The organism is Limnohabitans lacus, from assembly GCF_030053395.1.
Taxonomy (GTDB): Bacteria; Pseudomonadota; Gammaproteobacteria; order Burkholderiales; family Burkholderiaceae_C; genus Limnohabitans_A; species Limnohabitans_A lacus.
This window is the reverse complement of sequence record NZ_JASGBH010000011.1, coordinates 55,697-110,755: the sequence shown is the minus strand read 5'-3', so window position 1 is coordinate 110,755 and position 55,059 is coordinate 55,697. Positions and strand designations below refer to the sequence as shown.

Below are 55,059 nucleotides of genomic sequence, written 5' to 3'. Positions count from 1 at the left end.
TGAACAACAGTACCCTTATCACGTCCTGATCGTGGTACATATTCGGCAATCAAAAGCTCATCATCAGCAAGCGATTCAAACTCATCCATGATTCGAGTTCGAATACTGGTTTGAGCATTGGTATCCGAAAATATCCAACTGTAATTATCAAGGTATGCGTCTTCGCGCTCAACTCCACCTTTAACCAATGAGTTAACTGTGGTTCGTTTTACATTCTTATATTTCTTTACCTTAATTTCTTCACCGGCACCGTCTAAAACAATTCGTTCCTCAATGAAGTCACCCTTATTCAAAAGAACACTTGTGTACTTCCAACTCTTTCCTTCAGATTCCATATCTTCAATGATTTCAAATAAATCCTCTTCATCGTAGACATCATTGAACTTCTCAAATCCACCGTCACCAGTTCTATCTTTTGCGTAGATAAGAACGTTCTCAATATTCTTCTTCAGTCTTTTATCCTCACCACCACCAGAAGCACCAGCAGTCAATTTCATCTTCACGCAAACCTCATTGATATACGAGTCCCTGCCAAAAATCTCATCCATTAAGACTTTTGCATAATGAAGCTCATCATCATTCAACTGCAAAAACAAAACACCATTCTTAGCCAGCAAACGATGTAGCAACTTCAGACGTGGATACATCATGCAAAGCCATTTATCATGCCTGCTTAAGTCTTCGCCTTCTTTACCGACTACTTGACCAAGCCACTTCTTGATCTTGGGGTCATTTACATTGTCGTTGTACACCCAACCTTCGTTGCCAGTGTTGTAAGGTGGATCAATATAGATGCAGTTCACCTTGCCTTCAAATTCTGGAAGAAGGCTTTTCAAGGACTCTAAATTGTCTCCATGAATTATTCGGTTGTTCATGGAGTTGGCCGGGGTACCCTCGTTGGCTTTGAAGCTGTATTGCTTATCTAGCAAACGGAATGGCACATCATGATGGTGGTTGACCACCTTGTTTTTTCCGACCCAGTGCAGTGTTGGCATAAATCTATTTTTTTATGAGTCACTGGCAAGTTCGCACCAGTGTATGTTTATCGGAATTCGTTTGAATTTTCATTCCCCAGCTTCCTCATCCCACTTCCGCAGGAGAGCAAGCTTTTCAGCAATCTTGACTTCAAGTCCTCTTGGCACTGGCTGATACCAACCCGGCTCTTCTATGCCTTCAGGAAGATAGGTTTCACCAGCAGCATAGGCATTGGGTTCATCATGAGCATATCTGTACTCATGCCCATAACCCAGTTCCTTCATGAGCTTTGTTGGGGCATTGCGAAGATGAACAGGAACCTCCCTGCTCTTGTCCTGCTTCACGAATGCTTTAGCTTGGTTGTAGGCGTTGTAACCAGCATTGCTTTTTGCCGCTACAGCCAGATATATCACAGCTTGCCCTAATGCCAATTCACCTTCAGGACTACCCAACCGCTCATAGGTCAAAGCAGCATCGTTAGCTATCTGCATGGCCCTTGGATCAGCAAGCCCAATGTCTTCCCAAGCCATGCGAACAATGCGCCGTGCCAAATACCTTGCATCAGCACCACCGTCCAACATGCGTGTCAGCCAGTAAAGAGCAGCATCAGGATGGGACCCGCGCACTGACTTGTGCAAGGCTGAAATTTGGTCATAGAAGTTGTCCCCGCCCTTGTCAAAGCGACGACTATTCAGAGTCAAAGCATTCTGCAAGAAGTCAGCATTGATTGCTTTAATCCCAGAAGCCTTAGCTGCTGTGCTTGTCTGCTCCAACAAGTTCAAGAACCTTCTGGCGTCCCCATCTGCATAACCAATGATTGTGTCCCTAGCCAGGTCGTCAAACTGAAGATGACCAATGGCAAGCTCTTGAGCGCGAACAAGCAACAGCTTCAGTTCTTCGTCTGTCAAAGACTTCAAGACATAGACCTGAGCCCGCGACAGCAAAGCCGAATTCACTTCAAAAGAAGGGTTCTCAGTCGTAGCACCAATGAAGGTGACTAGCCCACTTTCGGCATAAGGAAGAAGCGCGTCTTGTTGAGACTTATTGAACCTGTGAATTTCATCTACGAACAAGATTGTGTGCTTGCCCATAGAAAGGTTCTGCTGTGCTTGCTCCATTGCAGCGCGAATGTCTTTGACACCAGAGAACACCGCAGACAAGGCAATGAACTCGCACTTGAAGGCTGTAGCTGTGAGGCGCGCCAAAGTGGTTTTGCCAACACCCGGCGGCCCCCAGAAGATCATGGAGTGGGGTTTGCCTGACTGGAAGGCAAGTCTTAAAGGCTTACCTTCACCCAGCAAGTGCGACTGTCCGACCACCTCGTCCAAGGTCTTTGGACGAAGTGCTTCAGCCAGTGGTGCGGAGGGCTCTTGTGCGAACAAATCAGCCATGCTTCACCCCCATTGAACAATGGGGAAGCACAAGGAATTGCACAAATGCCTTTCTAAGTTGTTGATTTATATATGACTTGACAGCTTTGTTGAAGCGGTGCACTTCGTCAACGAACATGATGGTGCGCTGGGGGTGCAAACCGGTGCGGGCCGCTTCGGCTTTTTCCACCGCTTCTCGGATGTCTTTGACCCCACCGAGCACCGCACTGATGCTCAAGAATTGCGCATCAAAGGCGTCGGCCATCAAGCGGGCGATGGTGGTTTTGCCCACGCCCGGTGGCCCCCACAAAATGCAGCTGTGTGGCTGGCCCGATTCAAAAGCCAGGCGCAGCGCCATGCCTTCACCGAGCAAATGCTGCTGCCCGATCACTTCGCCCAAATGGCGTGGGCGCAAGCGCTCGGCCAGCGGGGCTTGGGGCGAGAGGGGCACGGCCGTCATGAATGACTCAGGGGCGGATCACATCGGCACCGGCGGGGGCCTTGAACACAAAAGCCGATGCCGGCAATGCGGGGTTGAGCTCAAAGGCTGAGAAATTCAAAACCGAGCGTTGACCCAATGCGTCTTGCACATCGAGCACGGCCAGCTCCACGCCCTTGTCGGCGGCGCGCAAGCCCACCAACACGGACTGGATCTGGCCATCGGATTTCTTGGGTGTCGCGCGCACCCACTGCAGACCCTCACGATCGGCCTCAGCCTTGAATTGGAAGTCGGTCTTCAAGGCCTCCAGATCGCTGGCTGCCGTCAGCAAGGCCACCGGCGTCGAACCCAAGACCTGCGCCTGGTTGCGGGCCGACACCTGGTTCAAGTCCACATCGTGCAGCCACAGGGTCTGGCCATCGGCCACCAAGGTTTGCACAAAAGGTTTGCGGTAGTCGAAGCGGAATTTGCCAGGCCGCTGAAATTCAAAACTGCCACTCGACGTTTTGCTGCGCGCGACCTGCCCCGACTTGGGCGGCGATGTGACCACTTGGGTGAACTGCGCCCGGCCACTGCGTGTTTGCTTGATGAACTGGTTCAGGGCATCGAGCCCATCGGCGTGCGCAGGACCGGACAGGCCGAAGGCGATTGAACACAGCCCGCTCAGCGCATGACGACGTGAAAAGGTCATTTGTTACTCGGCCCGCGCGGGCACCAAAATTTCGCGCTGGCCGCTGCCGCTCATGGCGCTGACAAGACCTGCTTTTTCCATGTCCTCGACCAGTCGAGCGGCCCGGTTGTAGCCGATCTTCAAGTGGCGCTGCACCAAGGAGATGCTGGCCTTGCGGTTCTTGAGCACGACTTCGACCGCTTGGTCGTACATCGGGTCTTTTTCAGCGTCTTCACCTTCACCCAGCATGCCGCCGTCTTCGTCCACGGTGCCGCCTTCGAGCACGCCTTCGATGTAGTCGGGCTCACCTTGGCTCTTGAGGTAGCTGACCACGCGGTGCACTTCTTCGTCGCTCACAAAAGCGCCGTGTACACGGATCGGGAAACCGGTGCCCGAAGGCATGTAGAGCATGTCGCCCATGCCCAGCAGGGCTTCAGCGCCCATCTGATCCAAGATGGTGCGGCTGTCGATCTTGCTGGACACCTGAAACGCGATGCGGGTCGGGATGTTGGCCTTGATCAGGCCCGTGATCACGTCCACGCTGGGGCGCTGGGTGGCCAAGATCAAATGGATGCCGGCAGCTCGGGCTTTTTGGGCCAGGCGAGCGATCAGTTCTTCGATCTTCTTACCCACCACCATCATCAAGTCAGCCAGCTCGTCGATCACCACCACGATATGGGGCAAGCGTTTGAGCGGTTCGGGATCGTCCGGGGTCAAGCTGAAGGGGTTGTAGATGAATTCTTCGCGCGCTGTGGCGTCGTCGATTTTCTGGTTGTAGCCGGCCAGATTGCGCACGCCCATCTTGCTCATGAGTTTGTAGCGCTTTTCCATCTCGGCGACGCACCAGTTCAGGCCGTGTGCGGCCTGGCGCATGTCGGTGACCACTGGGGCCAGCAGGTGCGGAATGCCTTCATAGACCGACATCTCCAGCATCTTGGGGTCGATCATCAAGAGGCGGACATCACGCGCTTCGGCCTTGTACAGCAGCGACAAGATCATGGCGTTGATACCGACCGATTTGCCTGAGCCGGTGGTACCGGCCACCAGCACGTGCGGCATCTTGGCCAGATCGGCCACCACCGGGTTGCCGATGATGTCCTTGCCCAAGCCCATGGTCAGCATGGACTTGGCTTCGTTGTAAACCTGCGAGCCCAGAATTTCACTGAGCTTGATCGACTGGCGCTTGGCATTGGGCAATTCCAGTGCCATGTAGTTTTTGCCAGGGATGGTTTCGATCACACGGATCGACACCAAACTGAGCGAGCGGGCCAAGTCCTTGGCCAGGTTGACGATTTGCGAGCCCTTGACGCCGGTGTCAGGCTCGATTTCGTAACGCGTGATCACGGGGCCAGGCGCAGCAGCCACCACCCGCACCTTGACGCCGAAGTCCGAGAGTTTCTTCTCGATCAGGCGGCTGGTCATCTCCAACGTTTCGGGCGACACCGTTTCTTGACGTGCTGTCAGGGCGTCCAGCAAATCCACCTGTGGCAGCTTGCTGTCGGGCAATTCGTTGAACAAGGGTTTTTGGCGCTCTTTGACCACTCGATCACTGCGGGGCACATCCATGACGCCTGGCTCGATGACCACCACGGGTGCAGGAGGAGGTGGCACAGGTACTGGCTCCAAATCGAGCTGACCTTCGGGTGCATTCAGGTGTGCGGAGTCCAGGTCCCATTGCGGCTCCACGGCTTGCATGGACAGCACTTGTTCGCGTTCGCGCAAAGCTTGCTGCCCCAAGGCAAAGTCTTCTTCGATTTCTTTCTTCACATGACGCGATTGGACCAGGCGGTCAATCCGCTCACCAATGTTCTCGGCCAACTGCCCCCATGAAAAGCGGAACACCATGGCCACACCGATGACGCCGATCACCAGCCCCAGCAAACCCGATCCATTGAAGCCCAGCCACTGCATGCCCAAGCGACCCAGTTCGTAACCCAAAATACCGCCGCTGTGACCGGGCAAATGCGACTCCCAGCGGTACAGGCGTGTCCACTCCAAACAGGCACTGGCTGACATGAGCAGCGTCAAGCCCAACCAAAACACCCAAGCCCTGCGCTGCAAGGTCGTGTCATCTGCGGCTTGGCTTTCATCGCCTGCGCTCAACCAACGCGCCAAACCCGACAGCCAGGCGCGCAAGCCGGCTGCAAAGCACCACCAACTGGAATAGCCAAAGATGAAATAGGCCATGTCGGCAAACAGGGCACCGAATCGTCCCATCCAGTTGCGTGTGCTCCCACCAGCGCCCGATGTGGACCAAGCCGGATCCAGCGCCTGGTAACTCAGCAAGGCCATCAGGCACAACAGCAACACACCCGCGCCGACCAAAAGACTGATTTCCTGAGCAAAGCGTGCCCAAAAACGGCGCGGTTCCGAGACTTCCTCGTCAGAAGAAGGCAAATGGTTCAGGGTGTGGAGGGAATAGGTCATAACTTAAGCTGCAAGCTTACCCGATTGGGAGCTCGGATTCCCTGCACACAGACGAGCCTTTGGTGGGTTCTTACAATAGAGAACACGCGATGCTTGCCATCCCCCTTTTCATCACCGATTTGCAGACCATGTCCACACCCACCCAACACGCCCAAGTTCTGATCCTCGGCTCCGGCCCTGCTGGCTACACCGCTGCCGTGTATGCCGCCCGCGCCAACCTCAAGCCATTGCTGATCACTGGGATGGCTCAAGGCGGCCAGTTGATGACCACCACCGAAGTGGACAACTGGCCCGCCGACGTCAATGGCGTGCAAGGCCCCGAGCTGATGCAGCGCTTTTTGGAGCACGCCGAGCGCTTCAACACCCAAATCGTGTTTGACCACATCCACACCGTGAAGCTCGAGCAGCGCCCTTTCACCCTGATCGGTGACGCCGGCACCTACACCTGTGACAGCCTGATCATTGCCACCGGCGCCTCGGCCAAATACCTGGGCCTGCCCTCCGAAGAGGCCTTCATGGGCCGTGGCGTGAGCGGCTGCGCCACCTGTGACGGCTTTTTCTACCGCGAACAGTTGTGCTGCGTGGTGGGCGGCGGCAACACCGCTGTCGAAGAAGCCCTGTACCTGTCCAACATCGCCAGCAAGGTCTATTTGATTCACCGCCGTGACAAATTCAAGGCAGAGCCCATCTTGGTGGACAAGCTGATGGACAAAGTGGCCGCCGGCAAGATCGAGCTCAAGACCTTCCAAACGCTGGAGGAAGTGCTGGGCGACGACACTGGCGTGACGGGCGTGCGTTTGAAGAGCACCGTGGACGGCAGCTTGCAAGACATTGAACTCAAAGGCTGCTTCATCGCCATTGGCCACTCGCCCAACACCGACATCTTCCAGGGCCAACTGGAACTGGAAAACGGCTACATCGTGACGCAAGGCGGTTTGAAGGGTTTTGCCACCCAGACTTCGGTGCCCGGTGTGTTCGCTGCAGGCGACGTGCAAGACCACGTTTACCGCCAGGCGATCACCAGCGCCGGCACCGGTTGCATGGCCGCTTTGGACGCCCAACGCTTCCTGGAGCAAAACGAAGCCTGATTTTCTGGGTATAATGATTGGCTTTGCTGGATCTGCCCCGACTATTCGCCGGGGATCACAGGCTCAGTGATCTGGGATACCGCCACCCATCTTGGCGAGGTGAGGCTGGAGCGCCAGGCCCCATGCAAATCTGCATGAGACCCATCGGCACCGGCTGTTTTAAAAGTATCGGAGTGTCCACATGGCACGCGTTTGCGACGTAACGGGCAAAGGCCCAATGACAGGGAACAACGTTTCCCACGCCAACAACAAAACCAAGCGCCGGTTCCTGCCGAACCTGCAATACCGTCGTTTCTGGGTTGAAACAGAAAACCGTTGGGTGCGTCTGCGCGTCTCCAGCGCTGCTCTGCGCCTGATCGACAAAAACGGCATCGATGCCGTGCTCGCAGACCTGCGTGCACGCGGTCAAGCCTAAACCCAGAACATTAGGAGTCATACACCATGGCAACCAAAGGCGGACGCGAAAAAATCAAGCTGGAATCCACAGCTGGCACTGGTCACTTCTACACGACCAGCAAAAACAAGAAAACCATGCCCGAGAAAATGTCGATCATGAAGTTCGACCCCAAAGCTCGCAAGCATGTTGAATACAAGGAAATCAAGCTGAAGTGATTCGGCCTGAGCCTTCCCACCAAAAACCCGCTGCCAACGCAGCGGGTTTTTTTATGTCCGAAACAGTTGTGAGGATGATCGGCGATGGGGGATCGGCCTTTGCTGTGGCCATGACTTTGACGGGGCACTGGATGGCGGAGCTGACACGCCGACCTGCGACGACAATCAAGTTGAAAAGGATGCGGGTCGGTGGCTTCAGCACCGACACTTCAAGCCCGTGGTGTTTACTCCACCAAAAGAAAAGGACCCGAAGGTCCTTTTGATGCGTGCAGCCAGAGTGCGCATTAGCCAGGCTGGCGCACAGCGCGCAACTTGACCGAAAAGTCACGCAGCGCAGCAATGCCACTTTCTTCGGCCCGGCGGCACCAAGCTTGCAAGTCGGCGGCCAGTTGCTCGCGCGAGTGCGAGGTGTTGAGCCAGATCTGGCTGAGCTCGTCACGCATTTGCAGCATCTTGTCGAGCACTGGGCTGGCAGCACGCGCTTGCTTGAGCTGGTCCTGCGCCTCAGCGGGCACTTTGGCCGCATCGCGGTGCAACCAACGCTTGGCCGCTTGCTGCACATTGACATCCAACTTGCTGGCTTCTTGCTGCATCACAGCGCGCACATTGCGTGCATAACCGGCCATGACTTCGTAGCGGTTGGCGATCAAGGCTTCGAGGGTTTTCTCGTCGGCCACAGGGCGGATGTCGCCGTAGGCCAGGCGCGGTACGGTTTTCTTGACGGTGGCCAAACCCATGATTTCGAGGGTTCGGATGTAGGCCCAGCCCAAGTCGAACTCGTAAGGCTTGACCGACAACTTGGCCGATGTGGGGTAGGTGTGGTGGTTGTTGTGCAACTCTTCGCCGCCAATCAAGATGCCCCAAGGCGAGATGTTGGTGCTGGCGTCGTGCGCTTCAAAGTTGCGGTAACCCCAGTAATGGGCGGCGCCGTTGATGATGCCGGCCGCTGTGATCGGGATCCAGGCCATTTGCACCGCCCAGATGGTCAGACCAATGAAGCCGAACAAGGCCACGTCGATGATCAGCATCAAAGCTACACCTTGCCAGGAAAAGCGGGTGTACAGGTTGCGCTCGATCCAGTCATCGGGGGTGCCATGGCCATAACGCTTCATGGTGTCCAGGTTTTTGGATTCCTTGCGGTACAACTCAGCGCCAGTCAGCAGCACGGTCTTGATGCCGTACACATGGGGGCTGTGCGGGTCTTCGGCCTGCTCGCACTTGGCGTGGTGTTTGCGGTGGATGGCCGCCCACTCTTTGGTCACCTGGCCCGTGGTCAGCCACAGCCAAAAACGGAAAAAATGCGAAGGAATGGCGTGCAAGTCCAAAGCGCGGTGCGCTTGATGGCGGTGCAGGAAAATCGTCACGCTGGCGATGGTGATGTGGGTCAGGCCCAAGGTCACCAACACGATTTGCCACCAGGCAAGGTCAAACATTCCATGACCCATCCAATGGATCAAGGCATCAAAAAAAGCCGAATCAGGCAACAACATGCATTTACTTTCTACGTTCACCCGTTTTCGGGCAATCTTTCGATTTTAAGTTTTTCAGGCTCAAAAGGACAGTTCTTTCGGACTGCCAAGCCCGCAATTGAATCCCAAACACTTACTTTCTAGTCCAGGCTGCGGCAAAAAAGCCATCCGTGCCATGGCGATGCGGCCACAAACGCAAGAAATCCCCGCCTGAACGCGTACCGTCTTCGGCCACGGTCATGGCCGGGGCGCACAAACCATCCGCACCTGGCACCTTCAGGCGCTCGAGTTCTTGCGCTGCATTGAGGGGAACAAAGTCAGGATTGGCGGCACTGAAGGCTTGCGCGATCAGTTCGTTTTCTTCGGGCAACACGCTGCAGGTGGCATAGACCAGACGGCCACCCGACTTGACCATGCGCGAAGCGCTTTGCAAGATGGCCAACTGCTTTTCGGTCAACTCTTGCACAGCTTGGGGCTTTTGACGCCACTTCAAGTCCGGGTTGCGGCGCAAGGTGCCAAGACCCGAGCAAGGCGCATCGACCAAGACGCGGTCGATCTTGCCGGCCAATCGCTTGACGCGGTCATCGCGCTCATGCGCAATCGCTGCCGGATGCACATTGGACAAGCCGCTGCGGGCCATGCGCGGCTTGAGCGCATCAAGGCGATGGCCAGACACATCAAAAGCGTACAAACGGCCCGTGCTGCGCATGGACGCGCCCAGCGCCAGCGTCTTGCCGCCCGCACCTGCACAAAAGTCCACCACCATCTCGCCACGGTGGGCATCGACCAACAAGGCCAGCAATTGCGAGCCTTCGTCTTGGACCTCGATCGCCCCGCGTGTGAAAGCATCGGTCTTTTGCAGCGCTGGCTTGCCCTGCAAGCGCAGACCCCAAGGTGAATAAGGTGTGGGCTCAGAGGCGATGCCCGCTTGCGCCAATTCTTTTTGGATCTCGTTGCGCTTGGCTTGCAGGGTATTCACACGCAGATCGAGTGTGCCCGCTTGCTGCAGGTTTTCGGCCAAGGCCCAGAAGTCATCGCCCAACTGCGCCTGCAAAGCTTGCGCCATCCACTCGGGCAGGTTGTGGCGATGCGGGGCCATCAGGGCATCGGCTGGAATGCTGTCGCAGGTGGCCAGCCATTTCTTTTCGGTGTCGTTCAAAGCGGCGGCCAAAAAGTCGCGTGGGCCAAAGAAACCCAAAATGGCCAGCTTGCGCTCTTTGGGGCCGGAGCCTGAGCGGGCCAATTGCTCGAACAGCAGTTTCTTGCGCAGCACCGCGAATGCGGTTTCGGCCAGGGTGGCGCGCTCGCGCGGACCCAGCGAGCGGTGCTCACGGAAATAACGCGACACGACAGCGTCGGCGGGATGTTCAAATTGGAGAACCAGCCTGACCAGATCGGCGCAGGCGTCTAAAAGGGCTTTTGGATGCATGGGGTGTATTGTCCCATCCCTGCCCTGCTTGCCAGAAAGACCCAAGGAAAGACATGTCGGAAAACCTGCCACCCCTGATCGAAACCCCCAAGGGCCTCTACAAACACTACAAAGGCGGCATGTACCGCGTGCTGGGCACCGTTCGCCACAGCGAAGACCTGCAGCCCATGACGCTTTACCAAGCGCTTTATGGCGAACAAGGCCTGTGGGTGCGCCCTGCGGCCATGTTTGGCGATGTGGCCGAGTTCAACGGCAAGGTGCAGCCGCGCTTTGAGCGCGTGGGCGATTAAGCCAAGAACTGCGCCACAGCACGCGGGTAGATCAAGTGCTCTTGCGTGAGCACGCGTGCGGCCAATTGCTCGGGGGTGTCATCCGCCATCACCGGCACCACCGCCTGATCAAGGATGGGCCCATGGTCCAGATCGGCCGTGACTTGGTGCACCGTGGCTCCGGCAAACTTGCAGCCAGCATCGATGGCCCGTTGGTGCGTGTTCAAACCTGGAAAGGCGGGCAACAAGGACGGGTGGATGTTGAGCAAACGTCCCGCGTAATGCGCCACAAAACCCGGCGTGAGGATGCGCATGAAGCCTGCGAGCACCACCAGGCTGGGTGAAAAAGCATCAATGCGCGCCATCAGGGCCGCATCGAAATCTTCTCGGCTGGCAAAGGCTTTGTGGTCCAGCACCGCCGTGGCGATGCCATGTTCTTGAGCAAAGGCCAAGCCTTGGGCATCGGCCTTGTTGCTGATCACCGCGGCCACACGGGCTTGGAGGCGATCGGCCCAGCGTTCTTGCTCGGCGGCACGCACGATGGCCGCCATGTTGGAGCCCGAGCCAGAAATCAAAATGACAATGTTTTTCATGTGTGCGCGGATTATCCCAGCACACCCCATGCAAACCCTTGTTTGTCGCTCCTAAGACAGGAATGTACGGCTGACGCGTGATAAAAAGCACGGTCGTTTGATTTTGTTTGCGCCGCGCAAACACCAAGCTTTCACCAACGGAGAAACTCCCCCATGGATTTGGCATTCACCCCCGAAGAACTCGCGTTCCGCGACGAGATCCGCACCTGGGTCAAGGACAACTTGCCCGCCGACATTTCGCAAAAAGTGCACGCGGCCATGCGCCTGACGCGTGACGACATGCAGCGCTGGGCCAAGATTTTGGGCAAAAAAGGCTGGCTGGGCTGGGGTTGGCCCACGCAGTTTGGCGGCCCCGGCTGGACCGCGGTGCAAAAGCATTTGTTTGAAGAAGAATGCGCCTTGGCCGGTGCTCCCCGCGTGGTGCCTTTTGGCCCGGTGATGGTGGCCCCCGTGATCATGGCCTTTGGCAATGCCGAGCAACAGCAGCGCTTTTTGCCCGGTATCGCCAGCGGCGAAGTCTGGTGGAGCCAGGGCTACAGCGAGCCGGGTTCGGGCTCGGACTTGGCGTCGCTCAAAACACGCGCCGAGCGCGTGGGCGACAAATACATCGTCAACGGTCAGAAAACCTGGACCACCTTGGGTCAGTACGGCGAGTGGATCTTCTGCCTGGTGCGCACCAGCAACGAAGGCAAGCCCCAAACCGGCATCTCCTTTTTGTTGATCGACATGAAGTCGCCCGGCATCACCGTGCGCCCCATCAAGCTGCTGGACGGCGAGTGCGAGGTCAACGAAGTCTGGTTTGACAACGTCGAAGTGCCCGCCAAGAACCTGATTGGCGAAGAGAACAAGGGCTGGAACTACGCCAAGCACCTGCTGGCCCACGAGCGCACCAACATCGCCGATGTGAACCGCGCCAAGCGGGAGTTGGAGCGCTTGAAGCGCATCGCCAAAGCCGAAGGTGTGTACGACGACCTGCGCTTCCGTGACGAAATCGCCAAGCTCGAAGTGGACATCGTCGCCCTGGAAATGCTGGTGCTGCGTGTCTTGTCGGCCGAAAAATCGGGCAAAAACTCACTCGACATCGCGGGCCTCTTGAAGATCAAGGGCAGCGAAATCCAGCAGCGCTACACCGAGCTGATGATGCAAGCCGCTGGCCCCTTTGCCCTGCCCTACATCTTCGAAGCCATGGACGCGGGCTGGCAAGGCAACTTCCCAGGCGGTGTGGTGGCCAACGCGCCATTGGCCGCCAACTACTTCAACATGCGCAAGACCACCATTTACGGCGGCAGCAACGAAGTGCAACGCAACATCGTCGCCCAGACAGTTCTGGGTTAAGGAGACACACATGGATTTCGATTTTTCTGACGATCAAGAGCAACTGCGCGACGCGGTGCGCAAATGGGTGGACAAGGGCTACGACTTTGACCGCCGCCGCGCCACCGTGGCCGCTGGCGGTTTTGACCGCACCGCCTACACCGAGTTGGCCGAGTTGGGCCTGACGGGCCTGTATGTGAGCGAAGACAACGGCGGCATGGGCATGGGCCCGACCGAGGCCATGGTCACCATGGAAGAACTCGGCCGCGGCATCGTGCTCGAGCCCCTGACCCAAACCCTGATCTGCAGCGCCACGCTGCAAACCCACGCACCTGCCGCCCTGCAAGCGGCTTGGTTGCCCCGCATGGCCAGCGGCGAAGCCATTGTCGTGCTGGCGCAGCAAGAGCGCGGTGCCCGTTACCAACTGAACCGCTGCGCCACCCAGGCCAGCGAATCGGGCGGTGCATGGACCGTGACAGGCACCAAGAGCCTGGTGGCTGTGGGCGATCAGGCCGACGCTTTTGTGGTGCCCGCCACTGTGAACGGCCAAATCGCCTTGTTCTTGGTCGAGCGCAGCGCCAGCGGCGTGAGCGCCCAGGCCTATGTCACGCAAGACGGCTCACGTGCCGCCGAAGTGGTGCTGAGCCAAGCCCCTGCCCAGCTGATCACCCTGAATGGCCTGGCCGCTTTGGAAGAAGCGGTGGACATCGGCATCGCCTGCACTTGTGCCGAGGCGGTGGGCGTGATGGACAAGACCTTGGCCATCACCGTGGACTACATGAACACCCGCAAGCAGTTCGGTGTGGTCATCGCCAGCTTCCAGGCCCTGCGTCACCGCGTCTCGGACATGAAGATGCAACTGGAATTGGCCCGCTCCATGAGCTACTACGCCACCCTCAAGCTGCACGCGCCAGCCGAAGAGCGCCGCCGCGCCATGGCCCGCGCCAAGTACCAGCTGGGCGTGTCCATGCGCTTCATTGGCCAACAGGCTGTGCAACTGCACGGCGGCATTGCCGTCACGGACGAGTACATCGTGAGCCACTACTTCAAGAAATTGACGCAGCTGGACATGACCTTTGGCGACACACTGCACCATCTGGGCCAAGTCTCGGACCGCATGCAAGAGACAGCGGGCGTGTTTGCCTGATCCGTCACCCGACATGCCGCCTGTATCGAAACGGGCCATGTCGGAGCTGAAGCTCCGACCTACAGCAGCAAACCACAAGGGCTCCGCAAGGAGCCCTTGTTCATTCTGGATCCCGCACCCGCACAAAGCTGGCAAAACGCGGCAAGCCTGATGGGGTGCGGTCTCGGTAGCTGTAGGTGACCCAGGTGCCCAGTGGCGGCGGGGTGCGGCGCTGGGCATCGCTCAAGCCCGTCCCCAGCGCAAAACGCTGGCCTTGGGCGGTCTCGACCAGCAAGGCGCCCGTGAGTCCTTTCAAGCGACCTTTGCCCGCCTGATACCCCACCACCTGCGCCTCTTCATCGGGCTGGGGTTTGAGTTTGAACAAGGCCTGCGTTCTGCCGGCTTGCCAAAAGGCATCGGCTCGGTGCAGAACCAAGCCTTCACCGCCTTGTTCGATCACCGCTTTCAGCTGGGCCTGCAATGCGGCGTTATCGGCCAGGACCGATTGCGCAACCGGGATCAACCAAGGCTGCTGGGCTTTTTTGATGGCCTGCATGAGCACGTCCACACGCTGGACAAAAGGCTCTGCACGGCCCCAAGCATCGAACACCAGGTAGTTCACATCACGCCACTCAGCGTCTTGTGGCACCGCTTTGCGGACCGCGCCCGAAACGCGATCGAACTGCCCCCGGGCCATCCACAACTCACCGTCCAGCGGTGTGGCCGGCAATCCCGACAAAAACCACGGGGGCGCAGAGATCGTTCGGCCACTGCGAAAACGCAGAACCTGCCCATCCCAGACGGCACGCACACCGTCGAATTTTTCGCTGACCAAATACCCGCTTGGCGATTGCCCCACCGGCCATGCCGATGCCAACTGCACCCGGTCTGAATTGCTGGCGGCGACGGCGCCCTCTGGCGCCAACAAACTGGCACTGGCTGCCTGCAGCAAAAAGGCGCGCCTGGACAGGGCTGACGCCCGTGGTGAACGGAACATGGTCATGCGGGGCTCCCTGAATGCGCCGGACTGCGTGGCCCGGGCTTTGTGATTTCAGGGTGCCATGATGCGGCGAATCCACCGCCACGGCAAGTGCGCAGCAACTCAGACCAAGAGGCGCGAACTCTTGGGCACATGCGCCATCAAAAACGCCATCTGGTCAGACAGGATGCGGCGGTTGCGCAAGATGAAGTCTTCCCAAAGGCTGGGCACATAGGGCGCGTAAAGCAAAGGCATGTGGGCCTGCTCGGGTGTGCGGCTGCTTTTGCGGTGGTTGCATGACCGGCAGGCGGTGACCACATTCATCCAGTGGTCTGGCCCTTTTTGCGACAAAGGCACGATGTGCTCTCGGGTCAGCACCGATTCATGGAAATGGCCACCGCAGTAGGCACACACATTGCGGTCGCGCACAAAGAGCTTGGGGTTGGTCAGGCCTGACCGCATGTCAAACGGGTTGATGCGCGGCACGCCCTGGGTGCCAATGATGCTGTTGACCGCGATGACCGACTGCTCGCCCGTGACCGCGTTGTGGCCGCCGCGAAAAACGGCCACCTGGCGGCCCGCCTCCCAGCGCACCTCGTCGGCGGCGTAATGGGTGACCGCTTGCTCCAGCGTGATCCACGACTGGGGCAGCCCTTGGGCAGAGAGTTTCAAGACCTTCACACACAACTCCTGACAACAGATGCAAGCACTGAAAAGGATGGGGACTGTCTCGGTCCAGACAAGCCAGGCACGGGGACGAGCTTGTGAGGATCGGGCTCAGTCACAATATACCCTCTGAATTTCTCAAAACCATGACAAAGGGCAAAAGCCTCAAGTCCAGCCCCAACGCACCCACATCACCATGAAGGTTTTTCGCGGTTTTCATCACCCAGATTTGGCCCCTGCCTGCGCACTGACCATCGGCAACTTCGATGGTGTGCACCGTGGCCATCAGGCCATGCTGGCGCTTTTGCGCAGCGAAGCGGCCCACCGGGGCGTGCCCAGCTGCGTGATGACCTTCGAGCCCCACCCCCGCGACTATTTCGCCAAGGCCCTGAACAAGCCCGAACTGGCCCCGGCCCGCATCGCCACCTTGCGCGACAAGCTGCAAGAGCTCGAGCGCTGCGGGGTTGACCAAGTCGTGGTGGTGCCCTTCGATGCCGAGCTGGCCAGCCAGTCCCCCGAAGACTTCATCCAAAAGGTGCTGATCCAAGGCTTGGGTGTGCGCTATGTGCAGGTCGGCGACGACTTCCGCTTTGGGGCCAAACGGGCGGGCGACTACGCCATGCTCGATGCCGCAGGCCAGCGCCTGGGCTTTGATGTGGCCCGGATGAATTCGTATGAAGTGCATGGCCTGCGCGTGTCGAGCTCGGCTGTGCGTGATGCGCTGGGCCAGGACCGCATGAACGACGTGGCCGCCCTGCTGGGCCGCCCCTACAGCATCAGCGGCCATGTGGTGCATGGGCGCAAGCTCGGCCGAGAGCTGGCCGCCACGGCGCAAGGCGCGGGCGACGGCTTTCGCACCCTGAACTTGCGTTTTTCACACTGGAAACCCGCCGCCAGCGGGATCTTTGTGGTGCAGGTGCATGGCTTAGCGGACCAGCCCTTGAAGGGCGTGGCCAATCTGGGCATCCGGCCTTCACTGGACCCGAATGACGTCAACGGCGGGCGCGTGCTCTTGGAGACCCACGCCTTCGACTGGCCGTCCGATCTGGGCCCCGAGGGGGGCTACGGTAAAATCATCCGCGTGGATCTGCTGCACAAACTACATGACGAGCTCAAATACGACGGTCTGGACGCCCTGACGAAAGGCATCGCCCAGGACTGCGACGACGCGCACGCGTGGTTTGCCTCGCGCCACAGCGAGACGCACCGCCAAACCACCCGCGACCGAATTTGACGCTCTGGCCCTCGTTTGCTGCCCTTCGACAGGCTCAGGGCGAACGAAAAAACGGCCCCCCCCTCTCCCCTTTCTCTCCGAACGACAAACCGCTCGGGCTGAGCTTGTCGAAGCCCTCTCGACTTGACGCACCATGACCGAAAAAGACCAGAACGCCGACACCCGCATCAACATGATGGACACCCCCTTCCCGATGCGCGGCGACCTGCCCAAGCGCGAGCCGGGCTGGGTGAAGGACTGGAACGAAGGCGGCCTGTACAAAAAACTGCGCGCCGCCCGGCGCGGTGCCCCGCTGTTTGTGCTGCACGACGGCCCGCCTTACGCCAACGGCAAACTGCACATTGGCCACGCACTCAACAAAGTGCTCAAAGACATGATCGTCAAGTCCAAGCAACTCGCTGGCTTTGATGCGCAATACATCCCCGGCTGGGACTGCCATGGCTTGCCGATCGAAAACGCGATCGAAAAACTGCATGGCCGCAACCTGAGCCGTGACGACATGCAGGCCAAGAGCCGCGCCTTTGCCACCGAGCAGATCAACCAGCAGCGCGAAGACTTCAAGCGCCTGGGCGTGCTGGGCGACTGGGAGCGCCCCTACCGCACCATGGATTTCGCCAACGAAGCCGGTGAAATCCGCGCCTTCAAACGCGTGATCGAGCGCGGCTTTGTCTACCGTGGCCTCAAACCCGTTTACTGGTGCTTTGACTGCGGATCGTCCTTGGCCGAATTCGAAATCGAATACGCCGACAAAAAGAGCGACACGCTGGACGTGGCCTTTGAAGCCGACGACAACGCGGCCTTGGCCGCCGCCTTTGGCCTGCCCAAGCTGCCTGGCGAAGGCACCAAAAAGGCCTTTGCCGTTATCTGGACCACCACCGCTTGGACGATTCCCGCCAACCAAGCGCTCAACGCCCACCCTGAGCTGGACTACGCGCTGGTGGACACGCCCCGCGGCGTGCTGCTGCTGGCCGCCAGCCTGGTCGAGAAATGCCTGGAGCGCTACAAGTTGGAAGGCACCGTGATCGCCACCGCTGTGGGCGAGAAGCTGCGCGGCCTGGTGTTCCGTCACCCGCTGCACGACGCCGTGACCGAAGGTGAAGGCGGCGCCTACAGCTACCGCCGCAAATCGCCTCTGTACCTGGCCGACTATGTGACCGCCACCGACGGCACGGGTCTTGTGCACTCAGCCCCCGCCTATGGCGTGGACGACTTCAACTCCTGCATCGCCAACGGCCTGGCCTACGACGACATACTCAACCCCGTGCAAGGCAATGGTGTGTATGCGCCCGAGCTGCCCTTTTTTGGCGGCCAGCACATCTGGAAAGCTTGTGCACGCGTGATCGAGGTGCTGGGCCAAAGCGACCGCCTGATGTCCACCGTGGAGATCACCCACAGCTACCCGCACTGCTGGCGCCACAAAACGCCCGTCATCTACCGTGCTGCCGCCCAGTGGTTTGTGCGCATGGACGAAGGCGAAGGCGTGTTCACGAAGGACAAGGCCCCCAAGACCTTGCGCCAGCTGGCGCTGGACGCGATCGACCAAACCCAGTTCTATCCGGAAAACGGCAAAACCCGCCTGCGCGACATGATCGCCAACCGCCCTGACTGGTGTATCTCGCGCCAGCGCTCTTGGGGTGTGCCGGTGCCCTTCTTCTTGCACAAAGACAGTGGCGAGCTGCACCCCAACACCATGGCCATCCTGGACCAGGCCGCTGACATTGTGGAAAAAGGCGGCATTGAAGCCTGGAGCCGCGTCACGGTGGAAGACATCTTGGGCGCAACCGATGCCCCCAGCTACACCAAAAGCACCGACATCCTGGAAGTCTGGTTCGACTCGGGCTCGACCTTCCGCCACGTGCTGCGCGGCAGCCACAAAGACGCTTACGACCGCGAGCCCTTCCACGCCGAAGGGCCGGAGGCCGACCTGTATCTGGAAGGCCATGACCAGCACCGCGGCTGGTTCCACAGCTCGCTGCTGCTGGGCTGCGCGCTCGAAGGTCGTGCGCCCTACAAAGGCCTCTTGACCCACGGCTTTGCCACCGACGGCCAAGGCCGCAAGATGAGCAAGTCGCTGGGCAACACCGTGGAGCCCCAAACCATCACCTCCAAGATGGGTGCCGAGATCGTGCGCCTGTGGGTGGCCAGCACCGACTACTCGGGCGACCTCAACATCGACGACAAGATCCTGGCCCGCGTGGTGGACAGCTACCGCCGCATCCGCAACACGCTGCGCTTCTTGCTGGCCAACGTGAGCGACTTCGACCCGGCAAAGGATGCCGTGACCGATGACCAACTGCTGGAGATCGACCGCTTTGCCTTGGCCCGCGCCGCGCAATTGCAGGCCGACATCCGCGCCCACTTTGACGCGTATGAATTCCACCCCGTGGTCAGTAAATTGCAGGTGTACTGCTCGGAAGACCTGGGCGCGTTCTACCTGGACGTGCTGAAAGACCGCCTCTACACCACCGCGCCCAAATCGCTGGCCCGCCGCAGCGCACAAACCGCGCTGTACCGCATCACCCACGGCATGCTGCGCTGGATGGCACCGTTCCTGTCGTTCACCGCCGAGGAAGCCTGGAGCACCTTTGGCAATTCCGAATCCATCTTCATGGAAACCTTCAGTGACTTTGGCGCTGCTGATGATCAGTTGCTAGCCAAATGGAGCCGCATCCGCGAGATCCGTGACCTGGTCAACAAGGACATCGAGGTGGTCCGCACAGCAGGCCAGGTGGGCGCCTCCTTGCAAGCAGAGATCACCGTGACCGCTCCTGCGGCAGACCACGCTTTGCTGGCCAGTCTGGGAGCAGACATCAAGTTTGTGTTCATCACCTCCAAAGTGACGCTGCAAGCAGGCGAGACCATGGCCGTGCAAGTGGCCACCAGCCAAGCCCCCAAATGCGAACGCTGCTGGCACTACGCCGACGACGTGGGCCACAACTCAGATCACCCCACCCTGTGTGGCCGTTGCGTGAGCAACCTGCACGGCGAAGGCGAAACCCGCCTGGTGGCCTGATCCGGTCTGACTTCGAAAGACACCCCATGGCCAGCTCCAAAAAATTCGCCAAAAGTGGTTCACGCCAAGGCCTGGTGCTGTGGCTGGGCATTGCGCTCCTGGTTTTGCTGATCGACCAGTTCACCAAAGTGCTGGTGCTTGGCGCATTCCAGTTGGGCGACAGCACACCGGTCACCTCGTTCTTTAACTTGGTGCGGGTCCACAACCATGGTGCGGCGTTTTCCTTCCTGGCCTCTGCGGGGGGCTGGCAGCGCTGGTTCTTCACCGGCATCGGCGTGGTGGCCACGCTGTTCATGCTGTGGATGCTGCGCTCGCACGCTGGCCAAACCCTGTTTTGCCTGGCCATTTCTTTGGTCTTGGGTGGCGCGGTCGGCAACGTGGTGGACCGCCTGCTGCACGGCTATGTGATCGACTTCCTCGACTTCTTCTGGGGCCGCTGGCACTTCCCGGCCTTCAACATGGCCGACAGCGCCATCACCCTGGGCGCAGGCCTCTTGATCTTGGACGAGATCTTGCGGGTGCGTTGCGGGCGTTGACCTGCCACCGATCGCAAAGCGCGCATGCGCAATGGCGGATGCGCCCACCCCAAGCCAGTCTTACGGAACTCAGGTAAGCTCTCGCCCCTGATTGAAAAAACGGAGACACCCCATGCCCGGCTTGCTGCCCCACATTGACCCTGACGGTCTGCTCGAATTCTCGGTGGTCTACACCGACCGCGCCCTGAACCACATGTCCAAGCGTTTTGGCGGCGTGATGACCGACATCTCGCGCATGCTCAAAAACGTCTACGGCGCCCACTCGGTGGCCTTGGTGCCCGGCAGCGGCACCTTCGGCATGGAATCCGTCGCACGCCAGTTCGCCACCAACCAACATGTGATGGTGATCCGCAACGGTTGGTTCAGCTTCCGCTGGACGCAGATTTTTGACATGGGCCAAATCCCCAAGAGCCACAGCGTGCTCAAGGCCCGCCGCATCGCTGCTGGCCCACAAGCAGCCTGGGCACCTGCACCGATTGAAGAAGTCAAAGCCGCCATCGCCGCCGAAAAGCCAGCGCTGGTGTTTGCGCCCCACGTGGAAACCGCCGCCGGCATGATCTTGCCCGACGACTACCTCAAAGCCGTGGCCGATGCGGTGCACGCCGTGGGCGGCCTGTTTGTGCTGGACTGCATCGCTTCGGGCGCCATGTGGGTGGACATGAAAGCCACCGGCGTGGATGTGCTGATCAGCGCCCCGCAAAAGGGCTGGAGCAGCTCGCCTTGCTGCGCCATGGTCATGATGAGCGAGCGTGCCCGCCAGGCCATTGATGGCACCACCAGCACCACTTTTGCGATGGATCTTAAAAAGTGGCTGCAGGTGATGGAGACCTATGAAAGTGGTGCCCACATGTACCACACCACTTTGCCCACCGACGCCTTGCAGCGCTTGCAAGAAGCCATGCTCGAGACCGAAGCCTATGGCTTTGCCAAAGTGCGCGAAGAGCAAATGGCACTGGGCCGTCAAGTGCGCGCCTTGCTGCTGGAGCACGGCTTCCCCAGCGTGGCTGCGCCCGGCTTTGAAGCGCCCGGTGTGGTGGTGAGCTACACCACCGACCCCGACATCCAAAGCAGCAAGAAGTTCTTGGCCCTGGGCCTGCAAACCGCTGCGGGCGTGCCGCTGCAGTGCGACGAACCCGCCGATTTCCGCACCTTCCGCATGGGCCTGTTTGGCTTGGACAAATGGCACCAGGTGCCGCGCACCCTGCAAATCTTGAGTGATGCGCTGGAGACCATCGCACCCAAGGCCAAGCTGGCTGCTTGAGCACTGAGCGCCAAAAAAAACCGCTGACCCGTGAGGGCAGCGGTTTTTTCATTCAAGCGCCAACGGAACCGGGCATTCACAGCCCCAGCCCCCATGCCAGCATCACAAAGTGATGATGGTGCAGCCCGTGGTTTTACGGGCTTCCAGCGCGATGTGCGCGTCTTGGATTTGGGCCAAAGGGAAGGTCTGGTCGATGTGGATCTTGACCTTGCCGCTGGTCACGGCCTCGAACAAATCGTCGGCCATCTCTTGCGTGCTCTCGCGCGTGGTGATGTGGCTGAACAAGGTCTGGCGCGTGACATAGATGGAGCCCTTGGGGCCCAAGATGCCCGGTGCAAAAGGCGCCACAGGGCCAGAGGCGTTGCCAAAGCTGGCCATCAGGCCAAACGGGGCCAGGCAATCGAGCGACTTGTCCCAGGTGTCTTTGCCCACCGAGTCGTACACGACTTTGACGCCCTTGCCGCACGTGATCTCTTTGACTTTGGTCTGGAAATCATCGGTGGAATAGTTGATGCAGAACTCGGCGCCGTTGGCCAAGGCCAATGCGCATTTGGCATCGCTGCCTGCCGTACCAATCAGGCGCAGGCCCAAGGCCTTGGCCCATTGGCAAGCGATCAGGCCCACCCCACCAGCAGCGGCATGGAACAGCACAAAATCACCGGCTTTCAGGCCGCCTTGGGGCAAGGTGCGCTTGAGCAGGTATTGGGCCGTCAGGCCCTTGAGCATCATGGCCGCGCCGGTTTCAAACGAAATGGCATCGGGCAATTTGCACACGCACTTGGCGGGCATCACACGCACTTCGCAATAGCTGCCGGGGGGCTGGCTGGCATAGGCGGCGCGATCACCGACCTTGAGGTGCGTCACACCCTCGCCCACGGCTTCGACCACGCCCGAGCCTTCCATGCCGAGCTTGAGGGGCATGGGCAGCTGGTACAAACCGCTGCGCTGGTACACATCGATGAAGTTCAGGCCAATGGCCTTGTGGCGGATGCGGATCTCGCCAGGGCCGGGTTCGCCGACGGTGACGTCGACCAGTTTCATGACTTCGGGACCACCGTGTTGGTCGATCTGGACTGCAATGCTCATGGAAAGCTCCTGAATGGGTAAATCAAGCGATGTGAGACTGTGCCACGAATTACCCCAGCGTGCAGAGCGGTCTGGACAGCTTGGCGACAGAGGGGAAACCCCAATCCCGATACAGTCCTCGCATGTCACAAAAACTCTCCCCGGTCACCGCTTTGCTGCTGACCGTGCCGCCGCTCATGTGGGCGGGCAATGCCGTGGTCGGGCGCTTGGTCACCGAGCTGGTGCCGCCGATCACGCTCAACTTCTTGCGTTGGCTGGTCGCCTTCTTCATCTTGCTGCCCCTGGCCTGGCGCGTGCTGCGCCCGAGCAGCGGCCTGTGGTCGCACTGGCGGCGCTTTGGCTTGCTGAGCCTGCTGGGCGTGGGCTGCTACAACGCGCTGCAATACCTGGCGCTGCAAACCTCCACCCCACTGAACGTGACGCTGGTGGCGGCCAGTGGCCCTTTCTGGGTGCTCATCATCGGCGCATTGTTTTTCAAAGCCCCGGTGCGGCGCATGCAACTGCTGGGCTCCTTGTTGTCCATCAGCGGGGCGCTGGTGGTGCTCTCGCGCGGCAATTGGTCTGAGTTGTTGGCGGTGCGCTTGGTGGTCGGGGACTTGTTCATTTTGCTGGCCACGGCCTGCTGGGCCTATTACAGCTGGCTGCTCAGCCGACGCGACGAGCCCGACGCCATCCGCAACGACTGGGCCGCCTTCTTGATGGGGCAGGTGGTGTTTGGCCTGGGCTGGTCGGGCTTGTTTTCGGGGCTGGAGTGGTCCTTGACCGACGCCCACATCACTTGGGGCATGCCACTGATCGCCACCTTGGCCTTTGTGGCCGTGGGCCCGGCCGTACTGGCCTACCGCTGCTGGGGCCTGGGCATCCAGCAGGCTGGGCCCGCGGTGGCCGGCTTTTTTGCCAACCTCACGCCGCTGTTTGCGGCGGTGTTGTCGGCCGCCTTTTTGGGCGAGTTGCCGCACCTGTACCACGTGGCGGCGTTTGGACTGATTGTGGGTGGGATTTGGGTGTCGTCGCGAAGCATGGGGTCGTGATGGCCCATCGAAGACCCTCAAACCAGCAAGCGCTGAACTGATTCAGACATGGCCGAGGAGCACGGCCGAATGACGCATCCCACCCATTGGGCTCCTCGACAGTCACGCGTCAATACGTCCCCGGATAAGCCCCACCGTCGGCCAACACGTTCTGGCCCGTCAAGTAGGCCGCGTGCTGGCTGCACAAGAAGGCGCAGATCGCGCCGAACTCTTGCGGCGTGCCGTAGCGCCCTGCTGGGATTTGCGCTTGCTGGATGGCGCGCATTTCTTCAACGGTCTTGCCCGCCTTTTGCGCCATCGCAGGGATGGTGGCGCGGATGCGGTCGGTGTCGAACTTGCCGGGCAGCAGGTTGTTGATGGTCACGCCTTGTCCTGCGATTTTGCTGCGCGAAGTGCCGGCCACGAAACCGGTCAGGCCGCTGCGCGCGCCGTTGGACAAGCCCAGCACATCGATGGGTGACTTGACCGAGCTGGAGGTGATGTTGACGATGCGGCCAAAGCCGCGTGCGGCCATGCCGTCCACCGTGGCTTTGATCAGCTCAATCGGCGTGAGCATGTTGGCGTCAATGGCCTTGATCCATGCGTCGCGGTCCCAGTCGCGGAAGTCGCCCGGAGGTGGGCCGCCCGCGTTGGTGACCACGATGTCGTAGTCTTTGCCGGGGCCGCCCGCCACCTTCCAGATCGCTTCGCGGCCTGCCTCGGTGGTGATGTCTTGCGCCACCGCGATCAGCTGCACACGGCCACCGGTCTCGGCACGCAAGTCGGCCACGGCCTTGTTCAGCACCTCAGCACCACGCGCCACCATGACCACGTTCACGCCTTCCAGCGCCAGTGCGCGGGCGCACCCCCAGCCCAAGCCTTTGCTTGCGCCACCCACCAAAGCCCATTTGCCTGCAATGCCCAGATCCATGTTTTTCTCCTCGATTTAAAGCTTGGGTGCTCGCGACACCCAGAACACACCCGACAGCACCAACACGGTGCCGCCCACGATCCACATGTTGAAAGGTTCGCCCAAAATGAAAACGCCCATGAGCAGCGTGGACATGGGCCCGACCATGCCGGTCTGCGCGGTCAGCCCAGAACCGATGCGCTCAATGGCCATCATCACCAGCACCACAGGCACCGCCGTGCAGGCCGTGGCGTTGAGCAGCGACAACCAGAGCACCGGCTCAGCCACCTGCGCCGCCGACAAGGGGCGCAACACCGCGAACTGGGCGATGCAAAACAAGCAAGCGATCGAGGTGGCCCAACCCGCCAAACGCAGTGAACCCAAGCGCTGCACCATTTGCCCGCTGTAGCTCAGGTACAGCGCATAACTGATGGCGCTGCCCAACACCAGCACCGCACCCAAAGCAGCATTTTTGCCGTCCAGCGAAGCCTCGTGACCGAACACCAGCAGCACGCCCGCATAACTGATGGCCATGCCCACGCCCTGGCGGTAGCTGATTTTGCGGCGGTACAGGAACCAGCCCAACACCAGCACCAGCGTGGGGTTGAGGTACAGGATCAAGCGCTCCAACGAGGCGCTGATGTATTCCAGCCCCCAAAAATCCAAGAAGGACGCGAGGTAATAGCCACTGAAGCCCAGCCCCAAAATGCCCAGCCAGTCGCGCCCAGCGATGCACGGCTTGCCCCGCCCGGCCCACCAGGCCATGAGCAAAAACATGGGCAGCGCAAACAGCATGCGCAACATGACCAGCGTGACGGCGTCCACGCCATGGCGGTAGGCGAGTTTGACGATGATGGCTTTGCCGCTGAAAGCAATCGACCCAGCTGCAGCCAAGAGCAAGCCCGAGGTCATGTGTGCAGGTTTGTGGCTTGTCATGGTTCAGCGCCCCGTGCGGGCTTTGACCCAAAGCCACAAGGCTTCGGATGCGGCTTCGGGCGTGGTGGCGTGGTTGGCTTGCACCACCAGATACTGGCTGTCTGCGTGGGCCGGCAGTTGCTGGTAGATGGCCATGGAGCTCGCAGGGTACAAGGGATCGAGTGTGCCAATGGCCCAGAACACGGGCACAGGTTTGCGAAAGTTGCGGGCGCTCAGCCCCATATGACCCCAGCCTTGCGGATCAAAATAACTCCACAGTGCAGCCGCTGGGGCTTTGACTGGCCGACGCTGGCCCTGGTTGATGTCGGTCATCTCCACCAGGGTGTCGCCTTGCCCGGCTTGCACGGCTTGGTGCGCGGCATCGATGCCACGACGAACATCGGCAATGACAAAAAAATATTCGGGCACATGGCCCGGTGCCAAAGGCAGCACCGCGTCCACGTCGCCCACTTGGGCCATGTAGGCCAACGATGCATTGGCCCCAAAGCTTTGGCCGCCCACGGCCACCCACTGCACACCCGACTGCCGAAACTCGGCCACCGCCTGACGAATCTGCGCCAGCGCATCGGCATAGGGCTTGTCGTACAAACGCAAACGCGACCAAGGCATCTCCAGCAGTTTGACTGGGCACGCTGGCTCCAGCTTTTGCACCACGGGTTTGAGGTAAGGCGATTGGGGCATGCCCCATTTGCCGTGCATCAACACCACGCCGCAGGACAGCGGCGCGGCCAAGGCGCTTGCACAAGCGCCCCAACCTGCGACCCACAAAGCCAGCGCTGCACACGAAGATCGCATCAAAAGCCCACCGCCTGCCCATCACGGCGCGGGTCGCTGGCGGCCATATAGCCTTCGACGCCCGGATCACCCATGCGCCAGATGAACTGGCCGGCCCCAAAGTCTTGGTAAGAGTCGTTGATCACGTCCAGTTGGTGGCCACGGGCCGTCAGGCCTTGCACGGTGGCCGCGTTCATCGCGGCTTCGACGTTGATGTTCAGCCCGGTGTTGTAGCGCCAGCGCGGTGCATCACAAGCAGCTTGCGGGTTTTGGCCGTAGTCCAGCATGCGCACCAGGGTCTGCATGTGGCCTTGGGGTTGCATATTGGCCCCCATCACGCCATAGCTCATGACGGGTTGACCGTCTTTGGTCAGGAAGGCCGGGATGATGGTCTGGAAGGGCCGCTTGCCCGGCATCACCAAGTTGGCCGTGTTGGGGCCTTTGGGGTTGGTGCTGAAGCCATGGCCCCGGTTTTGCAGGCTGATGCCGTAAGTGGGCTCCACCACGCCCGAGCCAAATCCCATGAAGTTGCTTTGGATGAAACTGATCATCATGCCGTTTTCATCGGCAGCCGTGAGGTAGATGGTGCCGCCCTTGACCGGATTGCCCGCTTGGAAGTTTTGCGCTTTGTTCATGTCGATCAGCTTGGCGCGGCTGGCCAAATAAGCCGGATCGAGCATCTGCTCAGGCGTGACTTCCATGTAGCGCGGATCGGCCACATAGCGGTACACATCGGCAAAGGCCAGCTTCATGGCTTCGATTTGCAAGTGCTGAGAATCCACACCGTCCACCGCGTGACTGGCCAGGTCGAAGTTGGACAGGATGCCCAAAGCGATCAGCGCGGCGATGCCCTGCCCGTTGGGCGGGATCTCATGCAGGGTGTAGCCCCGGTAGTCTTGCGCGATGGGCTTGACCCACTCGGGCTTGAAGTCGGCCAGGTCTTTGGCGGTGATGCTGCCGCCATGGTCCTTGGCGAATTTTTCAATCGCCTCGGCGATCTCGCCGCCATACAAGGCTTGGCCTTTGGACTGGGCAATCGCTCGGAGACCTCGTGCCGCGTTCTTGAACTGGAACAACTCGCCCACTTCGGGCGCACGGCCCCAGGGCAAAAAGCTCTGCGCAAAACCGGGTTGTGACTGCAGCTCTGGCGTGGCCGCCGCCCACTTTTGCTGCACCACCACGGGGATCAAATAACCACGCTCGGCCACCTCGATGGCGGGCTCCAGCAAGTCGGCAAAAGGCAGTTTGCCAAAACGCTCACTCAAGGCGACCCAACCGGCCACGGCACCCGGCACGGTGACCGAGTCAAACCCACGCTTAGGGGGGGCGACGGCATCGGTGCCGTATTTGCGGTGAAAGTAGTCGGGGGTCCAAGTTGCAGGCGCCGGACCAGAAGCGTTCAAACCGTGCAGCTCTTTGCCGTCCCACAAGATGGCAAACGCGTCCGAACCCAAGCCGCAGCTCACAGGTTCGGTCAAGGTGATCACGGCAGCAGCGGCGATGGCCGCATCGACCGCGTTACCGCCCTTGAGCATCATCCTCAGCCCCGCTTGCGCCGCCAATGGGTGCGAGGTGGACACCACATTGCGGGCAAAAATCGGCAAGCGGGTGCTGGTGTAGGGGTATTGGTTTTGAAATTGCATGTCAGTCCATTGCTCGATCGGTGTGCGAGGCAGATCCTATCGCTCTCGATTCTGTCAGACCGGCTCGATCAACAGGCTCGCGCAAGTGACAGCACACCACGCCATGAAAAACGGCCTCACAAGGAGGCCGTTTTGTCAGGTCAACAGCGCTTCACTCTTCAACGAAAGCTTCTTCGCGTTTGGACTTGACTGCGGGCAAGAGCACGATGATCAACAAGACCAGTGCTGCCGCCAAGAGACTGGCCGACAAAGGACGTGTCACGAACACGCTCCAGTCGCCACGCGAGAGCAGCATGGCGCGGCGCAGGTTTTCTTCCATCATCGGGCCCAAGATGAAGCCCAGCAGCAAAGGCGCAGGCTCCACACCGAGTTTGATGAAGGTGTAACCGATCACGCCGAACATGGCCACCATCCAGATGTCGAAGGTGTTGTTGTTGGTCGAGTACACGCCGATGGCGCAGAACAGCACGATGGCGGGGAACAACCAGCGGTATGGCACCGTGAGCAGCTTGATCCACATGCCGATCAAAGGCAGGTTCAAGATCACCAACATGGCATTGCCGATCCACATCGAAGCGATCAGGCCCCAGAACAACTCGGGGTTGCTCGTCATCACCTGAGGGCCAGGCTGGATGTTGTGGATGGTCATGGCACCGACCATCAAGGCCATCACGGCGTTGGGCGGGATGCCCAAGGTCAGCAAGGGAATGAAAGACGTTTGCGAACCGGCGTTGTTGGCCGACTCGGGCGCGGCCACGCCGCGGATGTTGCCTTGACCGAAAGGCACTTCACCGGGTTTGAGCTTGGTTTTCTTCTCGATGGTGTAGGCCGCAAAGGCCGCCAACAAGGCGCCGCCACCGGGCAAGATGCCCAAGATGGAGCCGATGGTGGTGCCGCGCAAAACGGCTGGCACCAAGTTCTTGAAGTCAGCGGCGGTGGGCATCAAGCCCTCCACCTTGCCGGTGAAAACTTCGCGGTCTTCTTCTTTTTGCGACAGGTTGGAGATGATCTCGCCGTAGCCGAACACACCCATGGCGATCACGATGAAGCCAATGCCATCGGTCAATTCAGGAATGTCGAATGAGAAACGCGCCACGCCCGAGTTCACGTCGGTACCGACCAAACCCATCAACAAGCCCAGCACGATCATGGCCACAGCCTTGAGCAAGGAGCCCGAAGCCAGCACCACAGCGCCGATCAAGCCCAAGATCATGAGCGAGAAGTATTCGGCGGGGCCGAACTTGAAAGCCACTTCGGTCAAAGGCGCAGCGAATGCGGCCAAGATCAAAGTGCCCACGCAACCGGCAAAGAACGAACCCAGGCCAGCGGCCGCCAGCGCAGGACCGGCTCGGCCTTTGCGGGCCATCTGGTAGCCATCGATCACGGTGACCACCGATGAAGATTCACCGGGCAAGTTCACCAAGATTGCGGTGGTCGAACCACCGTATTGAGCGCCATAGTAAATACCGGCCAGCATGATCAGCGCAGCCACGGGGGGCAGCGCGTAAGTCGCGGGCAACAGCATGGCAATCGTGGCCACAGGGCCAATGCCTGGCAACACGCCAATCAAGGTGCCCAGCATGCAACCGATGAAAGCGTAAATCAGGTTCTGGAAGGTGAATGCCACCCCAAAGCCGAGGGACAGGTTGTTGATCAGATCGGTCATGAAAACTCCTCAGCCGACGATGAAAGTGGGCCACACAGGGAACTGCAGTTTCAGCAGCATGATGAACGCCAGGTAGCTGCCGATCGACAACACCACAGACAGGATCAAAACTTCTTTGAGCTTGAAAGTGTCCCCGGCCAGGCTGGCCACGATGGTCACGCCAAAAATGGCAGCAATCAAGCCCATGGCGGGCAAGCCCAAGCTGGGCAAACCGCCGAGCAAAACGCCGAAGAGCACGTTGGCAGCGATGATGAAGAACAAAGGCTTCCAGGCCCACTTGCCGATTTTTTCGCCGTCCTGGGTTTCCACCACCAAGGCTTTGAACATGATGGCACTGCCCAAAATGGCCAGGATCACGCCCAACAGCAGCGGAAAGTAACCGGGGCCCATGCGGCCGCCGGTACCGATGCTGTAGCTGGTCGCACCGTAGGCAAATGAGGCACCGACGACGGTGAACATGAGCCCAGAGAAAAAGTCTTTTTGACTCTTGATTTGCACGAGATATCTCCTCTGATTGAGTTGGGACGATTCTGCGTGAAGATGCCTCTCGAGAGGATGTGGGTTACACCTATGTCCCGCGAAGGACAAACCCATGGTTTACCCTGATGACCGGCGCACTTTCAAACGGTGAAAGCGCAGTGCACCTCACTTGCACAGCGGCTTGAAAACCCGAAGCCACTTGGGAGCCGGCAAGCCCCACTTGTCCTGAATGCGCTCGGCCGCTGCCAGCAATTCATCGCGCTTGGGTCGGCTGCTGGTGCGTTGCGCCAGCACGATGGCATTGCCTTCGCGCGTGGGCTTGAAGGCCCACACCGCGTCTTCACCAAAGGCAGCGCAAATTTTCTCGACGCTGGCCGGGTAACTCGATGAACGGCCAAACAAGTTGACGGTCATCACCCCCTGCGGGCTGAGCAGGTCACGGCAGTGGCGGTAAAAATCGGGCGTGTCCAGCACGGGCGCGGCCGCGTGCTCGTCGTACAGGTCCACCTGCAAGGCATCGACGGTGCCGCGCCATTCATCGGACTGGATCTCTTCGGAGGCATCGGCCAGCACCACGCGCAAGCGCTCATCGTCGGGCGGCAACCTGAACCAGCCCCGGCAGGCATGCAGCACGCCCGGGTTCAACTCAATGGCCGTGCAGGTCATTTTGAGTTTCTTGTAGCAAAACTTGGTGATCGTGCCAGCGCCCAAACCCAGCTGCATGGCGTGTGCGCCTTTGACTTCGTCGTGTGGGTAAAAAAGCAGCCAGCCGAACATGCGCTGCACATATTCCAGCTCGATGTCGTAAGGCCTGTCCAGGAACATGGAGCCTTGGATCCACTCGGTGCCCAAATGCAAATAACGGATTTCCCCGTCTTCAGAGAAATTGACTTCGGGCAGTTCGATGGTTTTTTTGCGGCTCATGCCAAGGTTCCAAAAAAGAGGGCTTCGGCACGTCACCGAGCGGGGTGATGTTATGCGAAGTCAACCAAGGCCTGAAGCCGTGGCAAGGCGCGCACCGCATTGGCCGAGCTGGCCTGTGCCAGCGCATGCAAAGACAGGCCCCGCAAATCGGCCAGCACCTGCGCGATGCGCGGCAATTCGGCGGGGCTGTTGCGCCCTTGTGCTTGGCCCTTTGCCCGATCGTCGGCCGTCTGGTAGAGCCAATGCGGCGGAATGTCGGGGGCATCGGTTTCCAGCACCAAGGCCGCCAGCGGCAGCTCGGTGGCCAGACGGCGCAGCTGCAAAGCCCGGTCATAGGTGAGCGCGCCGCCAAAGCCCAAGGCAAAGCCCATGTCCACAAAAAGCTGGGCCTGCTGCGCACTGCCATTGAAAGCATGGGCGATGCCCGACACCACAGGGCGTTGGCGCAAGCCCTTGAGCAACAGGTCGGCCGATCGGCGCACATGCAAGATCACCGGCAATCGGTGTTTCTGCGCCAATTTGAGCTGGGCGGTGTAGAACGCCCACTGCCGCTCGCGCATGGCGGGCTCGCACAGGGCGGGCACGAAAAAATCCAAACCGATCTCGCCCACCGCCACCAGACGCGGATCGCCTTGGCGCTCGGTCAAGGCCGCATCCAACGCCCGCAAATCTTCTTCATGGGCTTGTGGCACATACAAAGGATGAATACCCAGGGCATACGCATCGCCATGGCGCTCGGCCAATTGCGCCACACCGGCCCAATGCGCGCGTTCTACGGCCGGGATCACACACAGTGACACCGCTTGGGCACGGGCCTGGGCCCTCATCGCATCGCGGTCGGCGTCAAACTCCGCCGCGTCCAGGTGGCAATGGGTGTCGATCCACATGACCGCTCAAACAGACGGCTGCAAAACGCCTTTGACCAAGTGCAATTGCCGGTCGCATCGCGCCGCCAGGGCCTGGTCGTGCGTGACCACCACGAAAGCGGTACCGCGCTCGCGGGCCAGTTCCAGCATCAGCGCGAACACACCGTCGGCGGTTTCCCGATCGAGGTTTCCGGTGGGCTCGTCGGCCAGCACGCAGGCCGGGTCGTTGACCAAAGCACGGGCCAGGGCCACACGTTGGCGCTCACCGCCAGAGAGTTCTGCAGGCCGGTGGTACACGCGGTCGGCCAGCCCCACACGGGCCAACCACTGCGCGGCCACAACGGCCGCCTCGGCACGGCCCTGGCGGCGTATCCACAGCGGCATGGCCACATTGTCCAAGGCACTGAATTCAGGCAATAGGTGATGGAACTGGTAGACAAAACCCAGGTAGCGGTTGCGCCACTGGCCTTGCTCGGCCGCGCTCAGTGCAGACAACAATTGGCCTTGCAGCTGAACGCTGCCTTGTGTGGGCGCGTCAAGCCCGCCGAGCAAATGCAAGAGCGTGCTTTTGCCCGAACCTGAAGCGCCCACGATGGCCAAAGTCTCGCCGGCATGCACTTCCAAATCCACGCCTTGCAGCACCGTCACATCCAGGCGGCCTTCGGAAAAGCGCTTGGTCAGGCCTTGGGCTTTTAAAACCGTTTCGCCGCCGGGCCGCCCCAAAGCGAAAGGAGCCCCCTCGGGGGGCAGCGAACCACGCGAAGCGGGGAGCGCGGGGGTCCATGTTTTATTCATAACGCAGCGCCTCCGCAGGGTTCACCTGGCTGGCGCGCCAGCTGGGGTAGAGCGTGGCCACAAAAGCCAAGACCAAAGAGATCACCGCGATCGGCACGATGTCGCTGGCCAGCGGATCGCTGGGCATGCGGCTGATGAGGTAAATGTCGCGTGGCAAGAAGCTGGCGTTGAACAGCTTTTCCAAGGCGGGCACGATCACGTCGATGTTGAAGGCCACCAGCAAGCCCAAGAGCAAGCCACTGAGGGTGCCAATGACGCCCACCGTGGCACCCTGCACCACAAAGATGCCCATGATGCTGCGGGGGCTGGCGCCCAGCGTGCGCAAGATGGCGATGTCGGCCCGTTTGTCGGTCACCGTCATCACCAGCGTGCTGACCAGATTGAACGCGGCCACCGCCACGATGAGCGTGAGGATGATGAACATCATGCGTTTTTCGACCTGCACCGCGGCAAACCAGGTCTTGTTTTGCTGCGTCCAGTCGCGCACCCAAAAATTAGCCCCCAGTTGCAACTGCAAATCACGCGCCACCGCGCGGGCTTCGTGCAAGTCTTGCAGCTTGAGGCGAATGCCCGTAGGCCCCTCCAGGCGGAACATGCGGGCCGCATCGTCCACGTGCATCATGGCCAGGGCCGAGTCGTACTCGTAATGGCCCGAATGGAAAGCGCCCACCACCTGCATTTGCTTCATGCGGGGCACCACGCCAGCGGGCGTGACCTGGCCTGAGGGCGACACCAAGGTGACCGGATCGCCCAATTGGACGCCCAAGCTTTGCGCCAAGTCCGCGCCCAGCAGCATGCCAAACTGCCCGGGCAACAAGCGCATCAAGGCAGCGCGTTGGGCGTCAGAGGCCAAGTCGGTGACTTCGGGCTCCAGTGCCGGATCGATGCCGCGCACCAGCACGCCTTTCATGTCTTCACCCCGCGCCAGCAAAGCCTGCGCCGTGATGAAAGGCGCGGCACCCACCACTTGGGGGTGGGCCTTGAGCTTGGCCAGCAGCCCGGGCAAGTCCTGCACCGCTCCGCCGTCAGCCGCATACACCTCAATGTGCGAGACCACACCCAACATGCGGTCGCGCACCTCTTTTTGAAAGCCGTTCATCACGCTCAGCACGATGATCAGCGCCGCCACCCCCAGCGCAATGCCCAGCATGGACACCCCCGAGATGAAGGAAATGAACCCGTTGCGCCGCGTCGCGCGGCCGGCCCGCGTGTAGCGCCAACCCAGCACAAGTTCGTAAGGGATATTTTTGAAAAAAGACATAAGCCCCTATTGTGACCAATCGGCCCCTGACCCGGTCAAAGGATGTGTGACCTGTACTGGGTGGACAACGGGCTTTCAGCGGCTGGCCTTGTCCAGCGCCTGGTCAATGTCCCACAAGATGTCGTCCAGATTTTCCAGACCGACCGAGATGCGCACCATGTCGGGCGGCACGCCAGCGGCCAGTTGCTGGACCTCGTCGAGCTGGCGGTGCGTGGTGCTGGCCGGGTGGCTGATCAGGGTGCGGGTGTCGCCGATGTTGACCAAGTGACTCATGAACTGCGCCGACTCGATGAACTTGACGCCCTGCGCCAGCCCGCCTTTGACGCCAAACGACAGCAAGCCTGAAGCGCCGCGCATCTGGCGCTGCATCAGGGCGTGCTGCGGGTGATCGGGCAAACCAGGGTAGTTGACCCAAGCCACACGCGCATCGGCCTTCAAAAATTGGGCCACGCCCAAGGCGTTGTCACAGTGCTTTTGCATGCGCAGAGGCAAGGTCTCGACGCCTTGCAGAATTTGCCAGGCGCTCATGGGGCTGAGCGCCGCGCCAAACACGCGCAGGCTCTCCATGCGGCAGCGCATGGTGAAACCGAAGTCGCCAAAGGTCTCGTAAAACTTCACGCCGTGGTAGCCCTGCGAAGGCTCGGTCATGCCCGGGAACTTGCCGTTGTCCCAGGGGAATTTGCCGCCCTCCACCACCACACCGCCCAGTGTGGTGCCGTGTCCGGCCAAATATTTGGTAGCCGAATGCACCACGATGTCAGCCCCCAGCGCCAGCGGGTTGCACAGCAGCGGGCTGGGCACGGTGTTGTCGATGATGAGCGGCACGCCGTGTGCATGGGCCACCTCGGCAACGGCCGCGATGTCCAGCACCACCATGCTCGGGTTGCCGAGACTCTCGGCATACACCGCACGGGTGTTGGGGCGCATGGCAGCAGCAAAGGCCTCGGGTTGGGTCGCGTCCACAAAGGTGGTTTCGATGCCGAACTTGGCCAAGCTCACGGCCAGCATCGTGACCGAGCCGCCATACAAGGCCCCTGCCGCCACCACATGGTCGCCCGATTGCAAGATGGTCATGAGCGCCATGGTCTCGGCCGCCATGCCCGAGGCACTGGCCACCGCAGCGCGACCGCCTTCGAGCGCGGCGACACGCTCTTCGAGCACCGCCACCGTGGGGTTGCTCAGGCGCGAGTACACATTGCCAAAGGTCTGAAGGTTGAACAGCGAGGCCGCATGCTCGGCGCTGTCGAACACAAAGCTGCTGGTCTGGTAAATCGGCAAGGCGCGTGCGCCCGTGGCCGCATCGGGGATTTGCCCTGCGTGGATGGCCAGGGTCTCGGGGTGGAATTGGCGGTCGGTCATGGTGTTTGGGATGATGAAGTCAGATTGAAAATGGCTCAGGCAACCGGCCCTCACACCAAGCGCCGCGCCGAGATGATGCCGGTGTTCACACCCACCCAATTCAAGCCGCCAAACAGCCGGGCGTGCTCGATCTTGACGCAGCGGTTGGTCACCGAATCCATGCCCGCCTGGCGTGCCAGGGCATCGGCCTCGGGGTTGGCCACGCCCAGCTGCTGCCACAAGCAGCGGGCCCCGATCTGCACCGCTTGCTGGGCAATCGGCAGCACGTCTTCGCTGCGGCGAAACACATCGACCATGTCCACCTTGAACGGGATGTCCTGCAAGCTGGCGTAGCAGGTCTCGCCCAACACCTGGCCACCTGCATAGCGCGGGTTGACGGGCACGATGCGAAAGCCGTGCGACTGCATGTATTTGGCCGCGAAATAGCTGGGCCGGTGCCATTCGGCCGACAAGCCCACCACGGCCAGGGTGGGGCAGCTTTTGAGGATGCGCCGCAGCGCGTGCAAATCGTTGTTCATGAGCCTGTGCTTTCTTTGATCAATACCGGACCTGTCCGCTGCGCTGCGTTTTCAAGCTCGCCCAAGTGGCGATCAAGGACAGCACGCCGCAAACGACCATCACGCCCAGGTAATGCCCGCTCCCGTCAAATGCGGCCCCGGCCAGCACCGGGCCCAGCAAATTGCCCAAGGCCGCGCCACTGTAGAGCGTGCCCACCACGCCGGCGACCGAACGGCCACCAAAATAATCCATGCAAATGGCCGGCAAGAGCGAGACCATGCTGCCATAACTGAGCCCAAACCACAGCGCAAACACCACCAGCAGCCCCTGCCCACCTGCAGCGCCCCAAAGCACATACGAAGCGCCCATGGACAGCTGCAACAACACCAGCGTCTGCGCCCGACCCAGTCTGTCGGCCAGCAGGCCAATGGCAAAGCGCCCGACCAGACTGCCCACGCCAATCAGGCCCACCAGGCCCACGGCAAAGGCTTCGCCCAAGCCCAGATCGCGCGCCGAAGCCGACACATGGGCAAAAGGAATGAACATCACCGGCGAAGCCAGCACAACGGCCAGGTACAACCAACGGAAAGTGGGGCTGCGCAAGGTCTCGCCCAAGGTCAGCCCGCTCGCGGAGCCACCCACACCGGGCCCTGCCGACGCTGCGGAGGTCAGGGCCGCAGGAGCACGACGCAACAAAGCCGCCGCCAAAAGGCCCAACACCAGCACACCCAGCGCCAAGGAGCGCATGGCCTCGCGCCAAGGCATGGGGCCAATCGCCAAAGCCACCAGCACCGGCACCAACAAGGTCCCAGCGCCCACGCCCGAACTGGCAATGCCCCCGGCCAGACCTCGGCGTGTGGTGAACCAGGGCTGCACGCTGGCAATCGACGGCGTGTAAACCAAGGCGATGCCCAAGCCCACCAACAAGCCATAGCTCACATACACCGCCAGCAAGGACGTGGCCCAACTGGTGGCCAGCAGGCCCAGGGCAATGAGGGCCATGCCCGCCGAGCACACGATGCGCGGGCCAAAGCGGTCGGCCAACATGCCGCCACCCGCGCCCAGCACAAAGTAAACAAAGCCCGACAGGCCAAAAATCCAGGACACATCGGCCCGCTGCGCCGAGAACTCGGCCGCGAACGATTCAAAAAATGCCGCAAACGAATACGACACCCCAAAGATCAGCGCCAGGCAAACAAAGGTGGCCCAAACCACCACCCAGGCATATGGGGTTTCTTTCATGCGGTCTCCGTTTTTGGGGAAGGTGTTGTCGATTGTGCCTTCAAGACCATGGCGGCTCTGTCCATAATGAGCCACCCCACATGGAGAGCGCACCGATGACTCAGGACCCACGCCCCCCGCACGAATCCAAAAGCCTGGAGGACGTGGTCCTCAAGTTCATCGAAAAAAACAACAGGGCGATTTGGGCCGTCATTTTCGCCATCGCCTTGGCCGTGGTCTACGGCATGAACGCCCACTGAAGCCGCCCAGGTTTGCAGGCCTGCGACAATCGCTGCCCATGCACCTGATCATTCCCTACGCGGCCAGCCACGCTTTCTCCGGCCCTGAGGTCTGGGCCGGTTTGCAGCTGCCCCATTTGCAAGCCCTGCTCGGCCTGTTGCAGCGCCAGCAGGTGCTGCAAGACACCCCCACCCCCTCGCTGCATCTGCCGCACGAACGCTTGCAGGCCCAGGCCTTGGGCTGGCCCCATGAGGCCGACCAGTTGCCTTGGGCCGCCTGGCACCTGGCGCAGCAAGGCCAGTACAGCACGACACCCCAGGCCTGGATGACACCCTGCCACTGGCAAATTGGCATGAACGATGTGGTGATGGCCGACCCCGCGCATTTGCGCTTGAGCGACGATGAATCGCAGCAACTGCTGGAGGCCATGCAAGCGTTTTTGCGCGAAGACGGCTTGCAAGTGACTTGGCACAGCGCACTGCGCTGGCATGTGCAGGGGGAGCTGCTGGCCGAGGTGCCCACCGCTTCGCTGGACCGGGTGGTGGGCCAGAATGTGAAGCACTGGATGCCCGAGCACCCCGCCAGCCGCCCTTTGCAGCGCCTGCAAAGTGAGATGCAGATGCTGCTGTACAACCACCCAGTCAACGACGCTCGCGAGCCCCGCAGGCAGCACACCGTGAACGCCTTTTGGCTGCACGGCGCGGGCACACTGCCTGCAACCCCATCCAGCGCCACCGAGCCTGTGACGGTCTTAGACGCCCTGCGGTCCAGCGCCTTGATGGGCGATGTGCAGGCCTGGCAGCAAGCCTGGCAAGCGCTGGACGCCACCGCCCTGGCCCAAGCCTTGGAACACCTGAAAAGCACTGGCCAGCTCACGCTCAGTCTGTGCAGCGAACACGTGGCCCACACCTACACCGCAGCGCCAGCCGCCTGGCACCAGCGCATCAGCCGTCTGTTCAAACAACCTTCACCTGCTGCGGCATTGGCCGCCCTGATCACCCCATGAATTTGCTCACCCGCGATGTCCCGCCCCGCAGCGCCTGGGCGCTGGAACAAGCCGGCATCCACCCCTTGCTGGCCCGCCTGTATGCCGCACGCGGCGTGCAGTCCAAAGACGAACTCGACGACGCGCTGAACCTGCTGCTGCCCCCGGCAGGCATGCAGGGCACGCACGAAGCGGCCAAGCTGCTGGCCGACGCCATGGCGCAAAACAAGCGCCTGTGCATCGTGGCCGATTACGACTGCGACGGCGCAACCGCCTGCGCGGTGGCCGTGCGGGGCCTGCGCATGCTGGGTGCGCAAAACGTGCGCTATTTGGTGCCCGATCGGGTGGTGGACGGCTACGGCCTGACCCCGCCGATTGCCCAGCGTGTGCACGCCCAAGGCGCGGATGTGTTGATCACCGTGGACAACGGCATCGCCAGCGTGGCGGGCGTGCAGGCTGCGCAAGCGCTGGGCTTGCAGGTGCTGGTGACCGACCACCATTTGCCCGGCAGCGAACTGCCCAACGCCGAAGTCATCGTGAACCCCAACCAGCCGGGCTGCGGCTTCACCAGCAAATCCATCGCGGGTGTGGGGGTGATGTTTTACGTGCTGCTGGCCCTGCGGGCTGAGCTGCGCCAACGCGGCGTATTTGACGCGAGCAACCAGCCGCGCCTGGACGCGCTGCTGCCGCTGGTGGCTTTGGGCACCGTGGCCGACGTGGTCAAGCTCGACGCCAACAACCGCCGTTTGGTGGCACAGGGCCTGCGCCGTGTGCGGGCTGGTGCCATGCCGCCCGGCATGGCAGCGCTCATGCGCGCAGCGGGCCGCGAAACCGCCAAGGCCACCACCTTTGATTTTGGCTTTGCCCTGGGCCCGCGCATCAACGCCGCAGGCCGCCTGGCCGACATGACGCTGGGCATCGAATGCCTGCTGACCGACGACGCGGGCCGCGCCGACGAGCTGGCCCGGCAGCTGGACGCGATCAACCGCGAACGCCGGGTGATCGAAGGCGACATGCGCGAGATGGCGATGGAAATGGCCGAGTCTTTGTTTGACGAAGGCGACGAACCGCCGCCGGCCATTTGTGTGTTCGATCCGGATTTTCACGAAGGCGTGGTGGGCATCGTGGCCTCGCGCATCAAGGACAAGCTGCACCGCCCCACCTTTGTGTTCGCGGCCAGCAGCGCCCCCGGCAAAGAGCACGAGCTCAAAGGCTCTGGCCGGTCCATTGCGGGCTTTCATTTGCGCGATGCGCTCGACCTGGTGGCCAAACGGGCACCGGGCGTGCTGTTGCGCTTTGGCGGTCACGCCATGGCGGCGGGCTGCACGATTGCGGAAGAGCACTTGGATGTGTTTGAGGAAACACTGAACCAAGTGGCCATGGAATGGCTGGACGCCGCCACGCTGCAGCGCCGACTGGAAACCGATGGCCCGCTGCCCGCCGAATACCGCCGCGTGGACTTGGTGGACATGCTGCACCACGAGGTCTGGGGCCAGGGCTTTGCGCCACCGGTGTTTTGCGAAGAGATCGAGATCGTGTCGCAGCGACTGGTGGGCGAGAAACACCTGTCGCTCAAGATGAAGCACCAAGGCCAGCCGGTGGACGGCATCTGGTTTGGCCGCACCGAGCCTTTGCCCTCACGCGTCAAATTGGCCTACCGGCTCGATGCCGACGAATGGCAAGGTCAAAAGCGGGTGCGATTCTTGGTGGAGGGCGCAGAGGTTTGAAGACGACGGAGCTGAAGCTCCGACCTACGGCAGACGGGTTGGGATGGGCAGGTCGGCGGCTTCAGCCCCGATATGCGTTTCCAACCCCACAAGGCACCGGGCAGACGGGTTGGTATCGGTAGGTCAGCAGCTTTAGCCCCGACATGGTTTTCGAGCCCTGTCAGCCCTCAATCCACACCGGACATCTTGAACGTCAGCGCATTGTGCACAGGCGCCGACACCAAACCCGACACATCACCGCCGAGCTTGGCGATCTCGCGCACCAGGGTGCTGCTGATGTGTTGCACGTTCGCGCTGGTGTGCAAAAACACGGTGTCCACATCAGGCGCCAAGTGCCGGTTCATGCCCGACATCTGGGTTTCGTAGTCGTAATCGGTCACCGAGCGCAGGCCGCGCACGATGACTTGCGCCTTTTGGGCGCGCACAAAATCCACAATCAGCCCGTCAAAGGGCACCGCTTTGACGTTGGCGCAATCGTGCATGGCCGACTGCGCCAGGTGCAGGCGCTCGTCCAGGCTGAACAGGGTTTTCTTGTGGTGCGCAGTGGCCACCGCGATGATGACCTGATCGAACATGCGGGCCGCACGGCGCACCACGTCTTCATGACCCAAGGTCAGCGGGTCGAAGGTGCCAGAGTAAACAGCGATCACGGGGCTTTTCATGGGGGCGTCCTCGGTTCAGTCTGCACAAATTATGCAGTGCGTTGCAATAAATGGGCGTGCACGGCACCGGCTTTCAAATGGCGCTCGACCTTCAGGCCCCAAACACCCAGTGCTTCATCGGTCCAGAGCACGGGCGCCTCCAGATACACCCAGCCGCCCACCGGCACCGCAGCAGCGGCCGCCTTGAGCGCCGACTCAAACCAAGGGCCATCGAACGGCGGGTCGATGAACACCAAATCCACACTGCCTGCCGGCAAGCGCTGCAAGGACGAGATGGCATCGCCGCGTTGCACCTGAACCATGCCCGCTTGCAGGCGCAGCACGTGGGCTTGCAAAGCGCTCACCAGCACCGGATCTTGCTCCAGCATCAAGACATGGGCCGCGCCTCGCGATGCGGCTTCCAGCCCCAATGCGCCGGTGCCTGCAAACGCGTCCACACAACGCCAAGCGGCCAGGTTTTGGCCCAACCAGTTGAACAGGGTTTCTCGCACGCGGTCGGGTGTGGGGCGCAGGCCCGGTTTGTCGATGACTTTGAGGCGCGTGCGACGCCATTGCCCGCCGATGATGCGCACCTCGTGTGTGGCATGGCCTTTGGGTTTGGCTGGGGGCTTGCCTGCGGACTGGCCTGCAGGGGCAACGCTCGCTCGCGCAGACTGGCGCGATGAAGCAGAAACTTTGGATGAACGCATGGGGTCCAAGTGTAAAGCGCTCCCCAAAAGAACAAGCCAGCACAAGTGCTGGCTTGGTGGTCAGGTCACGCTGGCCGGACAGATCGTCCGGCTGGCGATGATCACTTGCCTTGAGGCAGTTTGGTATCGACTTTGGCGGCAGCCTTGTCGGCCATCTTGTCTGCAGCCGGCGCTGGTTTGGCTTCGGAAGTCGCCTTGGATTCGGCTTTGGCCTGGGCTTTTTTCTCAGCCTTCAGGGCTTTTTCTTGCGCTTTGGCTTGGGCCTTGGCGTCTTTCATGTCGGCCTTGGCAGCAGGTGCTACGGCGGCTGCAGGAGCAGCAGCTGTCGCAGGCGCGGCGGGGGCTTGGGCGAATGCACCGGCAGCAAAGAAACCGGCGATCAGGGTGGCGAGCAGCTTGTTCATGAGAAGAGTCCTTCTTTCAGTTTTCAGTCCAACACCTTGTTGAACTTGCAACTACAACGCGGCCCGATCAAGGCTTGATGACGAAAGTGCTGGGCCAGTTGTAACGGCTTGTGTGTTGTGCCTTGCCCACGGTACACAAGGCGCTGACCGTCACGGCATGACATGCGTCAAACAATGCGCACATCGCGCTTGGCGAAGCCGCAAGGGATGCCTACAGTGAAAGCATTCACTTGACGGAGATCGCCATGAGCCTCGAAGCGTCCAACGCCCCCATCACCCATTTCGCCAATTGCCATGTGGGCATCTTTGCGCAGCTCGATCGCATGGGCGATCTGCCTGCTTTGCTGGGGCCAGCGGCGCAAGCGCGCAAAATTGCCGAGCAGTCGCTGGCCTTTTTCAGCACCGGCATGTACACCCACCACAGTGAAGAAGAAAAAGATTTGTTCCCCGCCGTGCGTGCCAGCGCCAATGCTGGCGCAGAGCGCTTGAAGGTAGAAGCGCTGATCGAGCAGCTCACACAAAACCACCGCAGCTTGGAAAAACTCTGGGAGTCACTGGAGCCGAGCTTGCGCAAAGTGGCCAAAGGTCAGGACGCCATGCTGGACGTGACGGCGCTGCACGCCATGATCGAGCGCTACCAGTCGCACGCCAAGTTGGAAGAACAGGAATTTTTGCCCTTGGCGCAAATGATTTTGGGCCGCAATGACAACCACATGGCCGCACTGGGCCTGACCTTGCACATGCGCCATGTGCCGCATTTTGCGGCGCATATCTGAACCACAGGGCTTGACGCTCAGGGCTGCGCGCCCAGCACCACCGTGACCATGCGATCGGGTTGCAAGACCCTGGCCATGGCGCGTCGCACATGGTCCACGCTCACGCGCTCGACCTGCGCGGTCCAGTTGTCCAGGTAGTTCAAGGGCAGGCGGTTCCAAGCGATGTTGGCCACGTTGTCGAGCAGCTTGCGGTTGCTGTCGATGCGCAGGGCAAAACCACCGATCAAATTGGACTTGGCCGCTTGCAACTCGGCCTCGGTCGGGCCATCTTGGACAAAGGCTTTGACCACTTCTTGAGCCACCGCAACGGCTTGTGCAGCTTGGTCAGGTCTGGTCTGAAAACCGACCGTGAACGCGCCTGCATGCAAGGCCGGTGAGAAATAGCTGTACACGCTGTAGCTCAGGCCGCGTTTCTCGCGCACCTGCTCGGTCAAGCGCGACACAAAACCGCCCCCACCCAAGATGTGATTGCCCACCAGCAGGGCAAAAAAGTCAGGGTCACTGCGCTTGTAGCCGGGCTGACCCATCAGCACATGGGCCTGTGCTGAATCAAAAGCGAGGTTCAAGGTTTGCGCGGCCTTCAAGGGCGCGACCTCGGCCACCGGCGGCATGGGCGAGCAGCCCGATGAGGCGGGCCACAAGGCCAGCAAGCGTTTGACCAAGGCATCGGCCTGTGCACGCGACAAGTCCCCTACCACGCTGATGGAAGCTTGGCAAGCGCGCAAGCTCTGCGCGTGCAGCGCTTTCAGGTCATCGGCGCTGATGCGCAACAAACTCTCGGGCGTGGTTTTGTAGCCATAGGGGTGCGAGCCATAAACCGCCGGGGCATAGGCGTTTTGCGCCACGGTGCCCGGCTGGGTCAAAGATTCCCGGATGGACGCCGACAAGCGCTCGCGGTCGCGCGCCCAAATGTCTTTCGGAAAAGCCGGATGCGCCATTTGCCGCGCCGCCAAGCTCACCGCTTTGTCCAACAAATCCGGGTAGCTCAGGCTGCGCAGAGAAAAGCTCAAGCGATCGGCGCCGGCCCCTGCGCCGAAACTGGCGCCCAAATCAGCCCAAGCTTCGCCCAGCTGGTTTTCGTCCATGGCCTTGGCATAAGGGCCCTGCGCTTTCGGGTCGGCCTTCATGCCACTAGAGATTTGCCCGGCCATGACCGCAGCCAGGCCCGCTTGCGCGGCCGGGTCGCGGCGGCTGCCGGCATCCAGATCGATCTGCACATCCACCATCGGGATGGCGTGGCTTTCCACCAGGTACACGCGCGCGCCGTTGGCTTGTGTCCAGTGCTGAATCGGCAAAGCCGCTTGCGCGCTGGCAGCGGCCCAGCACAAGGCGCCGGCGCAGGTCCGCCAAAGCCCCAGGCGACGAGCACCTGAGAGCGCGGAAATCAAAAACATCGTGGAGTGGGTTCTCATGATCAGCCCTTCAATGGCGTGCGCCTGCGGGTGCTTTGCGCTTGGGCTGCCCCGACATGGCTTGCGGCCGCAACACGGCCACGGTGAGGCTGTCGTCGCCAAAATATTTTTGCGCCACGGTTCGCACCTGTGCAGCAGTGACTTGGCGCAAACGCGCCATCAGTTGCGCACCGTGGTCGGGCGGCAAGCCCAGCGACCAGGCCACGCCCAATTCACGGGCCTGGTTGAAGACCGAATCGAGTTTGTAGATTTCGCTGGCGACCCACTGCGTCTTGACGCGCTGCAACTCGCTTTCGGTCACACCTTCGGCGGCCACTTTTTGAACCTGGGCGCGCAAGGCGGCTTCCAGCGCTTCGGTCGTCTGGCCTTTGGCTGGCACACCTTCGAGGTAGAAAAATTGCGGCCCTCGGCCCATCAGGCCGTTGCTGGCGCCCACGCTGTCGGCCAGGCGTTGCTCGCCTTGGGTCAGGGCCCGATCCAGCCGGGCGCCGCTGTAGCCGTCCAGCACCGCAGCCAGCACGGTCAGAGCCAGCGCGTCATCGTGCTCGGGCGAGGGCTGCAGGCTGGCCAGACGCGGCACTTTGAAGGCCAAGGCCACATAAGCTTGTTCCGCTGGGGCCTTGAATTCGAATCGGCGCAGGCCTTGTTGCGCGGGCTCTTGCTGTGGCTTGCGATCGGGCACCGCCCGCGCCGGGATCGCACCGTAGTGTTTGTCGGCCAAGGCTTTGACCTGAGCCGGGTCCACATCGCCTGCCACCACCACCACCGCATTGGCGGGCACATACCAGCGGCGGTAAAAGTCGCGTGCGTCTTGCGCCGTCATGGCCTCCAGATCGCTCATCCATCCCACGATGGGACGGCGATAGGGGGATGCACTCAGTGCGGTGGCGGCCAACTTTTCATGCAGCAAGGCGCGGGGGTTGTCTTCGGTGCGCATGCGGCGCTCTTCCTTGACGACTTCCAACTCCTTGGCGAATTCGGCGTCGGGCCACTGGTTGTTGGCAAAACGGTCTGATTCAAGCTGCATCACAGCGTCCAGCTGGTGTGCGGGGATCTGCTGGAAATAGCCGGTGTAATCCTTGGAGGTGAAGGCGTTTTCGCGCCCACCCAATGCGGCCACACGGCGCGAAAACTCGCCTGCGGCCAGCGTGGGCGTGCCCTTGAACAGCATGTGCTCCAGCACATGGGCCACGCCGCTGGTGCCGTCCACCTCGTCCATGGAGCCCACCCGCCCCCACAGCATGTGCACGGCCGTGGGGGCGCGGCGATCGGGTTTGACCCACAGCGTCATGCCGTTGGCCAGGGTGTAGGTGTGAGCTTGAGCCACCGGCTTGGCGGCCTGGACAGGGGCAGCGGGTGACTGGGCCTGAAGGGCCAATGGCGTGCTCAAGAGCAGGGCCAGACAGGAAAATCCCAAGAGAAAGGTCGGTTTCATAGAATGCATGATCCTTGAAATCCACACCATGTTCAGTTTCTTCCGAAAAAAATCCCCGCCAGAACAGGCCCAAGCTCCCACGCCAGCCGCAGCTGCAGCCGCCACCACAGCGCCTGAGGCTGTGTCTGTGGCCGAGCCAGCGCCTGCCGCACCGGCCCGCCAAGGCTGGCTGGACCGCCTGAAAAACGGCCTGCGCAAGACCGGCTCCAACATCGCCACCGTCTTCACCGGCACCCGCATTGACGACGATCTGTACGAAGAGCTCGAAACCGCTTTGCTCATGGCCGACACCGGCGTCAAAGCAACCGAGCACCTGCTGCAAGACTTGAAGCGCCGCGTCAAAGAAGCCAAGGCCACCGAGCCTGCCCAAGTCAAAGGCCTGCTGGCCGATGCCATTGCCGATTTGCTCCAGGTCTTGCAAAAGCCGCTGGAGATCGGCGCGCACCACCCCACGGTGATCATGGTCGCCGGGGTCAACGGGGCGGGCAAAACCACCTCCATCGGCAAGCTGACCAAACACTTGGCCGACAGCGGCTTGAGCGTCTTGCTGGCGGCCGCCGACACCTTCCGGGCGGCGGCGCGTGAGCAGCTGGCCGTCTGGGCCGACCGCAACACGGTGGAGATCGTCAGCCAAGAAGGCGGCGACCCCGCAGCCGTGAGCTTTGACGCGGTGACCGCAGGCCGCGCCCGTGCCCGCGATGTGGTGCTGGTGGACACCGCAGGCCGCCTGCCCACCCAGCAGCACCTGATGCACGAGCTGGGCAAGATCAAGCGTGTGGTGCAAAAGGCCGAAGCCAGCGCACCACACGAAGTGTTGCTGGTGATCGACGGCAACACAGGCCAAAACGCGTTGGCCCAAGTGAAAGCCTTTGACGACACCCTGGGCCTGACAGGCCTGATCGTGACCAAGCTGGACGGCACCGCCAAGGGCGGCGTGCTGTGCGCCATTGCCCGCGAAAAACCCATCCCGGTGTACTTCATTGGCGTGGGCGAAAAGCTGGAAGACCTCGAGACCTTTGACGCCCGCGAATTTGCGCAGGCCCTGCTGAGCTGAAGCCATGAACACCGACACCCGAACCGAACCCCGTTTGACCTCCCTCTCGCACGGGGGCGGCTGCGGCTGCAAGATCGCGCCGGGGGTGCTGTCCGACATCCTCAAAAGCACCCACGCGATGCCCTTGCCCAAGGAATTGCTGGTGGGCATCGAGACGGCCGACGACGCGGCGGTTTACAAGCTCAACGACGAGCAGGCCCTGATCGCGACCACCGACTTTTTCATGCCCATCGTCGACGACCCCTTCGACTTTGGCCGCATTGCCGCGACCAATGCCATCAGCGACGTGTACGCCATGGGCGGCACACCGATCATGGCCCTGGCCTTGGTCGGCATGCCGATCAACGTGCTGTCCACCCACACGATTGGCCGCATCCTGGAAGGCGGTGCCAGCGTGTGCCAAGCCGCGGGCATCCCGATCGCGGGTGGTCACACCATCGACTCGGTGGAGCCCATCTATGGCCTTGTGGCCTTGGGCCTGGTGCACCCCAGCCGCATCAAACGCAACGCCGACGCCCGCGCTGGTGATGTGTTGGTGCTGGGCAAACCACTGGGGGTCGGCGTGCTGTCGGCGGCCCTCAAAAAGAACGCCCTGCCCCCCCAGGGCTATGCCCGCATGATCGCCACCACCACCCGGTTGAACACCCCAGGCCCCGAACTGGCCGCCTTGCCGGGTGTGCATGCGCTCACCGACGTGACAGGCTTTGGCCTGGCAGGCCACGCCCTCGAGATGGCCCGTGGCAGCGGCTGCACCGTGCGCATCGACTGGCCGAGCGTGCCCTTGCTGGACGGCGTGCGTGATTTGGCCGCCCAAGGCATGGTCACCGGCGCTTCTGGCCGCAATTGGGCCGGTTATGGCCACGATGTGGCTTTGCCGGCCCAATTTGACGAGAGGGATAAAGCCCTGCTGACCGACCCGCAAACCAGCGGCGGCCTGCTGGTGGCCTGCAGCCCCGACACGGTGGATGCGGTGCTGGCCACCTTCAAACGGCATGGTTTTGAGCAGGCCAGCGTGGTCGGCCAGATCCAAGAGGGCCCAGCAGGACTGGTGATCGCCGGCTGATGGCCGGGCCTGAGCCAAGCCCCTCATGCCCCATGGTGGGCTACCGGTTACACCTGAACACGGCTTCTTGACTCCGGGTATTAGCACTCACCCAACGAGAGTGCTAATATTGCGCCATTGAAAGGAGTTCTGGTATGACCAATCAAACCATTTCCCCGGCCAGCGCGATGACTCTGAGCAACCCTTGGGCCGTGGTGCCCTCGCTGGGTCATTTGGACGCGTACATCTCTGCGGTCAACCGCATGCCCATGCTCACCCTCGAGGAAGAGCAAGAAGCCGCCCGCCAACTCAAAGCCAACGACGACCTGGAAGCCGCCCGCAAGCTGGTGCTCTCGCACCTGCGCTTGGTGGTGTCGGTGTCGCGCCAATACCTGGGCTATGGCCTGCCGCACGGCGACCTGATCCAAGAAGGCAATGTCGGCCTGATGAAGGCTGTCAAACGTTTCGACCCCGATCAAGGCGTGCGTCTGGTCAGCTACGCGCTGCACTGGATCAAGGCCGAGATCCACGAGTACATCCTGAAAAACTGGCGCATGGTAAAGGTCGCCACGACCAAGGCCCAGCGCAAGCTGTTTTTCAACCTGCGCTCGATGAAGCAAGGCTTCAAGGCCGAAGCCCAAAGCGGCACCCACCGCGACACCTTGACGCCCGACCAGATCGACGTGATGGCGCATGACCTGAACGTCAAGCGCGAAGAGGTCATCGAGATGGAAATGCGCATGTCCGGCGGCGATGTGCTGCTCGACCCAGCCCCCTCGGACGATGGTGAACAGGCCTTTGGCCCGATCGCCTACCTGGCCGATGCCAACCATGAGCCCACCGCCATGATCGAAGCGCACCAGCGCGATGTGATGGCCAGCGATGGCCTGGCGACCGCGCTGAACGCCTTGGACGAACGCAGCCGCCGCATCGTGGAAGAGCGCTGGCTCAAGGTCAACGACAACGGCTCGGGCGGCATGACGCTGCACGACTTGGCGGCCGAATACGGCGTGAGCGCCGAGCGCATCCGCCAAATCGAAGTCGCGGCCATGAAGAAAATGAAAAAAGCACTCGTCGAATTCGCTTGAGCTTTTCAATTTCTGAACATACCCAGCTGAGGCTGGGTATTTTTTTGTCTCGCGCGCATCGCCCCGTTCATTCGCCTGCGCTAAAGTGGGCGCAGTTTTTGGAGATTCCCCATGCCCTTGTTCACTCCCCCTTTGACGCGCCGCGCACTGGTGCTGGCCACCGGCCTGGCTTGCACAGTGGGTCTGGCCCATGCAGCCGATCCTGTCTGGCCCAGCCAAACGATCAAGCTGGTGGTCGGCTTTCCCGCCGGCTCCAGCCCCGACTTGACCGCCCGCGCTTTGGCGGAGCCCTTGGGCAAAGCCTTGGGTCAAACCGTGGTGGTGGACAACAAGGTGGGCGCAGGCGGCAACATCGCGGCCGACTTTGTGGCCAAGTCCACCGATGGCCACACCTTGGGCTTGATGATCAACGGCAACATGACGATCGCCCGCATCCTCAACCCCAAGGTGAACTATGACCCTTTGAAGGATCTGGCTCCCGTCAGCCTGATCGGAACAGCCCCTTTGTTGTTGACGGCCCCTGCGGACGCTGCAGGAAGCACGCCGGCCCAATGGCTAGCCCAAGCACGTCAAAGTGGCAACAAGCTCAGTTACGGCTCGCCTGGCGTGGGCACGGTGGCGCATTTGGGCATGGAGCTGCTCAAGGCCAAGGCCGGCATCGACCCCGTGCATGTGCCCTACCCTGGCAACCCGCAAATCATGAACGCCATGATGGGCGGGCAAATCCAGCTGGCGCTGCTGCCACCGGCCATGGCCTTGACACAGGTGCGCGCGGGCAAGCTGCGTGCCATCGGCACCACCAGCGCCGGCCGCAGCTCGCTGGCCCCCGAGGTGGGCAGCCTGTCGGAAATCGGCATCCAGAACTACCAACTGGAAATCTGGAATGGGGTGGCCGCTCCGGCCGCCATGCCGCCAGCGGTGCTGAACAAACTCTCGGCCACGGTGAGCGACATCGTGCGATCGCCTGAGATGCGCGCCCGCCTGTTTCAGCAGGGCTGGCAGGTGGTGGGCTCTTCACCCGAAGGTTTGCGCAACCGGATTCAATCCGACACCAAGGCCTTGGGCGACATCATCGTGGGCCAGAAGATTCAGGTGAACTGAACCCGAGGCGTCCTGCTCACTTGAGCAGGATTTTCAGGTCCTCGGCCAGCGCGGGGGCTCCGCTGCCATAGCGGTTGTACAAGCGCACGCGGCCTTGCGCGTCAAAGGTGTAGCTGCCCGCAGAATGGTCCATGGTGTAGCTGGTGGGCGTTTTACCCTCGACCTTTTTGAAATAAATCTTGAAGTCTTTGGTGACCTTGTCCAACTGCTCGGGTGTGCTGGCCCGCAAAGCCACAAAGCTGGGGTCAAAGTTCGCCATGTAGGACTGGAGCAGCTCGGCCGTGTCGCGCTCAGGGTCCACGGTGATGAACACGCCTTGCAAGCGCTCGCCGTCTTTGCCCAGCAAGCGCTTGACCTCGGCCAGCTCTTGCATCGAAGTGGGGCACACATCCGGGCATTGGGTGTAGCCAAAGAAAACCACCACCGCTTTGCCAGCAAAGTCTTTGAGTGTCCGCACTTGGCCGTTTTGGTCGGCCAACTCCCAGCCTTGGGCGTACGTGGCGCCCGTGATGTCAACACCGCGAAAAGCCGGTTTGTCTTGGCCGCAGCCCACAAGCGCCAGCAGGGCTGCCAAACCAAGACCACCGAGCCAATGACGTTTGTTCATGGCGTTCTCAAAAAAGGTAATGGTCCACCAAGAGCGCGGCAAACAAGGCACTCAGGTGGATCAGTGAAAAGCGGAAGGTCTTGCGCGCCAACTCGTCCGAATAGGCGCGAAACAAGGCCACGGCATAGGCGATGAAGCCGATGCTCAGGACCACTGCCACACTCAAGTAAAGCCAGGAGCTCATGCCGTACACAAAGGGCATCAGGCAAGCGGCCATGAGCACCACGGTGTACAGCAAAATTTGCAAGCGGGTGAAGGCATTGCCGTGGGTCACGGGCAGCATGGGCAGGCCCGACTTGCGGTAGTCCTCGACGCGGTACAAGGCCAAAGCCCAAAAGTGCGGTGGCGTCCACAAGAAGATGATCAAAAACAGGATCAACGCCTCAGGCCCCACATCGCCCGTCATGGCGGCCCAGCCCAACACAGGGGGCATGGCCCCACTGGCGCCACCGATCACGATGTTCTGGGGCGTGAGGGGCTTCAAGATGACGGTGTAAATGATGGCGTAGCCCACAAAAGTGGCAAAGGTCAGCCACATGGTCAGCGGGTTGACCAACACGTACAAAATGGCCGAGCCAACCGCACACAAAGCGGCCGAAAACAGGAGGGCTTGACGGTCGCTCAACTCGCCCTTGGCCGTGGGACGCCAGGCGGTGCGTTTCATTTTGGAGTCGATCGTTTTTTCGACCAGACAGTTGAAAGCCGCCGCAGCACCGGCCACCAACCAGATGCCAACGCAAGCCCACAGGCCCAAGACCAGCTCAGGCACGCGGGGTGCGCCGGGAACGGCCAACACCATGCCGATCAATGCACAAAACACGATCAGTTGAACCACACGGGGTTTGGTCAGCGCGTAATACTGGCGCCAAGGAGAAGAAGTCGCAGCAGTCATGCAGCAGGCCTTGAATCAAAAGAAGAACGTTCACGGACAACAGGACCCGATGAACTCACAGAATCTGAGCGGCTGATGCACAGCGCCCAGGTCAATACCAACACCAGGGCCGAGGCGCCGCCGGTGTGCAACACGGCCGCCACCAAGGGCCAGTCCAGCACCACATTGCTCAGGCCCGTGGCCAATTGCAAAGCGGCCAAGGCCCACACCGCATGGGCCAACTTTTGCATGCTGGGCACCCGTCGCAAACCCCAAGCCACTGCCACCAAAGCCGCCAACACCATCCAAGCCGCACTGCGGTGGACGAAATGGATGGTGGTCAACGCCACAAAAGGCAAGACCTCGCCATGGACGGTGTGGCCCAGGTCACGCCAAAGCGCAAAGCCCTGCCAATCCAAAGTGGGCAGCCAAGAGCCGTTGCACGATGGAAAGCCGGTGCAGGCGAGCACCGCGTAATTGGTGCTGACCCAGCCACCCAAGGCGATCTGCAGCCACAGCAGGGCATAGGCCAACCACAAACCTTTGCGCCAGCCTGACGGCACAAGTCGGCTTTGCCAGCCTTCGTAACGCACTGCCTGCGCAGCCAACAGCGCCAACAAGCCGATGCCGAACAACAAGTGCAAGGTCACGATGGCCGGAAAGAGTTTCATGGTCACCGTCAAGGCGCCAAAAGCACCTTGCATGCACACCCACAACAAGGTGAAGGTCGGCCACCAAGAACTGACAGCATGGGCAGGGTTCTTTCGGCGCAGACGCCAGGTCATGACCGACAAAATCAAGATCAACACGCCCACACCCGTGGCCAAGTAACGGTGCACCATCTCGATCCAGGCCTTGCCATGCGTGACGGGGCCTGTGGGCATGGCCGACTGCGCGGCATCGATGTGCTGCTGTGCGCCCATGGGCGTGGCACTGCCGTAGCAACCCGGCCAATCAGGGCAGCCCAAGCCTGAATCGGTCAGGCGCGTGAAGGCGCCAAACAAAATCAGATCAAAGGTGAGGAACAGGGTCAAGACGGTCAAGGCCTGCAAGCGCCGTCCACTCGGCGCGTGACGATGCCGCCAGACCCACCAAATCAGCGGCAACAAGGCAAACGCCAACCCCGCGCCCATCACTTGCAAGATGGGGTTGAGGTTGTACAGGTCGACCGTGGTCATGGCCATCAGCGTCCGGCCTCGTCCCAGGAAGCCGATGCGCGCAGCAGACGGTCCAGGTCTTTCTTGGCTTTGGATGCGCCCTCCACATTCATGTGCGCAGGAAATCGCATCATGAAGTGGCCCATCGGGTCGATCACATACAGATGGTCTTGCACCGCCTGGCCTGCGGCAGGACTCAACCAGGCTTGAATCACTTGCGGATCCACCCTCAAAACATGGGCTTGGTGCAATGCGGGCAACAAGGCCGCATCCACAGGGGCCTGATCGGTCAGCACCCAGACGCGGTCCATGCGGTCTTTGCCCTTGCCCATGATTTCGCGCAATTGGCGCTGAAAGTACAAGTTTTCCTTGCAGGCATCTTGGCAGTCACCTGAGCCCACAGCCACCAAGAGCCATTGACCTTTGAGGCTCTTCAAGTCCACAGGCTGACCTTGCAAATTGAGTGCTGTGCTGGCGGGCAAATCCACCTGGGGGGTGACCAACTCGCCGTAATGTCGACGCGCTTCGGGACGCACCACGTAATAGGTGAAATAAGAAGCGATGACGGGCGCTGCACACACGAGCAAGAGGGCCAGCATTTTCCAGCGGCCTGTGTTGGTCCGCTGCTCATCCGCCTGGGCAACTTCGCCAGGCTGCGGCAAGTCGTGCACCGTCATGCCCAACGGTGCATCGGTCAGATCATTTTTTTCGGCGTGCTTGGACAATTTGAAACCAGACATAAAGTAGTGCGATCAGGGCGCAAAGCCCGAACCATTGAAATGCATATCCTTGGTGCTTTTCCACACCCGAGGCCACCTGGGGCCATTCGCGCAACAAGCCCTCTGAGGGCGATCCAGCCTGCATCAGACTGAGGTTTGCAAACGTCAAACCCGTCTGGTGTTGGAAAGCATCCAAGTCGAGATTTTGCCGTATCGCGCCGTCCTCCACCCCGCCAAAATCGTACAGCCGCGATGGCCAAGGGGCTAATGTACCCATGACTTCGACCAGACCCTCTGGCGTGTCAACCGGTGGCAATGCCATGCGGTCATTGAAGGCGCGAGGCGCCCATCCGCGCTGCACCAGCAGCACTTGTCCCGTGGCCTCCATGCGCATGGGCGTGACCACATAAAAGCCAGCGCGGCCGTTCATCTGTCGGTTTTCCAGATAGACCGTGTGCTGCGGCAGCCACTGGCCTTGAAGAGCCATGGCGCGGTACAGCAAGCCCTGTATGTCGGCGGCTGACATGGCCGTCTGTAAGCTGCGCCCTTCCAGCACGGGCTTGGTCATCCGTTCCGTTTTGGCAGCTTGCAGCGCCAATTTCTCCGCACCTCGGCCAACTTGCCACAGGCCCAGTGAAAAGGTCACGGCCATCCCCAGCGCGGCGGCTGCAAAGATCAAGATACCCTGCAATGATGGACGGGACAGACTCATCGGATAATGTGGCTCATGAAAATACTGGTTGCAATTGCTTTTTTGGCCATCTTGGCCAGCCTCGTTTGGGCTTTGATCTACATGATGCGCAGCGGCGCTCCACGAAGTGAAGGCACCGCGCCTCGCAAAGGCAGCATGGCCACGGCCTTGGCTTTGCGTGTGGGCTTGTCGATTGTCCTCTTTATCTGCGTCCTGATTTCCTGGAAGATGGGCTGGATCCAACCGACTGGCATCCCAGCTGGCGCCTGAACGCTTTGTATCAACAACAAAAAAGCGCCCTTGGGCGCTTTTTTGTTAGGGCGGGCAGACCTTACATCCAGTAAACCAGGATGTACAGACCCAACCAAACCACGTCCACAAAGTGCCAGTACCAAGCAGCACCTTCGAAACCGAAGTGACGCTCAGGCGTGAAGTGGCCTTTTTGCAAACGCAATGTGATGAACAAGAGCATCAACATGCCCACAAACACGTGGAAACCGTGGAAGCCGGTCAGCATGTAAAAGGTCGAACCGTACACGCCCGAAGACATCTTCAGGTTCATATCGCTCCAAGCGTGGGCGTATTCATAGCCTTGCACGAACAAGAAGATCACACCCAACAAGACGGTCATCCACATGAATTTGATGGTCTTGCTGCGGTCACCGTGCTGCATGGCGTGGTGAGCCACGGTCAAGGTCACACCCGATGTCAACAACAAAGCGGTGTTGATGGTGGGCAACCAGAAAGGCGTCATGGTCTGGAAGGGCTCGATGATGCCAGCAGGCGATGTTGTAGCGCCTGCAGCCAATGTGGGCCACACGGCCTTGAAATCAGGCCACAACAGTGCGTTTTCGAGGCTGCCCAATGCGGGCACCGAGTGGGAGCGCGCCCACCACAAAGCCGTGAAGAAGGCACCGAAGAACATGACTTCGGAGAAGATAAACCAAGTCATGCTCCAGCGGTAGGACAGATCGATCTTGCGGCCGTATTGACCGCCTTCACTTTCAGCGATGGACTCTTTGAACCATTGGTACAAAACCGTCAGCCACCAGATCAAGCCAAAGAACAATGAATACATGCCCCAGCTTTCGCCGTTGATCCACTGGCCTGCGCCCAAGATCACGAAGAACAAACCAATGGCGGCCATCACGGGGTGACGGGACTCATGGGGTACGAAGTAATAAGGCGTAGTGCCGTGTGCGGTGGAACTCATACTGACTCCTGCTCTCTTTTCTAAATCGAATCTTGGGGTTTACAGACCCGTGGGTTGAACCACGACCCAATTGACCAGGGCAATCAGCCCCAGCACAAACAACAAAGCGGCTGCAATGCCCACTCCCAGGATGTGGAAGGGATTGAGCTTTTCAATGTCTTTTTGGTAGTCCGCATTTTTGCGAATACCGATGAATGACCACAGCACGGCTTGAACGGTGCGGATCAAAGAGCCTTGGCGCTGTTCACTCATGAACCCGCTCCTGGCTGCTTGTCCAACACAACGGC

General features: G+C 60.8%; 57 protein-coding genes (2 of these 57 only partly in view). 20 read left to right on the top strand and 37 right to left on the bottom strand.

Annotated elements, in window-relative coordinates:
* The 5 genes from QLQ16_RS14315 to QLQ16_RS14295 form a co-directional block, all read right to left on the bottom strand.
* Positions 1–995, bottom strand: the 5' portion of a protein-coding gene (locus QLQ16_RS14315) for a site-specific DNA-methyltransferase (protein ID WP_283225339.1). 793 nt of this gene lie to the left of the window's left edge; the window shows 995 of its 1,788 coding nt (coding positions 1–995); its start codon is at positions 993–995; its stop codon lies off the left edge, out of view.
* A 69-nt stretch (positions 996–1,064) separates the two neighbouring features.
* Positions 1,065–2,366 carry a replication-associated recombination protein A gene (locus tag QLQ16_RS14310; RefSeq protein ID WP_283225338.1) on the bottom strand — a complete coding sequence of 434 codons (1,302 nt, stop codon included), beginning with the start codon at positions 2,364–2,366 and terminating at the stop codon, positions 1,065–1,067.
* Complete coding sequence (locus tag QLQ16_RS14305; protein ID WP_283225337.1) at positions 2,359–2,805, bottom strand: AAA family ATPase; 447 nt, start codon at positions 2,803–2,805, stop codon at positions 2,359–2,361. Before QLQ16_RS14305 ends, QLQ16_RS14310 begins: the two co-directional genes overlap by 8 nt.
* Before the next feature lie 7 nt (positions 2,806–2,812).
* Entirely contained in the window at positions 2,813–3,475 is a 663-nt protein-coding gene (gene lolA, locus QLQ16_RS14300; RefSeq protein WP_283225336.1) for an outer membrane lipoprotein periplasmic chaperone LolA, read from the bottom strand.
* Between the two features lie 3 nt (positions 3,476–3,478).
* Entirely contained in the window at positions 3,479–5,881 is a 2,403-nt protein-coding gene (locus QLQ16_RS14295; protein ID WP_283225335.1) for a DNA translocase FtsK, read from the bottom strand.
* Positions 5,882–6,009: 128 nt separating this feature from the next.
* Between QLQ16_RS14295 and trxB the strand changes: the two genes are divergently transcribed.
* From trxB to rpmG, 3 genes are all read left to right on the top strand, one after another.
* Positions 6,010–6,969, top strand: coding sequence for a thioredoxin-disulfide reductase (gene trxB, locus QLQ16_RS14290; protein ID WP_283225354.1), 960 nt, complete (start codon positions 6,010–6,012; stop codon positions 6,967–6,969).
* Positions 6,970–7,150: 181 nt separating this feature from the next.
* The gene (gene rpmB, locus QLQ16_RS14285; protein WP_026039317.1) at positions 7,151–7,384 is read left to right on the top strand and encodes a 50S ribosomal protein L28; all 234 of its coding nucleotides are present in this window, start codon (positions 7,151–7,153) and stop codon (positions 7,382–7,384) included.
* Between the two features lie 26 nt (positions 7,385–7,410).
* On the top strand, positions 7,411–7,581 hold the full coding sequence (rpmG, locus tag QLQ16_RS14280; protein ID WP_006298735.1) for a 50S ribosomal protein L33: 171 nt from the start codon (positions 7,411–7,413) through the stop codon (positions 7,579–7,581).
* Between the two features lie 284 nt (positions 7,582–7,865).
* Here the strand turns inward: rpmG and QLQ16_RS14275 are convergent, their stop codons facing one another.
* Together QLQ16_RS14275 and QLQ16_RS14270 are read right to left on the bottom strand one after the other, a co-directional pair.
* Positions 7,866–9,071 (bottom strand): DesA family fatty acid desaturase, encoded by a 1,206-nt coding sequence (locus tag QLQ16_RS14275; RefSeq protein WP_283225334.1) that lies wholly within the window; start codon positions 9,069–9,071, stop codon positions 7,866–7,868.
* Positions 9,072–9,183: 112 nt separating this feature from the next.
* Positions 9,184–10,479 carry an RsmB/NOP family class I SAM-dependent RNA methyltransferase gene (locus tag QLQ16_RS14270; RefSeq protein WP_283225333.1) on the bottom strand — a complete coding sequence of 432 codons (1,296 nt, stop codon included), beginning with the start codon at positions 10,477–10,479 and terminating at the stop codon, positions 9,184–9,186.
* Between the two features lie 53 nt (positions 10,480–10,532).
* On the opposite strand from QLQ16_RS14270, the gene QLQ16_RS14265 reads away from it, so the two are divergent.
* Positions 10,533–10,769 carry a DUF1653 domain-containing protein gene (locus QLQ16_RS14265; protein WP_283225332.1) on the top strand — a complete coding sequence of 79 codons (237 nt, stop codon included), beginning with the start codon at positions 10,533–10,535 and terminating at the stop codon, positions 10,767–10,769.
* On the opposite strand, the gene purN is transcribed toward QLQ16_RS14265, so the two are convergent.
* Positions 10,766–11,341 (bottom strand): phosphoribosylglycinamide formyltransferase, encoded by a 576-nt coding sequence (gene purN / locus QLQ16_RS14260; RefSeq protein ID WP_283225331.1) that lies wholly within the window; start codon positions 11,339–11,341, stop codon positions 10,766–10,768. The two genes, QLQ16_RS14265 and purN, sit on opposite strands and share 4 nt — an antisense overlap.
* Positions 11,342–11,494: 153 nt before the next feature.
* Here purN and QLQ16_RS14255 point away from each other — a divergent pair, with 153 nt between their 5' ends.
* Positions 11,495–12,676 (top strand): acyl-CoA dehydrogenase family protein, encoded by a 1,182-nt coding sequence (locus tag QLQ16_RS14255; protein WP_283225330.1) that lies wholly within the window; start codon positions 11,495–11,497, stop codon positions 12,674–12,676.
* A 10-nt stretch (positions 12,677–12,686) separates the two neighbouring features.
* The gene (locus tag QLQ16_RS14250; RefSeq protein ID WP_283225329.1) at positions 12,687–13,802 is read left to right on the top strand and encodes an acyl-CoA dehydrogenase family protein; all 1,116 of its coding nucleotides are present in this window, start codon (positions 12,687–12,689) and stop codon (positions 13,800–13,802) included.
* Positions 13,803–13,902: 100 nt separating this feature from the next.
* Here the strand turns inward: QLQ16_RS14250 and QLQ16_RS14245 are convergent, their stop codons facing one another.
* Both QLQ16_RS14245 and QLQ16_RS14240 read right to left on the bottom strand, forming a co-directional pair.
* Positions 13,903–14,784, bottom strand: a complete 882-nt coding sequence (locus QLQ16_RS14245; protein WP_283225328.1) for a DNA ligase — start codon at positions 14,782–14,784, stop codon at positions 13,903–13,905.
* A 99-nt stretch (positions 14,785–14,883) separates the two neighbouring features.
* Positions 14,884–15,441: an HNH endonuclease gene (locus tag QLQ16_RS14240; RefSeq protein WP_283225327.1), complete on the bottom strand. Its 558-nt coding sequence runs from the start codon at positions 15,439–15,441 to the stop codon at positions 14,884–14,886.
* Between the two features lie 181 nt (positions 15,442–15,622).
* Between QLQ16_RS14240 and QLQ16_RS14235 the strand changes: the two genes are divergently transcribed.
* The 4 genes from QLQ16_RS14235 to QLQ16_RS14220 all read left to right on the top strand — a co-directional run bounded on the left by QLQ16_RS14235 (position 15,623) and on the right by QLQ16_RS14220 (position 21,470).
* On the top strand, positions 15,623–16,660 hold the full coding sequence (locus QLQ16_RS14235) for a bifunctional riboflavin kinase/FAD synthetase (protein ID WP_283225326.1): 1,038 nt from the start codon (positions 15,623–15,625) through the stop codon (positions 16,658–16,660).
* A 133-nt stretch (positions 16,661–16,793) separates the two neighbouring features.
* On the top strand, positions 16,794–19,673 hold the full coding sequence (ileS, locus tag QLQ16_RS14230; RefSeq protein ID WP_283225325.1) for an isoleucine--tRNA ligase: 2,880 nt from the start codon (positions 16,794–16,796) through the stop codon (positions 19,671–19,673).
* Between the two features lie 26 nt (positions 19,674–19,699).
* The gene (gene lspA, locus QLQ16_RS14225) at positions 19,700–20,209 is read left to right on the top strand and encodes a signal peptidase II (RefSeq protein ID WP_283225324.1); all 510 of its coding nucleotides are present in this window, start codon (positions 19,700–19,702) and stop codon (positions 20,207–20,209) included.
* A 112-nt stretch (positions 20,210–20,321) separates the two neighbouring features.
* On the top strand, positions 20,322–21,470 hold the full coding sequence (locus tag QLQ16_RS14220; RefSeq protein WP_283225323.1) for an aminotransferase class V-fold PLP-dependent enzyme: 1,149 nt from the start codon (positions 20,322–20,324) through the stop codon (positions 21,468–21,470).
* Between the two features lie 102 nt (positions 21,471–21,572).
* On the opposite strand, the gene QLQ16_RS14215 is transcribed toward QLQ16_RS14220, so the two are convergent.
* Positions 21,573–22,556, bottom strand: coding sequence for a quinone oxidoreductase family protein (locus QLQ16_RS14215; protein WP_283225322.1), 984 nt, complete (start codon positions 22,554–22,556; stop codon positions 21,573–21,575).
* Positions 22,557–22,678: 122 nt separating this feature from the next.
* On the opposite strand from QLQ16_RS14215, the gene QLQ16_RS14210 reads away from it, so the two are divergent.
* A complete protein-coding gene (locus QLQ16_RS14210) occupies positions 22,679–23,587 on the top strand; it encodes a DMT family transporter (protein ID WP_283225321.1) in 909 nt (302 codons plus the stop codon).
* A gap of 109 nt (positions 23,588–23,696) precedes the next feature.
* On the opposite strand, the gene QLQ16_RS14205 is transcribed toward QLQ16_RS14210, so the two are convergent.
* From QLQ16_RS14205 to QLQ16_RS14145, 13 genes are all read right to left on the bottom strand, one after another.
* A complete protein-coding gene (locus QLQ16_RS14205) occupies positions 23,697–24,497 on the bottom strand; it encodes an SDR family oxidoreductase (RefSeq protein WP_283225320.1) in 801 nt (266 codons plus the stop codon).
* A 15-nt stretch (positions 24,498–24,512) separates the two neighbouring features.
* Positions 24,513–25,412 carry a DMT family transporter gene (locus QLQ16_RS14200; protein ID WP_283225319.1) on the bottom strand — a complete coding sequence of 300 codons (900 nt, stop codon included), beginning with the start codon at positions 25,410–25,412 and terminating at the stop codon, positions 24,513–24,515.
* 3 nt (positions 25,413–25,415) lie between these two features.
* On the bottom strand, positions 25,416–26,207 hold the full coding sequence (locus QLQ16_RS14195; RefSeq protein WP_283225318.1) for an alpha/beta hydrolase: 792 nt from the start codon (positions 26,205–26,207) through the stop codon (positions 25,416–25,418).
* Positions 26,207–27,829 carry a gamma-glutamyltransferase family protein gene (locus QLQ16_RS14190; protein WP_283225317.1) on the bottom strand — a complete coding sequence of 541 codons (1,623 nt, stop codon included), beginning with the start codon at positions 27,827–27,829 and terminating at the stop codon, positions 26,207–26,209. Before QLQ16_RS14190 ends, QLQ16_RS14195 begins: the two co-directional genes overlap by 1 nt.
* Positions 27,830–27,980: 151 nt before the next feature.
* Positions 27,981–29,495, bottom strand: a complete 1,515-nt coding sequence (locus QLQ16_RS14185; RefSeq protein ID WP_283225316.1) for a tripartite tricarboxylate transporter permease — start codon at positions 29,493–29,495, stop codon at positions 27,981–27,983.
* 9 nt (positions 29,496–29,504) lie between these two features.
* Positions 29,505–29,993 carry a tripartite tricarboxylate transporter TctB family protein gene (locus tag QLQ16_RS14180; protein WP_283225315.1) on the bottom strand — a complete coding sequence of 163 codons (489 nt, stop codon included), beginning with the start codon at positions 29,991–29,993 and terminating at the stop codon, positions 29,505–29,507.
* A 147-nt stretch (positions 29,994–30,140) separates the two neighbouring features.
* On the bottom strand, positions 30,141–30,899 hold the full coding sequence (locus tag QLQ16_RS14175) for a class I SAM-dependent methyltransferase (RefSeq protein ID WP_283225314.1): 759 nt from the start codon (positions 30,897–30,899) through the stop codon (positions 30,141–30,143).
* Between the two features lie 50 nt (positions 30,900–30,949).
* Positions 30,950–31,786: a TatD family hydrolase gene (locus QLQ16_RS14170; protein ID WP_283225313.1), complete on the bottom strand. Its 837-nt coding sequence runs from the start codon at positions 31,784–31,786 to the stop codon at positions 30,950–30,952.
* Positions 31,787–31,792: 6 nt separating this feature from the next.
* Positions 31,793–32,560: a lipoprotein-releasing ABC transporter ATP-binding protein LolD gene (lolD, locus tag QLQ16_RS14165; RefSeq protein ID WP_283225312.1), complete on the bottom strand. Its 768-nt coding sequence runs from the start codon at positions 32,558–32,560 to the stop codon at positions 31,793–31,795.
* Positions 32,553–33,821: a lipoprotein-releasing ABC transporter permease subunit gene (locus tag QLQ16_RS14160; protein WP_283225311.1), complete on the bottom strand. Its 1,269-nt coding sequence runs from the start codon at positions 33,819–33,821 to the stop codon at positions 32,553–32,555. The genes lolD and QLQ16_RS14160 overlap by 8 nt, the downstream gene beginning before the upstream one ends.
* A gap of 75 nt (positions 33,822–33,896) precedes the next feature.
* The gene (locus tag QLQ16_RS14155) at positions 33,897–35,180 is read right to left on the bottom strand and encodes an O-acetylhomoserine aminocarboxypropyltransferase/cysteine synthase family protein (protein ID WP_283225310.1); all 1,284 of its coding nucleotides are present in this window, start codon (positions 35,178–35,180) and stop codon (positions 33,897–33,899) included.
* 50 nt (positions 35,181–35,230) lie between these two features.
* Positions 35,231–35,698: a CoA-binding protein gene (locus QLQ16_RS14150; protein ID WP_283225309.1), complete on the bottom strand. Its 468-nt coding sequence runs from the start codon at positions 35,696–35,698 to the stop codon at positions 35,231–35,233.
* A 19-nt stretch (positions 35,699–35,717) separates the two neighbouring features.
* Positions 35,718–36,920 carry an MFS transporter gene (locus tag QLQ16_RS14145; protein WP_283225308.1) on the bottom strand — a complete coding sequence of 401 codons (1,203 nt, stop codon included), beginning with the start codon at positions 36,918–36,920 and terminating at the stop codon, positions 35,718–35,720.
* Positions 36,921–37,015: 95 nt separating this feature from the next.
* Here QLQ16_RS14145 and QLQ16_RS14140 point away from each other — a divergent pair, with 95 nt between their 5' ends.
* The 3 genes from QLQ16_RS14140 to recJ are packed head-to-tail and all read left to right on the top strand — an operon-like array spanning position 37,016 to position 39,851.
* Entirely contained in the window at positions 37,016–37,159 is a 144-nt protein-coding gene (locus QLQ16_RS14140; protein WP_283225307.1) for a hypothetical protein, read from the top strand.
* Positions 37,160–37,197: 38 nt separating this feature from the next.
* On the top strand, positions 37,198–38,145 hold the full coding sequence (locus tag QLQ16_RS14135) for a hypothetical protein (protein WP_283225306.1): 948 nt from the start codon (positions 37,198–37,200) through the stop codon (positions 38,143–38,145).
* Positions 38,142–39,851 carry a single-stranded-DNA-specific exonuclease RecJ gene (gene recJ, locus QLQ16_RS14130; RefSeq protein ID WP_283225305.1) on the top strand — a complete coding sequence of 570 codons (1,710 nt, stop codon included), beginning with the start codon at positions 38,142–38,144 and terminating at the stop codon, positions 39,849–39,851. The genes QLQ16_RS14135 and recJ overlap by 4 nt, the downstream gene beginning before the upstream one ends.
* Positions 39,852–40,018: 167 nt before the next feature.
* Here the strand turns inward: recJ and coaD are convergent, their stop codons facing one another.
* The 3 genes from coaD to QLQ16_RS14115 all read right to left on the bottom strand — a co-directional run bounded on the left by coaD (position 40,019) and on the right by QLQ16_RS14115 (position 41,606).
* A complete protein-coding gene (gene coaD / locus QLQ16_RS14125; protein ID WP_283225304.1) occupies positions 40,019–40,513 on the bottom strand; it encodes a pantetheine-phosphate adenylyltransferase in 495 nt (164 codons plus the stop codon).
* A 29-nt stretch (positions 40,514–40,542) separates the two neighbouring features.
* A complete protein-coding gene (gene rsmD, locus QLQ16_RS14120) occupies positions 40,543–41,202 on the bottom strand; it encodes a 16S rRNA (guanine(966)-N(2))-methyltransferase RsmD (RefSeq protein ID WP_283225303.1) in 660 nt (219 codons plus the stop codon).
* Between the two features lie 101 nt (positions 41,203–41,303).
* The gene (locus tag QLQ16_RS14115) at positions 41,304–41,606 is read right to left on the bottom strand and encodes a hypothetical protein (RefSeq protein ID WP_283225302.1); all 303 of its coding nucleotides are present in this window, start codon (positions 41,604–41,606) and stop codon (positions 41,304–41,306) included.
* 245 nt (positions 41,607–41,851) lie between these two features.
* Here QLQ16_RS14115 and QLQ16_RS14110 point away from each other — a divergent pair, with 245 nt between their 5' ends.
* Positions 41,852–42,382, top strand: coding sequence for a hemerythrin domain-containing protein (locus tag QLQ16_RS14110; RefSeq protein WP_283225301.1), 531 nt, complete (start codon positions 41,852–41,854; stop codon positions 42,380–42,382).
* A gap of 17 nt (positions 42,383–42,399) precedes the next feature.
* Here QLQ16_RS14110 and QLQ16_RS14105 read toward each other — a convergent pair whose 3' ends face one another.
* Entirely contained in the window at positions 42,400–43,776 is a 1,377-nt protein-coding gene (locus QLQ16_RS14105; protein ID WP_283225300.1) for a M16 family metallopeptidase, read from the bottom strand.
* 28 nt (positions 43,777–43,804) lie between these two features.
* Positions 43,805–45,229, bottom strand: a complete 1,425-nt coding sequence (locus QLQ16_RS14100) for a M16 family metallopeptidase (protein ID WP_283225299.1) — start codon at positions 45,227–45,229, stop codon at positions 43,805–43,807.
* Positions 45,230–45,257: 28 nt separating this feature from the next.
* On the opposite strand from QLQ16_RS14100, the gene ftsY reads away from it, so the two are divergent.
* The 4 genes from ftsY (at position 45,258) to QLQ16_RS14080 (ending at position 49,514) form a co-directional block, all read left to right on the top strand.
* Positions 45,258–46,283, top strand: coding sequence for a signal recognition particle-docking protein FtsY (gene ftsY / locus QLQ16_RS14095; protein ID WP_283225353.1), 1,026 nt, complete (start codon positions 45,258–45,260; stop codon positions 46,281–46,283).
* A 4-nt stretch (positions 46,284–46,287) separates the two neighbouring features.
* Positions 46,288–47,346, top strand: a complete 1,059-nt coding sequence (gene selD, locus QLQ16_RS14090) for a selenide, water dikinase SelD (RefSeq protein WP_283225298.1) — start codon at positions 46,288–46,290, stop codon at positions 47,344–47,346.
* Between the two features lie 134 nt (positions 47,347–47,480).
* Positions 47,481–48,413 (top strand): RNA polymerase sigma factor RpoH, encoded by a 933-nt coding sequence (gene rpoH, locus QLQ16_RS14085; protein WP_283225297.1) that lies wholly within the window; start codon positions 47,481–47,483, stop codon positions 48,411–48,413.
* A 111-nt stretch (positions 48,414–48,524) separates the two neighbouring features.
* A complete protein-coding gene (locus QLQ16_RS14080) occupies positions 48,525–49,514 on the top strand; it encodes a Bug family tripartite tricarboxylate transporter substrate binding protein (protein WP_431310423.1) in 990 nt (329 codons plus the stop codon).
* Positions 49,515–49,530: 16 nt separating this feature from the next.
* On the opposite strand, the gene QLQ16_RS14075 is transcribed toward QLQ16_RS14080, so the two are convergent.
* Genes QLQ16_RS14075 through QLQ16_RS14055 form a run of 5 tightly spaced genes read right to left on the bottom strand, consistent with a single transcriptional unit; the run spans position 49,531 to position 53,580 of the window.
* Positions 49,531–50,121 (bottom strand): SCO family protein, encoded by a 591-nt coding sequence (locus tag QLQ16_RS14075; RefSeq protein ID WP_283225296.1) that lies wholly within the window; start codon positions 50,119–50,121, stop codon positions 49,531–49,533.
* 7 nt (positions 50,122–50,128) lie between these two features.
* Positions 50,129–51,013 carry a heme o synthase gene (cyoE, locus tag QLQ16_RS14070; RefSeq protein WP_283225295.1) on the bottom strand — a complete coding sequence of 295 codons (885 nt, stop codon included), beginning with the start codon at positions 51,011–51,013 and terminating at the stop codon, positions 50,129–50,131.
* Positions 51,010–52,170: a COX15/CtaA family protein gene (locus QLQ16_RS14065; RefSeq protein ID WP_283225294.1), complete on the bottom strand. Its 1,161-nt coding sequence runs from the start codon at positions 52,168–52,170 to the stop codon at positions 51,010–51,012. The genes cyoE and QLQ16_RS14065 overlap by 4 nt, the downstream gene beginning before the upstream one ends.
* A 5-nt stretch (positions 52,171–52,175) precedes the next feature.
* Entirely contained in the window at positions 52,176–52,889 is a 714-nt protein-coding gene (locus QLQ16_RS14060) for an SCO family protein (RefSeq protein ID WP_283225293.1), read from the bottom strand.
* Positions 52,849–53,580 (bottom strand): SURF1 family protein, encoded by a 732-nt coding sequence (locus tag QLQ16_RS14055; RefSeq protein WP_283225292.1) that lies wholly within the window; start codon positions 53,578–53,580, stop codon positions 52,849–52,851. Before QLQ16_RS14055 ends, QLQ16_RS14060 begins: the two co-directional genes overlap by 41 nt.
* A 15-nt stretch (positions 53,581–53,595) precedes the next feature.
* On the opposite strand from QLQ16_RS14055, the gene QLQ16_RS14050 reads away from it, so the two are divergent.
* A complete protein-coding gene (locus QLQ16_RS14050) occupies positions 53,596–53,829 on the top strand; it encodes a twin transmembrane helix small protein (protein ID WP_283225291.1) in 234 nt (77 codons plus the stop codon).
* Positions 53,830–53,890: 61 nt separating this feature from the next.
* Here QLQ16_RS14050 and QLQ16_RS14045 read toward each other — a convergent pair whose 3' ends face one another.
* The 3 genes in view from QLQ16_RS14045 to QLQ16_RS14035 are tightly spaced (at most 39 nt apart) and all read right to left on the bottom strand, a layout consistent with a single transcriptional unit that may run on beyond the window.
* A complete protein-coding gene (locus QLQ16_RS14045) occupies positions 53,891–54,772 on the bottom strand; it encodes a cytochrome c oxidase subunit 3 (protein WP_283225290.1) in 882 nt (293 codons plus the stop codon).
* Positions 54,773–54,811: 39 nt separating this feature from the next.
* The gene (locus QLQ16_RS14040; protein ID WP_283225289.1) at positions 54,812–55,024 is read right to left on the bottom strand and encodes a DUF2970 domain-containing protein; all 213 of its coding nucleotides are present in this window, start codon (positions 55,022–55,024) and stop codon (positions 54,812–54,814) included.
* Positions 55,021–55,059: the final stretch of a cytochrome c oxidase assembly protein gene (locus QLQ16_RS14035; protein ID WP_283225288.1), read on the bottom strand. It continues 573 nt past the right edge of the window; 39 of the gene's 612 nt are visible here — the last part of the coding sequence; the start codon falls outside the window, past its right edge; its stop codon occupies positions 55,021–55,023. Before QLQ16_RS14035 ends, QLQ16_RS14040 begins: the two co-directional genes overlap by 4 nt.

Bases quoted from the DNA above. Each gene is read 5' to 3' on its own strand.
- rpoH (WP_283225297.1), top strand. From the start codon at position 47,481: ATGACCAATCAAACCATTTCCCCGGCCAGCGCGATGACTCTGAGCAAC.
- cyoE (WP_283225295.1), bottom strand. From the start codon at position 51,013: ATGACTGCTGCGACTTCTTCTCCTTGGCGCCAGTATTACGCGCTGACC.
- QLQ16_RS14050 (WP_283225291.1), top strand. From the start codon at position 53,596: ATGAAAATACTGGTTGCAATTGCTTTTTTGGCCATCTTGGCCAGCCTC.
- QLQ16_RS14135 (WP_283225306.1), top strand. From the start codon at position 37,198: ATGCACCTGATCATTCCCTACGCGGCCAGCCACGCTTTCTCCGGCCCT.
- QLQ16_RS14275 (WP_283225334.1), bottom strand. From the start codon at position 9,071: ATGTTGTTGCCTGATTCGGCTTTTTTTGATGCCTTGATCCATTGGATG.
- ftsY (WP_283225353.1), top strand. From the start codon at position 45,258: ATGTTCAGTTTCTTCCGAAAAAAATCCCCGCCAGAACAGGCCCAAGCT.
- QLQ16_RS14170 (WP_283225313.1), bottom strand. From the start codon at position 31,786: ATGTGGATCGACACCCATTGCCACCTGGACGCGGCGGAGTTTGACGCC.
- QLQ16_RS14115 (WP_283225302.1), bottom strand. From the start codon at position 41,606: ATGAACAAGCTGCTCGCCACCCTGATCGCCGGTTTCTTTGCTGCCGGT.
- lspA (WP_283225324.1), top strand. From the start codon at position 19,700: ATGGCCAGCTCCAAAAAATTCGCCAAAAGTGGTTCACGCCAAGGCCTG.
- recJ (WP_283225305.1), top strand. From the start codon at position 38,142: ATGAATTTGCTCACCCGCGATGTCCCGCCCCGCAGCGCCTGGGCGCTG.
- QLQ16_RS14160 (WP_283225311.1), bottom strand. From the start codon at position 33,821: ATGTCTTTTTTCAAAAATATCCCTTACGAACTTGTGCTGGGTTGGCGC.
- QLQ16_RS14055 (WP_283225292.1), bottom strand. From the start codon at position 53,580: ATGAGTCTGTCCCGTCCATCATTGCAGGGTATCTTGATCTTTGCAGCC.
- QLQ16_RS14195 (WP_283225318.1), bottom strand. From the start codon at position 26,207: ATGCGATCTTCGTGTGCAGCGCTGGCTTTGTGGGTCGCAGGTTGGGGC.
- QLQ16_RS14215 (WP_283225322.1), bottom strand. From the start codon at position 22,556: ATGAGCATTGCAGTCCAGATCGACCAACACGGTGGTCCCGAAGTCATG.
- QLQ16_RS14185 (WP_283225316.1), bottom strand. From the start codon at position 29,495: ATGACCGATCTGATCAACAACCTGTCCCTCGGCTTTGGGGTGGCATTC.
- QLQ16_RS14200 (WP_283225319.1), bottom strand. From the start codon at position 25,412: ATGACAAGCCACAAACCTGCACACATGACCTCGGGCTTGCTCTTGGCT.
- QLQ16_RS14105 (WP_283225300.1), bottom strand. From the start codon at position 43,776: ATGTTTTTGATTTCCGCGCTCTCAGGTGCTCGTCGCCTGGGGCTTTGG.
- QLQ16_RS14255 (WP_283225330.1), top strand. From the start codon at position 11,495: ATGGATTTGGCATTCACCCCCGAAGAACTCGCGTTCCGCGACGAGATC.
- QLQ16_RS14100 (WP_283225299.1), bottom strand. From the start codon at position 45,229: ATGAAACCGACCTTTCTCTTGGGATTTTCCTGTCTGGCCCTGCTCTTG.
- purN (WP_283225331.1), bottom strand. From the start codon at position 11,341: ATGAAAAACATTGTCATTTTGATTTCTGGCTCGGGCTCCAACATGGCG.
- QLQ16_RS14155 (WP_283225310.1), bottom strand. From the start codon at position 35,180: ATGACCGACCGCCAATTCCACCCCGAGACCCTGGCCATCCACGCAGGG.
- QLQ16_RS14305 (WP_283225337.1), bottom strand. From the start codon at position 2,805: ATGACGGCCGTGCCCCTCTCGCCCCAAGCCCCGCTGGCCGAGCGCTTG.
- QLQ16_RS14140 (WP_283225307.1), top strand. From the start codon at position 37,016: ATGACTCAGGACCCACGCCCCCCGCACGAATCCAAAAGCCTGGAGGAC.
- QLQ16_RS14065 (WP_283225294.1), bottom strand. From the start codon at position 52,170: ATGACCACGGTCGACCTGTACAACCTCAACCCCATCTTGCAAGTGATG.
- QLQ16_RS14145 (WP_283225308.1), bottom strand. From the start codon at position 36,920: ATGAAAGAAACCCCATATGCCTGGGTGGTGGTTTGGGCCACCTTTGTT.
- rpmG (WP_006298735.1), top strand. From the start codon at position 7,411: ATGGCAACCAAAGGCGGACGCGAAAAAATCAAGCTGGAATCCACAGCT.
- selD (WP_283225298.1), top strand. From the start codon at position 46,288: ATGAACACCGACACCCGAACCGAACCCCGTTTGACCTCCCTCTCGCAC.
- QLQ16_RS14310 (WP_283225338.1), bottom strand. From the start codon at position 2,366: ATGGCTGATTTGTTCGCACAAGAGCCCTCCGCACCACTGGCTGAAGCA.
- QLQ16_RS14175 (WP_283225314.1), bottom strand. From the start codon at position 30,899: ATGAGCCGCAAAAAAACCATCGAACTGCCCGAAGTCAATTTCTCTGAA.
- QLQ16_RS14205 (WP_283225320.1), bottom strand. From the start codon at position 24,497: ATGGATCTGGGCATTGCAGGCAAATGGGCTTTGGTGGGTGGCGCAAGC.
- ileS (WP_283225325.1), top strand. From the start codon at position 16,794: ATGACCGAAAAAGACCAGAACGCCGACACCCGCATCAACATGATGGAC.
- QLQ16_RS14150 (WP_283225309.1), bottom strand. From the start codon at position 35,698: ATGAACAACGATTTGCACGCGCTGCGGCGCATCCTCAAAAGCTGCCCC.
- QLQ16_RS14210 (WP_283225321.1), top strand. From the start codon at position 22,679: ATGTCACAAAAACTCTCCCCGGTCACCGCTTTGCTGCTGACCGTGCCG.
- QLQ16_RS14075 (WP_283225296.1), bottom strand. From the start codon at position 50,121: ATGAACAAACGTCATTGGCTCGGTGGTCTTGGTTTGGCAGCCCTGCTG.
- QLQ16_RS14250 (WP_283225329.1), top strand. From the start codon at position 12,687: ATGGATTTCGATTTTTCTGACGATCAAGAGCAACTGCGCGACGCGGTG.
- rsmD (WP_283225303.1), bottom strand. From the start codon at position 41,202: ATGCGTTCATCCAAAGTTTCTGCTTCATCGCGCCAGTCTGCGCGAGCG.
- lolA (WP_283225336.1), bottom strand. From the start codon at position 3,475: ATGACCTTTTCACGTCGTCATGCGCTGAGCGGGCTGTGTTCAATCGCC.
- QLQ16_RS14045 (WP_283225290.1), bottom strand. From the start codon at position 54,772: ATGAGTTCCACCGCACACGGCACTACGCCTTATTACTTCGTACCCCAT.
- trxB (WP_283225354.1), top strand. From the start codon at position 6,010: ATGTCCACACCCACCCAACACGCCCAAGTTCTGATCCTCGGCTCCGGC.
- QLQ16_RS14265 (WP_283225332.1), top strand. From the start codon at position 10,533: ATGTCGGAAAACCTGCCACCCCTGATCGAAACCCCCAAGGGCCTCTAC.
- QLQ16_RS14235 (WP_283225326.1), top strand. From the start codon at position 15,623: ATGAAGGTTTTTCGCGGTTTTCATCACCCAGATTTGGCCCCTGCCTGC.
- QLQ16_RS14080 (WP_431310423.1), top strand. From the start codon at position 48,525: ATGCCCTTGTTCACTCCCCCTTTGACGCGCCGCGCACTGGTGCTGGCC.
- coaD (WP_283225304.1), bottom strand. From the start codon at position 40,513: ATGAAAAGCCCCGTGATCGCTGTTTACTCTGGCACCTTCGACCCGCTG.
- QLQ16_RS14220 (WP_283225323.1), top strand. From the start codon at position 20,322: ATGCCCGGCTTGCTGCCCCACATTGACCCTGACGGTCTGCTCGAATTC.
- QLQ16_RS14245 (WP_283225328.1), bottom strand. From the start codon at position 14,784: ATGACCATGTTCCGTTCACCACGGGCGTCAGCCCTGTCCAGGCGCGCC.
- QLQ16_RS14040 (WP_283225289.1), bottom strand. From the start codon at position 55,024: ATGAGTGAACAGCGCCAAGGCTCTTTGATCCGCACCGTTCAAGCCGTG.
- QLQ16_RS14295 (WP_283225335.1), bottom strand. From the start codon at position 5,881: ATGACCTATTCCCTCCACACCCTGAACCATTTGCCTTCTTCTGACGAG.
- QLQ16_RS14270 (WP_283225333.1), bottom strand. From the start codon at position 10,479: ATGCATCCAAAAGCCCTTTTAGACGCCTGCGCCGATCTGGTCAGGCTG.
- rpmB (WP_026039317.1), top strand. From the start codon at position 7,151: ATGGCACGCGTTTGCGACGTAACGGGCAAAGGCCCAATGACAGGGAAC.
- QLQ16_RS14110 (WP_283225301.1), top strand. From the start codon at position 41,852: ATGAGCCTCGAAGCGTCCAACGCCCCCATCACCCATTTCGCCAATTGC.
- QLQ16_RS14190 (WP_283225317.1), bottom strand. From the start codon at position 27,829: ATGCAATTTCAAAACCAATACCCCTACACCAGCACCCGCTTGCCGATT.
- QLQ16_RS14060 (WP_283225293.1), bottom strand. From the start codon at position 52,889: ATGTCTGGTTTCAAATTGTCCAAGCACGCCGAAAAAAATGATCTGACC.
- lolD (WP_283225312.1), bottom strand. From the start codon at position 32,560: ATGAATAAAACATGGACCCCCGCGCTCCCCGCTTCGCGTGGTTCGCTG.